At 61.7% G+C, this 57,671-nt stretch carries 48 protein-coding genes and 1 tRNA gene (2 of these 49 cut by a window edge); 29 read left to right on the top strand and 20 right to left on the bottom strand.

Going from position 1 to position 57,671, the window contains the following annotated elements; all coding sequences use genetic code 11:
* Together ACIPSK_RS27115 and ACIPSK_RS27110 are read right to left on the bottom strand one after the other, a co-directional pair.
* Nucleotides 1-636, bottom strand: the 5' end (the start) of a protein-coding gene (locus ACIPSK_RS27115; RefSeq protein ID WP_162116987.1) for a DUF882 domain-containing protein. 1,206 nt of this gene lie to the left of the window's left edge; the window shows 636 of its 1,842 coding nt (coding positions 1-636); it begins with the start codon at nt 634-636; the stop codon falls past the left edge of the window.
* A gap of 178 nt (nt 637-814) precedes the next feature.
* Nucleotides 815-2,359, bottom strand: a complete 1,545-nt coding sequence (locus ACIPSK_RS27110; RefSeq protein ID WP_162116986.1) for a sigma-54-dependent transcriptional regulator — start codon at nt 2,357-2,359, stop codon at nt 815-817.
* Nucleotides 2,360-2,670: 311 nt separating this feature from the next.
* Between ACIPSK_RS27110 and ACIPSK_RS27105 the strand changes: the two genes are divergently transcribed.
* The 11 genes from ACIPSK_RS27105 (at nt 2,671) to ACIPSK_RS27055 (ending at nt 14,372) form a co-directional block, all read left to right on the top strand.
* Nucleotides 2,671-4,524 (top strand): M3 family oligoendopeptidase, encoded by a 1,854-nt coding sequence (locus ACIPSK_RS27105; RefSeq protein ID WP_162116985.1) that lies wholly within the window; start codon nt 2,671-2,673, stop codon nt 4,522-4,524.
* A 178-nt stretch (nt 4,525-4,702) separates the two neighbouring features.
* Entirely contained in the window at nt 4,703-5,809 is a 1,107-nt protein-coding gene (locus ACIPSK_RS27100) for an aminodeoxychorismate synthase component I (RefSeq protein ID WP_246709734.1), read from the top strand.
* The gene (locus ACIPSK_RS27095) at nt 5,806-6,435 is read left to right on the top strand and encodes an aminotransferase class IV family protein (RefSeq protein WP_026154536.1); all 630 of its coding nucleotides are present in this window, start codon (nt 5,806-5,808) and stop codon (nt 6,433-6,435) included. The genes ACIPSK_RS27100 and ACIPSK_RS27095 overlap by 4 nt, the downstream gene beginning before the upstream one ends.
* 2 nt (nt 6,436-6,437) lie before the next feature.
* The gene (locus ACIPSK_RS27090; RefSeq protein WP_017967849.1) at nt 6,438-6,722 is read left to right on the top strand and encodes a YciI family protein; all 285 of its coding nucleotides are present in this window, start codon (nt 6,438-6,440) and stop codon (nt 6,720-6,722) included.
* A gap of 224 nt (nt 6,723-6,946) precedes the next feature.
* On the top strand, nt 6,947-8,398 hold the full coding sequence (locus ACIPSK_RS27085) for a homospermidine synthase (protein ID WP_017967850.1): 1,452 nt from the start codon (nt 6,947-6,949) through the stop codon (nt 8,396-8,398).
* A gap of 171 nt (nt 8,399-8,569) precedes the next feature.
* Nucleotides 8,570-8,938, top strand: coding sequence for an outer membrane lipoprotein Omp10 (gene omp10, locus ACIPSK_RS27080; RefSeq protein ID WP_017967851.1), 369 nt, complete (start codon nt 8,570-8,572; stop codon nt 8,936-8,938).
* A 51-nt stretch (nt 8,939-8,989) separates the two neighbouring features.
* On the top strand, nt 8,990-9,271 hold the full coding sequence (locus ACIPSK_RS27075) for a hypothetical protein (RefSeq protein ID WP_162117028.1): 282 nt from the start codon (nt 8,990-8,992) through the stop codon (nt 9,269-9,271).
* 174 nt (nt 9,272-9,445) lie between these two features.
* Nucleotides 9,446-11,428, top strand: a complete 1,983-nt coding sequence (locus tag ACIPSK_RS27070; RefSeq protein ID WP_017968181.1) for a 5'-nucleotidase C-terminal domain-containing protein — start codon at nt 9,446-9,448, stop codon at nt 11,426-11,428.
* Nucleotides 11,429-11,552: 124 nt separating this feature from the next.
* The gene (gene hemH / locus ACIPSK_RS27065) at nt 11,553-12,587 is read left to right on the top strand and encodes a ferrochelatase (RefSeq protein ID WP_162116983.1); all 1,035 of its coding nucleotides are present in this window, start codon (nt 11,553-11,555) and stop codon (nt 12,585-12,587) included.
* Nucleotides 12,588-12,872: 285 nt separating this feature from the next.
* Entirely contained in the window at nt 12,873-13,913 is a 1,041-nt protein-coding gene (locus ACIPSK_RS27060) for an SPFH domain-containing protein (protein WP_011653489.1), read from the top strand.
* Nucleotides 13,914-13,916: 3 nt separating this feature from the next.
* Nucleotides 13,917-14,372 (top strand): NfeD family protein, encoded by a 456-nt coding sequence (locus ACIPSK_RS27055; protein ID WP_162116982.1) that lies wholly within the window; start codon nt 13,917-13,919, stop codon nt 14,370-14,372.
* Between the two features lie 14 nt (nt 14,373-14,386).
* Here the strand turns inward: ACIPSK_RS27055 and ACIPSK_RS27050 are convergent, their stop codons facing one another.
* Entirely contained in the window at nt 14,387-15,382 is a 996-nt protein-coding gene (locus tag ACIPSK_RS27050; RefSeq protein ID WP_162116981.1) for a KpsF/GutQ family sugar-phosphate isomerase, read from the bottom strand.
* 175 nt (nt 15,383-15,557) lie between these two features.
* On the opposite strand from ACIPSK_RS27050, the gene ACIPSK_RS27045 reads away from it, so the two are divergent.
* Nucleotides 15,558-17,099, top strand: a complete 1,542-nt coding sequence (locus tag ACIPSK_RS27045) for an outer membrane beta-barrel protein (protein WP_162117027.1) — start codon at nt 15,558-15,560, stop codon at nt 17,097-17,099.
* Between the two features lie 215 nt (nt 17,100-17,314).
* On the opposite strand, the gene galU is transcribed toward ACIPSK_RS27045, so the two are convergent.
* Complete coding sequence (gene galU / locus ACIPSK_RS27040) at nt 17,315-18,202, bottom strand: UTP--glucose-1-phosphate uridylyltransferase GalU (protein ID WP_003542870.1); 888 nt, start codon at nt 18,200-18,202, stop codon at nt 17,315-17,317.
* Between the two features lie 204 nt (nt 18,203-18,406).
* On the opposite strand from galU, the gene ACIPSK_RS27035 reads away from it, so the two are divergent.
* The 3 genes from ACIPSK_RS27035 (at nt 18,407) to ACIPSK_RS27025 (ending at nt 21,734) form a co-directional block, all read left to right on the top strand.
* Nucleotides 18,407-19,630: a lytic murein transglycosylase gene (locus ACIPSK_RS27035; RefSeq protein WP_162116980.1), complete on the top strand. Its 1,224-nt coding sequence runs from the start codon at nt 18,407-18,409 to the stop codon at nt 19,628-19,630.
* A 174-nt stretch (nt 19,631-19,804) separates the two neighbouring features.
* Nucleotides 19,805-21,043, top strand: a complete 1,239-nt coding sequence (locus tag ACIPSK_RS27030; RefSeq protein ID WP_170257693.1) for an SGNH/GDSL hydrolase family protein — start codon at nt 19,805-19,807, stop codon at nt 21,041-21,043.
* Between the two features lie 115 nt (nt 21,044-21,158).
* Nucleotides 21,159-21,734 (top strand): GNAT family N-acetyltransferase, encoded by a 576-nt coding sequence (locus tag ACIPSK_RS27025; protein ID WP_348642904.1) that lies wholly within the window; start codon nt 21,159-21,161, stop codon nt 21,732-21,734.
* A gap of 93 nt (nt 21,735-21,827) precedes the next feature.
* On the opposite strand, the gene ACIPSK_RS27020 is transcribed toward ACIPSK_RS27025, so the two are convergent.
* Nucleotides 21,828-23,282 carry a glutamate synthase subunit beta gene (locus ACIPSK_RS27020; RefSeq protein ID WP_162116978.1) on the bottom strand — a complete coding sequence of 485 codons (1,455 nt, stop codon included), beginning with the start codon at nt 23,280-23,282 and terminating at the stop codon, nt 21,828-21,830.
* Nucleotides 23,283-23,508: 226 nt separating this feature from the next.
* Complete coding sequence (gltB, locus tag ACIPSK_RS27015; protein WP_170257536.1) at nt 23,509-28,233, bottom strand: glutamate synthase large subunit; 4,725 nt, start codon at nt 28,231-28,233, stop codon at nt 23,509-23,511.
* Nucleotides 28,234-28,772: 539 nt separating this feature from the next.
* Here gltB and ACIPSK_RS27010 point away from each other — a divergent pair.
* Nucleotides 28,773-29,825 carry a threonine aldolase family protein gene (locus tag ACIPSK_RS27010; protein ID WP_162116976.1) on the top strand — a complete coding sequence of 351 codons (1,053 nt, stop codon included), beginning with the start codon at nt 28,773-28,775 and terminating at the stop codon, nt 29,823-29,825.
* 56 nt (nt 29,826-29,881) lie between these two features.
* Here the strand turns inward: ACIPSK_RS27010 and ACIPSK_RS27005 are convergent, their stop codons facing one another.
* Nucleotides 29,882-30,736, bottom strand: a complete 855-nt coding sequence (locus ACIPSK_RS27005) for a LysR substrate-binding domain-containing protein (protein WP_162116975.1) — start codon at nt 30,734-30,736, stop codon at nt 29,882-29,884.
* Nucleotides 30,737-30,781: 45 nt separating this feature from the next.
* Here ACIPSK_RS27005 and ACIPSK_RS27000 point away from each other — a divergent pair, with 45 nt between their 5' ends.
* The gene (locus tag ACIPSK_RS27000; protein ID WP_162116974.1) at nt 30,782-31,831 is read left to right on the top strand and encodes a bile acid:sodium symporter family protein; all 1,050 of its coding nucleotides are present in this window, start codon (nt 30,782-30,784) and stop codon (nt 31,829-31,831) included.
* Nucleotides 31,832-31,907: 76 nt separating this feature from the next.
* Here the strand turns inward: ACIPSK_RS27000 and ACIPSK_RS26995 are convergent, their stop codons facing one another.
* Nucleotides 31,908-32,378, bottom strand: coding sequence for an Hsp20 family protein (locus ACIPSK_RS26995; RefSeq protein ID WP_017967865.1), 471 nt, complete (start codon nt 32,376-32,378; stop codon nt 31,908-31,910).
* A 407-nt stretch (nt 32,379-32,785) separates the two neighbouring features.
* On the opposite strand from ACIPSK_RS26995, the gene ACIPSK_RS26990 reads away from it, so the two are divergent.
* Nucleotides 32,786-33,760, top strand: coding sequence for an alpha/beta fold hydrolase (locus ACIPSK_RS26990; RefSeq protein ID WP_162116973.1), 975 nt, complete (start codon nt 32,786-32,788; stop codon nt 33,758-33,760).
* A gap of 27 nt (nt 33,761-33,787) precedes the next feature.
* On the opposite strand, the gene hisN is transcribed toward ACIPSK_RS26990, so the two are convergent.
* Nucleotides 33,788-34,561 carry a histidinol-phosphatase gene (hisN, locus tag ACIPSK_RS26985; protein WP_162116972.1) on the bottom strand — a complete coding sequence of 258 codons (774 nt, stop codon included), beginning with the start codon at nt 34,559-34,561 and terminating at the stop codon, nt 33,788-33,790.
* Nucleotides 34,562-34,830: 269 nt separating this feature from the next.
* Nucleotides 34,831-35,712: an N-formylglutamate amidohydrolase gene (locus ACIPSK_RS26980; protein WP_017967868.1), complete on the bottom strand. Its 882-nt coding sequence runs from the start codon at nt 35,710-35,712 to the stop codon at nt 34,831-34,833.
* A gap of 187 nt (nt 35,713-35,899) precedes the next feature.
* Between ACIPSK_RS26980 and cpdR1 the strand changes: the two genes are divergently transcribed.
* The 5 genes from cpdR1 to ACIPSK_RS26955 all read left to right on the top strand — a co-directional run bounded on the left by cpdR1 (nt 35,900) and on the right by ACIPSK_RS26955 (nt 39,337).
* Complete coding sequence (gene cpdR1 / locus ACIPSK_RS26975; protein WP_003542883.1) at nt 35,900-36,262, top strand: response regulator CpdR1; 363 nt, start codon at nt 35,900-35,902, stop codon at nt 36,260-36,262.
* An 84-nt stretch (nt 36,263-36,346) separates the two neighbouring features.
* Nucleotides 36,347-36,421, top strand: a tRNA-Val gene (locus ACIPSK_RS26970).
* 183 nt (nt 36,422-36,604) lie between these two features.
* On the top strand, nt 36,605-36,802 hold the full coding sequence (locus tag ACIPSK_RS26965; RefSeq protein WP_162116971.1) for a hypothetical protein: 198 nt from the start codon (nt 36,605-36,607) through the stop codon (nt 36,800-36,802).
* 556 nt (nt 36,803-37,358) lie between these two features.
* The gene (locus ACIPSK_RS26960) at nt 37,359-38,399 is read left to right on the top strand and encodes a porin (protein WP_162116970.1); all 1,041 of its coding nucleotides are present in this window, start codon (nt 37,359-37,361) and stop codon (nt 38,397-38,399) included.
* A 425-nt stretch (nt 38,400-38,824) separates the two neighbouring features.
* Nucleotides 38,825-39,337 carry a hypothetical protein gene (locus ACIPSK_RS26955; protein ID WP_162116969.1) on the top strand — a complete coding sequence of 171 codons (513 nt, stop codon included), beginning with the start codon at nt 38,825-38,827 and terminating at the stop codon, nt 39,335-39,337.
* 6 nt (nt 39,338-39,343) lie between these two features.
* Here ACIPSK_RS26955 and ACIPSK_RS26950 read toward each other — a convergent pair whose 3' ends face one another.
* The 3 genes from ACIPSK_RS26950 to ACIPSK_RS26940 form a co-directional block, all read right to left on the bottom strand.
* Nucleotides 39,344-40,069: a hypothetical protein gene (locus tag ACIPSK_RS26950; protein WP_162116968.1), complete on the bottom strand. Its 726-nt coding sequence runs from the start codon at nt 40,067-40,069 to the stop codon at nt 39,344-39,346.
* A 326-nt stretch (nt 40,070-40,395) separates the two neighbouring features.
* Nucleotides 40,396-40,572: a hypothetical protein gene (locus ACIPSK_RS26945; RefSeq protein ID WP_168724777.1), complete on the bottom strand. Its 177-nt coding sequence runs from the start codon at nt 40,570-40,572 to the stop codon at nt 40,396-40,398.
* Between the two features lie 61 nt (nt 40,573-40,633).
* Complete coding sequence (locus ACIPSK_RS26940; protein WP_162116967.1) at nt 40,634-40,879, bottom strand: hypothetical protein; 246 nt, start codon at nt 40,877-40,879, stop codon at nt 40,634-40,636.
* A 353-nt stretch (nt 40,880-41,232) separates the two neighbouring features.
* Between ACIPSK_RS26940 and ACIPSK_RS26935 the strand changes: the two genes are divergently transcribed.
* The gene (locus tag ACIPSK_RS26935) at nt 41,233-42,324 is read left to right on the top strand and encodes a DUF475 domain-containing protein (RefSeq protein ID WP_162116966.1); all 1,092 of its coding nucleotides are present in this window, start codon (nt 41,233-41,235) and stop codon (nt 42,322-42,324) included.
* A 104-nt stretch (nt 42,325-42,428) separates the two neighbouring features.
* On the opposite strand, the gene ACIPSK_RS26930 is transcribed toward ACIPSK_RS26935, so the two are convergent.
* From ACIPSK_RS26930 to ACIPSK_RS26900, 7 genes are all read right to left on the bottom strand, one after another.
* A complete protein-coding gene (locus tag ACIPSK_RS26930; RefSeq protein WP_168724776.1) occupies nt 42,429-42,599 on the bottom strand; it encodes a hypothetical protein in 171 nt (56 codons plus the stop codon).
* A gap of 223 nt (nt 42,600-42,822) precedes the next feature.
* On the bottom strand, nt 42,823-44,340 hold the full coding sequence (locus ACIPSK_RS26925) for a tripartite tricarboxylate transporter permease (RefSeq protein WP_162116965.1): 1,518 nt from the start codon (nt 44,338-44,340) through the stop codon (nt 42,823-42,825).
* 87 nt (nt 44,341-44,427) lie between these two features.
* A complete protein-coding gene (locus tag ACIPSK_RS26920; RefSeq protein ID WP_162116964.1) occupies nt 44,428-44,919 on the bottom strand; it encodes a tripartite tricarboxylate transporter TctB family protein in 492 nt (163 codons plus the stop codon).
* On the bottom strand, nt 44,916-45,860 hold the full coding sequence (locus ACIPSK_RS26915) for a Bug family tripartite tricarboxylate transporter substrate binding protein (RefSeq protein ID WP_162116963.1): 945 nt from the start codon (nt 45,858-45,860) through the stop codon (nt 44,916-44,918). The genes ACIPSK_RS26920 and ACIPSK_RS26915 overlap by 4 nt, the downstream gene beginning before the upstream one ends.
* Before the next feature lie 254 nt (nt 45,861-46,114).
* A complete protein-coding gene (locus ACIPSK_RS26910) occupies nt 46,115-47,161 on the bottom strand; it encodes an ABC transporter substrate-binding protein (protein WP_162116962.1) in 1,047 nt (348 codons plus the stop codon).
* Between the two features lie 88 nt (nt 47,162-47,249).
* On the bottom strand, nt 47,250-47,762 hold the full coding sequence (locus ACIPSK_RS26905; protein ID WP_162116961.1) for a GNAT family N-acetyltransferase: 513 nt from the start codon (nt 47,760-47,762) through the stop codon (nt 47,250-47,252).
* 70 nt (nt 47,763-47,832) lie between these two features.
* Nucleotides 47,833-48,702 carry an ornithine carbamoyltransferase gene (locus ACIPSK_RS26900; RefSeq protein WP_162116960.1) on the bottom strand — a complete coding sequence of 290 codons (870 nt, stop codon included), beginning with the start codon at nt 48,700-48,702 and terminating at the stop codon, nt 47,833-47,835.
* A 435-nt stretch (nt 48,703-49,137) separates the two neighbouring features.
* Between ACIPSK_RS26900 and ACIPSK_RS26895 the strand changes: the two genes are divergently transcribed.
* The 5 genes from ACIPSK_RS26895 to ACIPSK_RS26875 all read left to right on the top strand — a co-directional run.
* Nucleotides 49,138-51,006 carry an adenylate/guanylate cyclase domain-containing protein gene (locus ACIPSK_RS26895; protein ID WP_162116959.1) on the top strand — a complete coding sequence of 623 codons (1,869 nt, stop codon included), beginning with the start codon at nt 49,138-49,140 and terminating at the stop codon, nt 51,004-51,006.
* A gap of 199 nt (nt 51,007-51,205) precedes the next feature.
* Entirely contained in the window at nt 51,206-51,883 is a 678-nt protein-coding gene (locus ACIPSK_RS26890) for a response regulator (RefSeq protein WP_003552771.1), read from the top strand.
* Entirely contained in the window at nt 51,880-53,262 is a 1,383-nt protein-coding gene (locus ACIPSK_RS26885) for a sensor histidine kinase (RefSeq protein ID WP_162116958.1), read from the top strand. The genes ACIPSK_RS26890 and ACIPSK_RS26885 overlap by 4 nt, the downstream gene beginning before the upstream one ends.
* A gap of 102 nt (nt 53,263-53,364) precedes the next feature.
* Nucleotides 53,365-56,691, top strand: a complete 3,327-nt coding sequence (locus tag ACIPSK_RS26880) for a transglutaminase family protein (RefSeq protein ID WP_162116957.1) — start codon at nt 53,365-53,367, stop codon at nt 56,689-56,691.
* 27 nt (nt 56,692-56,718) lie between these two features.
* Nucleotides 56,719-57,671, top strand: partial view of a circularly permuted type 2 ATP-grasp protein gene (locus tag ACIPSK_RS26875; protein ID WP_162116956.1) — the start only. The gene runs 1,465 nt beyond the window's last position; the window shows 953 of its 2,418 coding nt (coding positions 1-953); its start codon is at nt 56,719-56,721; its stop codon lies beyond the right edge, outside the window.

Here is a 57,671-nt window from a genome sequence, read left to right as displayed (position 1 = left end):
CAGCTCGTCTCGGCTCATGCGCGGCCAGGCGCGAACGCCGCCGACATCCATGTGCACGAAGGGCGAGCCCGACTTCGGATAGAAGCCGACGCCGCCGACCTGCATCTTCATGCCGATGCCGCGCAGCGTCGCCAGCTTGACGTCGGGAATGAAGAAGTCCATCGCCTTGCCGAGCATATGCTGGCTCTTTTCGGCGACGCCGGAATTGCGCGAGCGGCCACGCAGCATCTCGTTGGTTCCCGGCGAACGGAAACCGCAGACGACGTTGATGTAGTCCCTCGAACCGCTCTGGCGATAGACTTCCCAGATCAGGTCGAACAGCCGCGGGTCCATTTTCGTCGGCTGGTTCTTGCGCCAGTCGCGCAGGAAGCGATTCAGCTGCTCCAGGCCCTTGGGGTCGAACTTGCCATTGCGCTTGTAGGTGATGACGGCTTTTTCGCCGGTATGAATGAAATAGAGCTTGAGGCTGCGGGTGTCGCCCGCTGCCTGCGAAGGCGTACTAACGAATACCGGTGAGGAAACCGCGAGCGCAAGAAGGGCGGCCGCTACCGTCCTTATTGCCTTTCCGCAGATGTCGGCGCACAACAAGCGCCAGCTCAAGCGCGAAGGCTTGGAATTCCCATTCAGATTCGGCAACTCGATCCCCGTCAGACAGACAATGTCCCGTACTGCCTCAGATGACTGTCAAATGCGGTCACACGATGGCAAAAATGCCACACATGATCAACCTTTTCTTTACATAGTGAACGCGCCACTAACAAGTGGTTTATGACTAGTAACAAAACGTGGTTGCCTTAATCTTAACGAAAAGCGCTTAAGCCGCATCTTTCTGGGGATTGTCAGGGTCTATGCCGTAATCCTTGAGCTTGCGATAAAGTGTGGATCGGCCGATGCCGAGCTTGCGCGCGACTTGACTCATCTGTCCACGATAGAATTTGAGCGCGAATCGGATGAGCTCCTCCTCGACATCGGCAAGCCTGCGGACGTCTCCGGCGGGATTGACGCTGGCAATCGCATTTTCCGGGGCCTCGGACCGGCGGTGGTGCACCTCTCCCGACATCGACGCCCTGAAGTCCTCACCATAGCCATCGTCGGGATCGAGGCCGGTATTGTCGGCAACGAGCGCCAGGTGGTCCACCACATCGTATTCAGGAAGCTGGGCGGCGATCTGCGGGAAATCCGCCTCGGTCAGCTCCGGCCCTTCGGCCAGAACGACCGCACGGAAGATGGCGTTTTCAAGCTGGCGGATATTGCCCGGCCAGTCATAGGCGGTCAGCAACGCCAGCGCGCCGGCATTCACCGTCATGCGGCGACCACTCTTCTGCTCGCTGGAGAAGCGCTCGGCAAAGACGCGCACCAGATTGGGAATGTCTTCTTTGCGTTTGCGCAGCGCCGGAATGGTGATCGGGAAGACATTGAGGCGATAATAGAGATCCTCGCGGAAATGGCCGTTCTTGACCTCCTCGATCAGATCCTTGTTGGTCGCCGAAATCAGTCGGACATTGACCTTGTGTGCGGTGCGTGCACCGACGGTTTCGATCTCGCCCTGCTGCACGGCACGCAAGAGCTTCACTTGCACCTCGAGCGGCAGGTCGCCGATCTCGTCGAGGAAGATGGTGCCGCCATCGGCTTCCATGAATTTGCCGATGTGGCGCTCGGTCGCGCCGGTAAACGCGCCCTTCTCGTGACCGAAGAGAATGCTCTCGACCAGATTATGCGGGATCGCCCCGCAATTGACGGTGACGAAGGGCTTGTTCGAGCGGTCGCCGCCGGATTGGATGGCGCGCGCCACCAGCTCCTTGCCGACGCCGGATTCGCCTTCGAGCACGACGGGAATGTTGGACTGAGCCGCCCGCTGGGCGAGATCGATGACGCGGAGCATCGCCGGGCTTGCCGAGACGATATCGTCGAAGCCGACCGAACCTGAGCGCGACCGCCGTCCGGCTCGCGCCTTGACTTCGCGCTGGTCGAGCTTCATCGCGTTCGAGATCGAAGTGGCGATGCGTTCGGGCGAGACCGGCTTGACGACGAAATCAAAGGCGCCGGCGCGCATTGCCTGCACCACCGTTTCAATGCCGCCCTGCCCCGTCTGCACAATGACCGGGATCTGCGTGCCGAATTCGTGAAGCGCATCGAGGAATTCGAGGCCGGTCATCTCCGGCATCATCAGGTCGAGGACGATGACGTTGAACAGGCCGCTGTCGCGTTTGACCATTTCCAGGCCGATGCGGCCGTTTTCCGCCTGGTGCACGACATGGCCGTGACGCTCGATTGCGTTCTTGAGCAGACGGCGCTGCACGGGGTCATCTTCGACCACGAGGATTTGCCCTGCTCCCTTGAGCTCATTGTAACCGGTCATTGTCGCCTCACTTCATGCGAAACCATAAAGCGCACTCTGACAGGAAGGCTTGAACATCCAGTTTTGAGAAACAATTGCATTTTAACGATTGGAACGGGTCATTTTCGTGCCGAAGCGACGCCCTTCATGCGCCGAAAACCCCTTGATGCGAGGCCTTCGCACGCTTACAGCGCCGCGCGTCTTTTCAGGCGCGCAAGGGACGCTGTAACACTTTCAATCCTCGCATCGTGCTTTCCGAAAATCGATTCCGATTTTCGGGCCGATGCGGTAGACAATCAGACCTGTTATGAAAGTGGAGAGGAATTGCGCCCATGAAAATCAAGCTCCCGCACGCCGGCCTTCTTTTATCTCCAGCAGTGCCAGCTGGGGCCGCCGACCCGGCGCTCGGCGATCTGCCGGTCTGGAAGCTGCAGGATCTTTATCCCTCCGCTACCTCCACCGCCTTCGTCGCCGACATGGAAAAAGCCGGCAAGGCCGCAATCGCCTTTGAAGAAAAGTGGAAGGGCAAACTCACGGAGGCGGCAGCGAAGACGGGCGCTGAGGGCATCGGCGCGGCGCTGAAGGAATATGAGGCGTTGGACGACGTCATCGGCCGCCTCGGCTCCTTTGCCGGCCTCACCTATTTCTCCGACACCACCAACCCGACAAACGGCAAGCTCTACGGCGACGTGCAGGCCAAGATCACCGAATTTTCCGGCCATCTCCTGTTCTTCACGCTGGAACTGAACCGCATCGACGACACGGTGATCGACGCCTGCATGGTGAATGATCCCGCCGCCGGACACTATCGCCCTTGGCTGCTCGACCTCAGGAAGGACAAGCCCTACCAGCTCGACGACAGGCTGGAACAGCTCTTCCTCGAGAAGTCGATGACATCGGCCGCCGCCTTCAACCGCCTCTTCGACGAAACCATGGCGGAACTTCGCTACGACATCGATGGCGAGAAAGTGCCGCTCGAAGTGGCGCTGAACAGGCTGCAGGAAAAGGATCCCGACGTGCGCCGCAAGGCAGCCATAGCGCTCGCTGAAACCTTCAAGGCAAATATCCGCACCTTCACGCTGATCACCAACACCCTTGCCAAGGACAAGGAGATCGCCGACCGCTGGCGCGGCTTCGAGGACATCGCTGACAGCCGCCACCTGGCAAACCGTGTCGAGCGCGAGGTCGTCGATGCGCTGGCCGCGGCCGTCCGCGAAGCCTATCCCCGCCTTTCGCATCGCTATTACAAGATGAAGTCGAAATGGCTCGGTATGGAGCAGATGAATTTCTGGGACCGCAACGCGCCCCTTCCGGAAAGCTCCAGCGCCATCATCTCCTGGCCGGAGGCGAAGGATACGGTGCTGTCGGCCTATGGTAATTTTGCCCCTGAGATGGCGGATATCGCCAGGCGCTTCTTCGACGAACAGTGGATCGATGCCCCGGTTCGTCCCGGCAAGGCGCCCGGCGCCTTCGCCCATCCGACGGTTCCCTCGGCCCATCCCTATGTGCTCGTCAATTATATGGGCAAGCCGCGCGATGTGATGACGCTTGCCCATGAACTCGGCCACGGCGTGCATCAGGTTCTCGCCGGCGCGCAAGGGGCGCTGATGTGCCAGACGCCACTGACGCTTGCCGAAACTGCTTCCGTCTTCGGCGAGATGCTGACCTTCCGCGCGCTGCTGGAAAAGACTACCGACAAACGCGAGCGCAAGGCGATGCTCGCGCAGAAGGTCGAGGACATGATCAACACGGTCGTGCGCCAGATCGCCTTTTACGAATTCGAGCGCAAGCTGCACACCGCCCGCAAATCAGGAGAACTGACGGCTGACGACATCGGCGAACTCTGGCTCTCCGTCCAGTCGGAAAGCCTCGGGCCGGCGATCAGCATTTCGGAAGGATACGAGACCTACTGGGCCTATATCCCCCACTTCATCCACTCGCCCTTCTATGTCTACGCCTATGCCTTCGGCGATTGCCTGGTGAATTCGCTTTATGCCGTCTATCAGAAAGCCGAGAAAGGCTTCCAGGAGAAATATTTCGAGCTGCTGAGGGCGGGCGGCACCAAGCATCACTCGGAACTGCTGAAGCCTTTCGGCCTCGACGCCACAGATCCGTCGTTCTGGAGCCAGGGCCTGTCGATGATCGAAGGGCTGATCGACGAGTTGGAAGCGTTGGATAGGGGCTGAGAGCCTCTCCTCCAAAGGCGGAAGGGCCGCAACGGGTCACTTCTCCCCTCGGGGAGAAGCGGGAAAATGCTTCACGCTCCCAATCAGATTTTGAGCAATGAGGAACAGAACAAACCGAAAGCGTGGCGTGGCTGACCAACCCTACATCCTCTTCCGCGACGACACGACCGGACAGGTGATGCTTTTCGCCGAGCCGGCAGAGATCATCGTTGCCAGGACGCGCGCCGAGTTCTTTGCAGGCCTTGCCCGGATGGAAGAAGCCAAGGCCGCAGGCAAATGGCTTGCCGGCTATATGGCCTATGAGGCCGGATACCTCTTCGAGGAAAAACTCGCTCCCTTCGCCGGGGAACATCGCGACACCCCGCTCATCTGTTTCGGCGTCTTCGACGCTCCGCAGGCCGATTCGCATCCGCTTGCCCAGCCAAAACAGCGCCTCGAAAACGAGGAATTCCTCACCGCTCCGAAAGCCGCCTGGGATTTCCCATTATATAAGGAGCGCTTCGATCGCCTCCACCAGCACCTGCGGCTCGGCGACGCCTATCAGGCCAACCTCACCATGCCGATCGAAGCCCGCTGGAACGGCGATCCCCGTGCTGCCTTCTGGTCGCTGATCGAACGCCAGCCGGTCAAATACGGCGCGCTGGTCGATCTTCGCGGTCCGATCATCCTGTCGCGGTCGCCGGAACTGTTCTTCCGCACCGATGAACAGGGCTGGATCGAGACCCATCCGATGAAGGGCACCGCAAAACGCGGCAGGACTGCCGCCGAGGATGCGGAGATCATCGAGGCGATGCGCCGCGATATCAAGACGCAGGCGGAAAACCGCATGATCGTCGATCTCCTGCGCAACGATATCTCCCGCATCACCGAGGTCGGCACGCTCGATGTCCCGAAGCTCTTCGACATCGAGACCTATCCGACCGTCCACCAGATGGTCAGCCATGTGCAGGCGAGGCTCCGGCCCGATCTTTCGATCCGCGACATCTTTGCCGCGCTCTTCCCCTGCGGTTCGATCACCGGCGCGCCGAAGATGCGGGCAATGGAAATCCTCCATGCGCTCGAGGATGTCCCGCGCGACGCCTATTGCGGCGCGATCGGCATGATCTCGCCGACCGGCACCATGCGTTTTTCCGTCGCCATCCGCACGATCACGCTTTTTGAGGGCGGCAGGGCCGTCTTCAACGTCGGCGGCGGCATCGTCTTTGATTCCACAGCCGAGGCCGAATATGAGGAATGCCTGCTCAAGGCCTGCTTCGCCATCGGCGACCAATGGATTGCGCGATGATCGATTTTTCGCTGATCGAGACGCTGCGCTGGCAGCCCGGCGAGGGCTTCATCCGGCTGCGACTGCATCTCGCCCGGCTTTCCCGCTCCGCCCGTCGCCTTGGCTTCCCGCAACCGATCGCGGCGGCGGCCAAGCTCGACGAAGCCGTTGCAGGCGCTGCCGGTCCGCTGCGCATCCGCCTCACCCTCGATGCGCAAGGCCGTATAGAGGTGACGAGCGCCGCTTTCGTGCCCCTGGCGCCCGACACTACCTGGACTGTCCGTCTCGCCGAAACCCGTCTGAATTCCGCCGACACGCTGCTGCGCGTCAAAACCACGCGCCGTGCCGCCTACGAGGCCGCACGGGCCGAATACAGGCCTGATGAGGCCGATGAAGTCATCCTTTTGAACGAACGTGATGAAGTCTGCGAGGGCACCATCACCTCGATCTTTCTGGACGATGGAACCGGCATTCTGCGCACCCCGCCGATCTCCTGCGGCCTGCTCGCCGGCGTGCTGCGCACCGAGCTCATCTGCCGGCGCCAAGCCCGTGTCGGCCGCATCACGCTTGCCGATCTCGATGCCGGCACGTTTTATATCGGCAACTCGCTGCGCGGCCTGATCTGCGCAAACCTCATCAGGAACTGACGATGTTCATTCTCTCCCTCACCTATGTGAAATCCAACGATGAAGCCGACAGGCACATGGAGCCGCACATGGCCTGGGTGAAGGAGGGCTATGCCAAGGGCTGGTTTCTGGCTTCCGGCCGCAAGGTGCCGCGCACCGGCGGCGTCATCCTCGCGATCGGCGAGCGCGCCGCGATTGAGGCCTATGTCGCCGCCGATCCCTTCACCCTCCACGGCATCGCCGAATACGACATCACCGAGCTTGCCGTCACGACGGCGGTCGAAGGACTGGAAATCCTGAAGGGCTGAATTTAGAGGAGCCGATCATGGATGATCTCACTGAAAGAGCTCGAATCCACGCGGGCTGCCGGTCCCCAGGACAGCTTCGCCGCTCGATATCTGGCCTTTCCCCGTCAACGCTCTTTATTGTGACGCCGTTTTATGATTAGAGCCGGTCACCTCGCACTTTCTGCGGCAATTTCAAATTAATTCTTCGGGCTGAACGCCTTCGTCGCCTTCCACAGGAGAAAAGAATGACGGAACAAAACTATCCGGTATATGCCGAAATTACCGGTCCGATCGTGATGATCGGCTTTGGCTCCATCGGTCGCGGCACCCTGCCCCTGATCGAGCGCCATTTCAAATTCGACAAGAGCCGGATGGTCGTCATCGATCCGCGGGATGAGCCCTCCGACATGGAGATCCTGAAGAGGCACGGCGTTCGCCACATCCAGGAATATGTCACCAAGGACAACTACAAGGAACTGCTGAAGCCGCTGCTGACGGAAGGCGAAGGCCAGGGATTCTGCGTCAACCTCTCGGTCGACACCTCCTCGCTCGACATCATCAAGCTCTGCCGCAAACTCGACGTTCCCTATATAGACACCGTCGTCGAACCCTGGCTCGGCTTCTATTTCGACAAGAGCATGAGCAATGCCGACCGCACCAACTATGCGCTACGCGAAACGATGCGCAAGGAAAAGGCGAAGAACCCCGGCGGCGCTACCGCCGTCTCCACCTGCGGCGCCAATCCGGGCATGGTCTCCTGGTTGGTCAAGCAGGCTCTCGTCAACCTCGCCAACGATACCGGCCTTAAATTCGAGGAACCGGGCCAGCACGATCGCGAAGGCTGGGCAAAGCTCATGAAGAAGCTCGGCGTCAAGGGCGTCCACATTGCCGAGCGCGACACCCAGCGCACCAAGCATCCGAAGCCGCTCAACGTCTTCTGGAACACCTGGTCCGTCGAAGGCTTCATCTCCGAAGGCCTGCAGCCGGCCGAACTCGGCTGGGGCACGCATGAAGAATGGATGCCGAAGAACGCCAAGAAACACAAGAAGGGCAACAAGGCGGCGATCTACCTGGAACAGCCGGGCGCCAACACCCGGGTGCGCACCTGGTGCCCGACGCCCGGCCCGCAATACGGCTTCCTCGTCACCCACAACGAGTCGATCTCGATCGCCGATTTCTTCACCGTACGCGACAAGGACGGCGAAGTGACCTTCCGCCCGACCTGCCACTATGCCTACCATCCGGCCAACGACGCCGTGCTCTCTCTGCATGAAATGTTCGGCAATGGCGGCACCTCGCAACCAGTCCATCACGTTCTCGACGAGGACGAGCTGGAGGACGGCATCGACGAACTCGGCGTCCTGCTCTACGGCCACGAGAAGAATGCCTATTGGTATGGCTCGCGCCTGTCGCTGGAAGAAACCCGCCGTATCGCGCCCTATCAGAACGCCACCGGCCTGCAGGTCACATCAGCCGTCCTCGCCGGCATGGTCTGGGCGCTGGAAAACCCGAACGCCGGCATCGTCGAAGCCGACGAGATCGATTACAAGCGCTGCCTCGAAGTGCAGATGCCCTATCTCGGCCCGGTCGAGGGCCACTACACCGACTGGACCCCGCTCGACGGCCGTCCGGGCCTCTTCCCTGAGGATATCGACACCAAGGATCCGTGGCAGTTCAGGAACGTTCTGGTTCGCTGAGCACGCCTGCACGGCTTTGACAATGCCCGCCGCAAGGCGGGCATTTTTGTAACGCCGGCTGTCTAAATGCCGCACGCCGCCCCACCAAGGCTTGCCTTCATGCCGGGCGCGCGGCATGTTTTGCCCGAACTTGGCGGCTATCCGCCGCGCCGATTCGCCGGGAGAAGCCTTATGAAAATCAGAACTGGTCTCGTTCTTGTCGGTGCAGCGGCCGCTCTAGCCGCCTGCGTTTCATCAGAGCCGCGTCGCCTGCCGATTGCAACCGCGCCCGCCGCCACTGGTGTCGAAGGCAACTGGAGCGATCCGAATGGCATCGTTTCGACCTTCCAGGGCGGTACTTTCACCACCCGCACGACCGACAGCAACCAGCTTCTTGCCTCGGGCACCTATATCAACACCTCACCGACCCTGGTGGAGATCAACATGACCTCGCTGGTGCGCAAGACGCAGTCCAAGGTCAATTGCGCCCTCGTCAACCCGAGCCAGCTCAATTGCACCTCCGATTCCGGCGCACAGTTCACGCTCTCCCGCCGGGGCTGAATATGAGGCGATAGGTTGACCTTCGCCTCATACCTCGTCCTGCTGCTCGCCATGCCGCTTGCGGCATTTGCGGTCGTTTCGCCGGCCAACGAATATCGTGCCCAGGGCATCGCCGCTCCCGATTGCGACGAGCCGCTGCAGGTATTGATGTCAGCCGTACCGGCAGTCCTGATCCATGATGCAGGCGCGCTCCTTGCCTATCGGGCCGGCCGGCGCTTTCATCGCCTCGTCTCCCTTCTCTGGTTGATCATCGCGCTCGCCACGGTCCCGAATATCACAGAGGCCGTGCACGAACTCTACCGAAACGCCGCCGACCGCGAATGCCGGGGATAAGCAACCGGCTTTTTTGCCCTGCCCCCTTGGAAAGCGCCTCGCCTAGCCCAGCTTTCTCTTGCGGTCGTGCATCGTCTGATGGAACATCCGCAGGCCGGGAAACCGCCCCGGCGCACGATGAAAGGGATCGGCGAGGGATCAGGGGGATCTTTCGCCTCAATCAGGAGAACAGCGATGACGAAGTCTTTCAGCTTCGGTCTTTTGACCGCGTCCATGCTGGCGCTGAGCACGGGCGCCGCCTTTGCGGATTACGAACTCAATATTCTTCATATCAACGATTTCCACTCGCGCATCGAATCGATCAACAAGTTCGACTCCACCTGCTCGGCCGAAGAGGAAGGCAAGAAGGAATGCTTCGGGGGTGCTGGCCGCCTGAAGACCGCGATCGATCAGCGCCGCCAGGCACTATCCGGCAAGAACGTCCTCCTCTTGAATGCCGGCGACAATTTCCAGGGCTCGCTCTTCTACACGACCTACAAGGGAGCAGCCGAAGCAGAGTTCCTGAACCTGATGAAGTTCGACGCCATGACCGTCGGCAATCATGAGTTCGACGACAGCGAGGATGGGCTTGCGACCTTCCTCGACAAGGTGCAGTTCCCTGTCGTGACGGCGAATGTCAAGGCGACAGCCGCCTCCAAGCTCGGCGACCGCATCAAGCCCTCGCTGGTGCTCGATGTCGCCGGCCAGAAGATCGGTATCGTCGGTGCCGTCACCAATGACACGCCAGAGCTTTCCTCCCCTGGCCCGAACGTCACGATCGCCGATGACGTCCAGAGCATTACCGCGGCCGTTCAGGATCTGAAGGGCCAGGGCGTCAACAAGATCATCGCGTTGACCCACGTCGGTTACCCCCGCGATCTCGCCCTGATCGCCAAGATCCCGGATGTCGATGTCGTCGTCGGCGGCCATTCCCATAGCCTGCTCTCCAACACTGACCCCAAGGCGGAAGGCCCTTATCCGACCATGGTCGACAATCCCGGCGGCTATAAAGTGCCGGTCGTCCAGGCTGCCTCCTACAGCAAGTATCTCGGCGATCTCGTCGTCAATTTCGACGATAGTGGTGTCGTCAAAGATGCCAAGGGCGATCCGATCCTGATCGATTCCACCTTTACGCCCGATCCTGCTGTCCTCGCTCGTGTCACCGAACTGGCAAAGCCGATCGAAGACCTGCGCAAGAAGGTGATCGGCTCCTCCGAAAGCCCGATCGAAGGCGACCGCAAGGTCTGCCGCGTCAAGGAATGCTCGATGGGCAATCTGGTGGCCGACGCCATGCTCGATCGCACCAGGAACCAGGGCGTCACCATCGCCGTCCAGAACGGCGGCGGCCTGCGTGCGTCGATCGACGGCGGCGAGGTCACCCAGGGCGAGGTCATCACCGTCCTGCCTTTCCAGAACACGCTCGCCACGTTTGAGACGAGTGGCGCAGATGTCGTCAAAGCGCTCGAAAATGGTGTCAGCCAGATCGACCAGGGCGCCGGGCGCTTCCCGCAGGTCGCCGGCCTGAAATTCTCCTTTGATCAGTCGAAGCCTGTCGGCAGCCGCGTCAGCGATGTCCAGGTGAAGGAGGGCGACAGCTTCACTCCGATCGATCCCGCCAAGACCTACAAAGTCGCCACCAACAACTTCATGCGGGCCGGCGGTGACGGCTATTCGATCTTCAAGGACGGCAAGAACGCCTATGATTACGGTCCGGACCTTGCCGACGTGACCGCCGAATATGTCGCCGCGCATTCGCCCTACAAGCCCTACACGGATGGCCGCGTCACCGAACTGGCGCAGGCAGCACCTGCTCCCTCCGCTTCCGAGCCGGCGCCTACCGCACCGGCTGCTCCGGCCCCCTCTGTCGAACCCAGCCCCGCGCCCGCTGCTCCTGCTCCATCCACCGGGCCGGCTCCTGCACCCGCTGCACCGGCACCGGCTGCCCCGGCACCAGCAACACCGGCGCCCGCTACTGAACCAGCGCCGGCACCGGCAGCCTCCGCACCCGCGGCAACGACGCCGTCCACCCACGTCATTGCCGCGGGCGACACCTTCTGGGATCTCGCCGTGACCTTCTATGGCGACGGCACGATGTGGCGGAAGCTTTCGGATGCCAATGGCAAGCCGAACCCGCGTCGCTTGTCGGTTGGCAAGGAGATCGAGGTCCCCGCCAAATAAGACGATTTGTCCCGATGCCACTGGCCGGTCCGGGGTTTCCCGGGCCGGTTTTTCTTTCTATAGGGTGAACCACGATCTCGAGGCTGCGTATGAGCCGACGGGACCAAAGAGTGTTGGGGCCAGAATGACAGCAGATATTTCACTCCGCCCGACGGACCATCCGGCCGTCAAGTCAGGCAAGATCGGTGTCCTGCTAGTCAATCTCGGCACGCCTGATGGCACCGACTATACCTCGATGCGCCGCTATCTCAGGGAATTCCTGACCGATCGCCGCGTCATCGAATGGTCGCCCTGGAAGTGGTATCCGATCCTGTTCGGCATCGTGCTCAACACCCGCCCGCAGAAGGTCGGCAAGGCCTATCAGCTGATCTGGAACAAGGAGAGGAACGAAAGTTATCTGCGCACCTATACCCGCAACCAGTCGGAGCTGATGGCCGAGCGCTTGAAGGATCTTGATAGCATCAAGGTCGACTGGGCCATGCGTTATGGCACGCCGTCGATCGCCTCGCGCATCGATGCGCTGAAAGAAGAGGGTTGCGACCGGATCGTGCTCTTCCCGCTCTATCCGCAATATGCGGCGGCGACGACCGCCACCGTCAACGACAAGGCCTTCCAGAAGCTGCTCTCGATGCGCTGGCAGCCGGCGCTGCGCACCGTTCCCGCCTATCATGACGACGAGACCTATATCGAGGCGCTCGCCGCATCAGTCGAAAAGCATCTTTCGACCCTCGACTGGAAGCCCGAGATGCTGCTTGCCTCCTTCCACGGCATACCGATGTCCTATTTCAAGCAAGGCGACCCCTACTACTGCCAATGCCAGAAGACCGGCCGGCTGCTGCGCGAGCGGCTCGGGTTGAACGCGGAAAACTTCATGGTCACCTTCCAGTCCCGCTTCGGGCCGGAGGAATGGCTGCAGCCCTACACCGACAAGACGGTGGAGAAGCTCGCCAGGGGCGGCGTCAAGCGCATCGCCGTCATCAATCCCGGATTCGTCTCCGACTGTCTGGAAACGCTGGAGGAGATTGCCGAACAGGCCGCCCACTCCTTCCACGAGAATGGCGGCGAGAAGTTCGCGCATATTCCCTGCCTCAACGACGGCGAGGACGGAATGAACGTGCTGGAAAAGGTCGTCCGCCGCGAATTGCAGGGCTGGGTCTGAGGGCCTCCCTCAGAAAGCGGCATCCGACGAGGAGCTAAAGCATGTCGCGCAAAAGTGTGAGGCGGTTTTGCGATAACGACATGCGTATAAACAAAGACTTAAAGCGCGGGAGCGAATCTGAAAGATCGCGACGCGCTTTAGCGACAGCCCAATGACTTAGACGAAACGGAACCTCCTTTTCGCTTGGAGGTCAGCCGGTTGTGCCATCATTTCTTCTTCGCAAAGAACGTGCTAACTCACCACATGAGTTGGGCAGGCGCGCATGCGCCGATAGGAGGAATTTTCATGCTGTTCGGCGGCTTCGACATCGTCGTGATCGTGCTGGTCATCTTCGTCATCCTGGTGCTCTTTGCCGGGATCAAGACCGTGCCGCAGGGCTACCGCTATACGATCGAGCGCTTCGGGCGTTATACCCGCACGCTGGAGCCAGGCCTCAACCTCATCACCCCCTTCATCGAGCGCGTCGGCGCCAAATTGAACGTGATGGAGCAGGTGCTGAACGTGCCGACCCAGGAGGTGATCACCAAGGACAACGCCTCGGTTTCGGCCGATGCCGTCTCCTTCTATCAGGTGCTGAACGCCGCCCAAGCTGCCTATCAGGTCTCCAACCTCGAAAACGCCATCCTCAATCTGACCATGACCAACATCCGCTCGGTCATGGGTTCGATGGATCTCGACGAACTGCTCTCCAACCGCGATGCGATCAACGACCGGCTGCTGCGCGTCGTCGACGAGGCCGTGCATCCCTGGGGCATCAAGGTCACCCGCGTCGAGATCAAAGACATCCAACCCCCGCGCGACCTCGTCGATGCGATGGCCCGCCAGATGAAGGCCGAGCGCGAGAAGCGCGCCCAGGTGCTGGAGGCCGAAGGCTCGCGCAATGCGCAGATCCTCAGGGCCGAAGGCGCCAAGCAATCCGCCATCCTGCAGGCCGAAGGCCAGCGCGAAGCCGCCTTCCGCAACGCTGAAGCCCGCGAACGTCTGGCCGAGGCCGAAGCCAAGGCGACGAAGATGGTCTCCGAGGCGATCGCCGCCGGCGACATTCAGGCGATCAATTATTTCGTCGCCCAGAAATATACCGAGGCGCTCACCTCGATCGGTTCGGCGCCCAATTCCAAGATCGTGATGATGCCGATGGAAGCCTCTTCCATCCTGAGCTCGCTCGGTGGCATCGGCGCCATTGCCCGCGAAGTCTTCGGCGATGCCGGCAACAGCCCGTCAACGCCGCTGCCGGTACCGCCGCGTCCGCGTCCCGCACCGGCGCGCTCAACGCCGCCGATCAATCCGTCGACCCCCAATCCTTTCAACCCCGAGCAGGAGCGATAAGCCATGCTGGCGAAGATCGTCGCCGAACTCGGTCCGTGGAGCTGGTGGGTCGCAGGCCTCGTGCTGCTCGCCGCCGAATTGATCGTTCCCGGCTTCTTCCTGGTCTGGATCGGACTTGCTGCCTTGATCGTCGGTGCACTGTCGCTGCTCTTCTGGGACAGCCCCTTCTGGGTCTGGGAGTTGCAGGCGATCCTTTTTGCGCTTCTCGCCGTTGCCACGACCTTCGCCGGCCGCCGGCTGACGCTGCGCAATGCGACGACCGACGAGCCCTTCCTCAATCAGCGCGGTGCGAGCCTCGTCGGCCGCACGGCGACGCTGCACGAACCGATCCGCGAAGGCCGCGGCCGCATTCGTCTCGACGATACGCTATGGCAGGTGATGGGACCCGACTTGCCCGCCGGAACGCAAGTGAAGGTGGTTTCGAGCAACGGCCGCGACCTGACGGTCGAGCCCGTCTGATCAAACGAGCCTAATCAGGCGACGCCGATCCGCAGCAGGTCGTGGAAATGCACCAGCCCGACCGGCCGGCAGTCGTCGTCGATGACGATCAGCGCGCCGATGTGATGCTGGTTAAGCAGCGCCAGGGCTGTGGTCGCCAGCACCGTCTGCTTCACCGTCTTCGGCGTCTTCGTCATGATGTCATCGACGGCAAGCTCTGAAAGATTGCGTGTCAGATTGCGCGCCATGTCGCCTTCGGTGACGATGCCGCAGAGCCGCCCATCCTCGTCCAGCACGCCGACGCAGCCGAAATGTTTGCGCGACAGCACCGTGATCGCCTCCGGCATCGGTGTGCCCTTGGCAACGAGCGGCAGCCGCTCGCCGGTATGCATGATGTCGGCGACATGCATCAGGCTCGCGCCCAGCTTGCCGCCGGGATGGAAGACGTGGAAATCCGTGGCGGTAAAGCCGCGCGCCTCCAGGAGCGCAACCGCCAACGCGTCGCCGATGGCAAGCTGCATCAGCGTCGAGGTGGTCGGCGCCAGCCCATTGGGGCAGGCCTCCTGCTCGTTCGGCATCAGAAGGACGATATCGGCGGCGGCCGCGAGCGAGGACCCTTCGCTGCAGGTGATCGCGATAAGCGGAATGGAGAAGCGCCGCGTGAAGGAAATGATGCTCTTGAGTTCGGCGCTCTCACCACCCTTGGAAATCGCCAGCACGACGTCGTCGCGCGCGATCATGCCGAGATCCCCGTGATTGGCCTCCGCCGCATGCACGAAAAAGGCAGGCGTTCCGGTCGAAGCGAATGTCGCCGCGAGCTTGGCGCCGATATGCCCGCTCTTGCCGACGCCGGTGACGATCACCCGTCCGGAGATGTCGCCGATGACTTCGACGGCCCGTGTGAAAGGACCGGCCAATCCCTTGTCAAAGGCCTGTTCGAGCGCTTCAAGACCGCGTCTTTCGGACTCTATCGTGCGTTTTGCCGATTCGAGCACGCTGTTTTCAACGAGGTTTATCGCTCTACTGTTCATGAAGTTGCGTTAGACCTTTTCACTTTCCAAGTCCACCCCGCACTCTTTCCGACCCGCACTCTTTCCGACCCGCACTCTTTCCGAACTGTGAACAGTGCCCGCCGACAGCAACGAATGATTAACCACGAGGCTTTACCTTTGGGTAAGAACCGAAAGCATGTCAGGCGCGAATTGCATGGGCCAGCCAAACCAGACGAGCAGTGTGACGCCGCTCCGCGCCATGAGCCGTGCCGTCTCTTTTGTTGCGTTCGGCTGCTTGCTTCTCAGTCAGACGGCAGCCTTCGCGCAATCCGCCTCGGCGCAACCGGCAAGCAGCCGCTCCGCCGCCTCCCAGGACAATCGCACCACGTACAGCGCCGCATCCGTCGCCGGTTTCGATGACGAGACCGACGATACCGCCGCTCCCGCGGCAAACGGCACGACCGCAAACGCGGACGATACCCAGCAGCGGCCCGCCATACCCGATGCACAAGCGGGCGACGACATTACCGGTTCCATCCTCGACGAGGACATACGCCGGCTGAACACCCGTGAAGCGCCGCTCGACGAGACACTGCCACGCCGCAGGGCTGCCGAAAGCGCCTCGAAAGAGGAAACGCCGGGAATCCCGATCGGCACGTTCGTGCTTCGCCCGAGCGTCACCCAGAGCATCAACACTGAAACCACCAAGGACGGCAATACCACGCAACGGCGCGCCTTTCTTGAAACGGACGCAGCAGCGACCCTGACCTCGGACTGGGGCCGGCATCAGTTGACCGTGACCTCGGAAGGCGCCTGGCAGAAGAATGTCAGCGGCGAGGGTGAGGAACAGCCCTCCTTCAAGATCAACAGCGATCTCAGGCTCGATCTTCCCGACGACACCACGGCGCACCTCATCGCCGGCTATAATTTCTACCGCGAGGACACCGATGATCCCGACGCGATCACCAACGCCGCGCAGCAGTCGGACGTCCAGGAATTTTCGGCCGGCGCCTCCGTCCAGCGCGATTTCGGGATCCTGCGCGGCACGACTGCACTTGCGCTGACACGCTCGATCTATTCGGACGCTAAACTTTCGAACGGCACGACCGTCTCCCTCAGCGACCGCAATCAGACGACGGGCACGTTGCGTGGCCGTGTCGGCTACGAACTGTCACCCGCGCTCATCCCCTTCATCGAGGCCAACATCGGCCGCACGGTCTATGACGAAACTCAAGATTCCGCCGGCTACGAGCGTTCCGGCCATAGCTATGGCGCCAAGGCAGGCGTCGAGGTCGATCTCGGTGAAAAGCTGAAAGGTGAAGTCGGCGTCGGCTACGAGATGGCGGATTTCGAAGACAGCCGCCTGTCCTCGATCGATACCGCCACGCTCGATGCGAGCCTGCTCTGGTCGCCGATCCGCGGCACCGATGTCAATCTCGATCTGCAGACCAGCATCCAGCCATCGACCACGGCAGGCGAAAGCGGCTACGTCTCGCACGCGCTGACGACGACGGTCACTCACCAGCTGCGCGACAATCTGGTCGGGACCATGATCGGCGGGGTGATATGGCGCGATTATCCCACCGACAGCACCATCAACGACGAGCTCGTCTATACCGCAGCAACCGGCCTGACCTGGAACATCAACCGCTATCTCGATCTGACCAGCACGCTCGGCTACGAGCTGACGACGCGCGAGGAAGGCACCGATTCGCAGCAATGGCGTGCCGGCGTCGGTCTCAAGCTGAAACGCTAGAGCATGTCGCGCAAAAGTATGCCGCGGTTTTGCGACAACGACATGCGGAAAAACAAAGAGCTAAATCGCTAGGAGCGAATCTGAAAGATCGCGACGCGTTTTAGAGCAACTCCAGCAAAAGTGCGGGAGCGGCTTGCATCGAGGAAATGGAAGCGCCGCGCGTCCGATAGGAAGCGCGGCGCTCTATCACTTTGAATCTGCGCTGAGCAGCAACCTTACTTCAGGCCGGCCAGCAGTTCCCTGAAGCCGCCTTCGACGGAGGGGCGGATATCGGCGCGTTCGAGAGCGAAGGCGACGTTTGCCAGGATGAAGCCGTCCTTGGCGCCGCAGTCATAGGTCGCGCCACGGAAGTGGTAGCCGGCGAAATCCTGTTCCTTCAGCAGCTTCAGCATGCCGTCGGTGAGCTGGATCTCGTTGCCGGCGCCGCGCTCCTGGGTTTCGAGGATCTTGAAGATCTCCGGCTGCAGGATATAGCGGCCGTTGATGAAGAAGTTGGAAGGCGCCGTCCCCTTGGCGGGCTTTTCCACCATGCCGGTGATGCGGAAACCGTCGCCGATCGCCTCGCCGACGCCGACGATGCCGTATTTATGCGCCTGGTCCGGGGCGCATTCCTCGACGGCGATGATATTGCCGCCGCTCTGGGCATAGAGGTCGATCATGCCCTTCATGCAGCCCTTGTCGCCCTTCATGATCATATCGGGCAGCAGCAGTGCGAAGGGCTCGTCGCCGACGATCTCGCGGGCGCACCACACGGCGTGGCCGAGGCCGAGAGGCTCTTGCTGGCGAGTGAAGCTCACCGTCCCGGCCTTCGGCAATTGCTGGGCGAGAAGGGTAATTTCCGCCTTCTTGGCGCGCTCGCGCAGCGTCTGTTCCAGCTCGAAATGAATGTCGAAATAATCTTCGATGACGTGCTTGTTGCGTCCGGTGACGAAAACGAGATGTTCGATCCCGGCCTCGATCGCCTCATCGACGACATATTGAATGATGGGCTTGTCGACGACGGTCAACATTTCCTTCGGAACAGCCTTTGTCGCCGGAAGGAATCGCGTTCCCAACCCGGCAACCGGAAATACTGCTTTACGAACTTTGTTGTGTTGAGCCACACCCGGCCTCCTGCTTCGATCATATCGCTTTGGAAATGGAGTTTTTTAGCTTTAACTAGTATAGAATTGCTACTGTTTTGCAAATGGTGACCGCAGCGGGTCGCCATGGTAAAGAATTTATTGACTCCGTTCCTGTAGTCTCGGGTCTGGGCGGACATGATGCCCCGCTGCACCGGAAACTGAAGATGACGGATACGACTGTCGATGACCCAGAATCACAAAAACTCCCTTCGTGGTCTTGCTCTCGCCCTCGTTGTCGCCGCCCAGGTGGCACTGGTCCCCGACAACGCGAAAGCTGATTCCCGCTTCCAGAAATGGATCGCGGATTTTTACCAGACTGCCGCTCAGAGTGGCATCAGTAAGGCAACCTATCAAAAGGCCTTTTCCGGGGTGAGCGATCCCGATCCGACCGTGCTCGAAAAGGCGGCCTACCAGCCGGAATTCACCTCGAAGATCTGGGACTATATCGATTCCCGCGTCAATCCCTATACGGTCAAGATCGGCCGCGAGATGGCCGTCAAGCACGCAAGAACGCTCGCTGCGATCGAGCAGCGGTTCGGCGTCGACAAGACCATATTGCTGGCCATCTGGTCGATGGAATCGAATTACGGCGCGGTCCTCGACAAGGACGACCGGCTGCATTACGTGCCGCGCGCCTTGGCAACACTTGCCTATGCCGATCCGAGCCGGGCCAAATTCGCCAAGAAGCAGCTGGTCGCCGCGCTGAAGATCCTGCAGAACGGCGATGTGCCGGCACGCGAGATGACCGGCTCCTGGGCCGGCGCCATGGGCCACACCCAGTTCATTCCGACAAGCTACCTGCTTTATGCCGTCGATGCCGACGGCAACGGCCATCGCGACATCTGGAACTCGATCCCCGACGCGCTGGCGACCTCGGCCAACCTCCTGATGAAAAATGGCTGGGACGCCGGCAAGACCTGGGGCTACGAGGTCGTCGTTCCCGCCGCAGTCGCCCAGCAGGCCGGCAAGACCCATACGCTGGCCCAATGGGCAGCACTCGGCCTGACCCGCCCGAACGGCAAGGCCTTCCGCGAGAGCGCCGCCAAGGCCGTGCTGAAGATGCCGGCCGGGCCCAGTGGCCCGGGCTTCCTGATGACCGCCAACTTCTTCACCATCAAGAATTACAATGCCTCGGACAGCTACGCGCTTGCCGTCGGTCTGCTGGCCGACCAGATCGCCGGCTACGGCGGCATGCAGCAGCGCTGGCCGCGCCCGGACGGTGCCCTCGATATCACCGAGAAATTCGAGCTGCAGACCCGCCTGAAGACGCTCGGCTATTACAATGGCGAGGTCGACGGCAATTTCGGCTCGGGTTCGAAGGCGGCGATATCAGCCGTGCAGTCGCGCATCGGCATGCAGCCGGACGGCGAGCCCTCCTTGCCGCTTCTGAACGCATTGCGCCGCTAGATCGGGATGATCCCGGCCGGATCGGCCGGAAATCTCAATCCGCATTTGAATCAAGGAAGTAGGGCATGATACCGCCCGAAGACCCCACACACTTTTCGGCATGATGCTCTACAACAGGCAGAACAGTGACCTAGATAAGAGCGGGAGTGGACGCTGGCCTACCCCACGTGCAAGATGCCGGCAGATGCGGAACTGCCCATGACTGAGAAAACTGATCGGACCCGTAAAATCCGTTGGCTCGTGCTCGCCTTGACGGCGGCTTCGCTATGCCTTGGCGCCCTTACGCCGGTGCGTGTCGCCGAAGCCCAGGAGCAGCGCTATCAACGCCGATCGATCCTCGATTTCTTTCTCGGCCGGCGCTATCTCGATGACGGGCCGCAAGCCCCTGACGTCCAGCAGCCGAGACGCCAGCAGCGCAAACGGCCGCCGGCGCCGAAGGCCATCGTCAATACACGTACCGCGCCGCCGGTCCGCGCTCCCGTACAGGAGGAGCCGGCGGTGCAAAAGCTCGGCGACGCCCGGACGATCCTGATCGTCGGCGATTTCCTGGCCAGCGGCCTCGGCGACGGCCTCACCGCCGCCTTCGAGACCTCACCGGGTGTGGTCGTCCAAGCCCGCGGCAACGTCTCCTCGGGTCTTGTCCGCGACGATTATTACGACTGGCCGGAACAGCTGCCGAAGATGATCGACGAGCTGAAGCCGGCAATGGTCGTCGTCATGATCGGCGCCAACGACCGCCAGCAGATGGTGACCGACACCGCCAAGGAAAAATTCCGTACCGACGGCTGGTTCAGTGAATACCGCCGTCGTGTCCTTTCCTTCGGCAAGGAAGTCACCGGCCGCAAGATCCCTCTGCTCTGGGTCGGCCTCCCCGCCTTCGAATCCGATTCGATGACGGCCGATGCCGTCCAGATGAATCAGCTTTACCGCAACCAGGTCGAAAGCATCGGCGGCGAATTCGTCGATATCTGGGATGGTTTCGTTGACGAAAATGGCAATTTCATCGTCACCGGTTCGGATGTGAACGGTCAGCAGGTGCGCCTGCGCACCTCCGATGGCATCAACCTGACCCAAGCCGGCCGGCGCAAACTTGCCTTCTATGTGGAAAAACCGGCGCGGCGTCTTCTCGGCACGCAGGCAAGCCCCGACTTGGTCCGCCTCGACTCCAGCAATCTGCCCGGTCTCGGCCTTCCAGCCAATCCGGTCGAACATACCGTGCCGATCAGTCTCTCCGATCCCAATCTCGACGGCGGCGCCGAGCTTCTCGGCGCCAGGCCGCCGCCGCCGACTTTGACGCGATCGCCGCGCGATCTGCTGGTCGAGCAGGGCGAAATGACGCCAGCACCTCCCGGCCGCGTCGACGATTACCGCCTGCCTGTAGCAAAAGCGCCGGCCGAAGTCTCGGTCAAGTGAAAAGCGCCGTCTGAGGTCCAAACGTGCTCGCAGCGGGACTTTGCGGGCGGCATCCTTGCAAAGAACGTCTGCGTAAGACATTTTATGCCTCGATCGTCTCAGGACATCCACTTTCGTGACGTCGCCGAAATTCAATCAAGCATTGGCAGGCATTGGGTTGATGGGCTCATTTGTGATCAGACGCGCGTGTCAATCGGATGCGGTAGCCTTGTCCAAATTCGCCGCAAGGCTATTCCGTGCAACCTACAGCAGTAACACGGCAGCCGCCGATCTTGACGCCTATATCTATAAGAATTTCAACAGGGAACGTCAGGAAGCGGAGATTGTCGATCTCTCAGCCGCTGTTTTCCTTGCGACGATCGATGATCTCATCATCGGATTTGCACAAGTCGTTGTGGGGTCAACCGAAAGTCGCTCGGCTCTTCTCAACCGGATTTACATAGATGCCGAATGGAGAGGAAGCGGATTGGCGAACGATCTTCTCGATACGGTTGTGAGTGAGTCGGCACAGCGTGGTGTTACGCGACTTGAACTAACCGTGTTCGAGCGAAACGCGCGAGCAATAGCGTTCTACAAACGGGCCGGATTTGCGGCAACCGGGAGCACCACGTTTGCGGTCGGCGACGACTTGCAGACCGACGTCGTGATGGAGATGGAATTGGAGGCGCGGTTTAAGCGCAGACCAACCTAGCCCATTTCGCATGTTCTGGCTTTCGCGACAAAATCAAAAAACTCCGCCGGAAAGGCGGAATTCGTGTCTTCGGGAAGTGTGCGCAGCCGATGGTCAGTTCGGCAGCACGGTCGAGCCCATCAATTCCTCGTCGATGGCGCGCGCTGCCTGGCGGCCTTCACGGATCGCCCAAACCACCAGCGATTGGCCGCGGCGCACGTCGCCCGCCGTCCAGAACTTGTCGACCGAAGTCTTGTAGTCACGGTCGTTGGCGACGACGTTGGTCGAGCCGCGCTTGTCGGTGTTGAGCGTCAGCTTGCCGTCGAGCTCCTTCAGCACGCTTGTTGTGAACGGGCCGCGGAAACCGATGGCGATGAAGGCGAGATCGGCGCGGATGACGAATTCCGTGCCTGGAACCGGCCGCCGGCGCTCATCGACCTCGCAGCATTTGACACCGGTCAGCACACCGTCTTCGCCGACGAATTCAAGAGTGGCCACCTGGAATTCACGCACCGCACCCTCGGCCTGCGAGGAGGAGGTGCGCATCTTCGTCGCCCAGAAAGGCCAGACGGCAAGCTTGTCTTCCTTCTCCGGCGGCTGTGGCCGGATGTCGAGCTGGGTAACCTTGACGGCTCCTTGGCGGAAGGCCGTGCCGACGCAGTCCGAAGCCGTATCGCCGCCGCCGACGACGACGATGTGTTTGGCGCCGGCAAGGATCGGGTCCGACGGCCAGCCGACGCTGTCGATGTTCTCGCGCCCGACGCGGCGGTTCTGCTGCACGAGATAGGGCATCGCATCATGCACGCCCACAAGGTCGGTGCCTGGGATACCCGCCTCGCGCGGCGTCTCGGAGCCGCCGCAGTAGAGGACGGCGTCGTGATCGGCGAGCAACTGCTCGACCTTGACGTCGACGCCGACATTGACGCCGCAATGGAAGGTGACACCCTCGCCCTTCATCTGCTCGACGCGGCGGTCGATGAAGTTCTTCTCCATCTTGAAATCCGGAATACCGTAACGCAGCAGTCCGCCCGGCTTCGTCTCGCGCTCGTAGAGATGCACCTCGTGGCCGGCGCGGCCGAGCTGCTGGGCGGCCGCCATGCCGGCGGGACCGGAGCCGATGACGGCGACCTTCTTGCCGGTGTGGACCGTGGCCGGCTGAGGCCGGATGAAGCCGAGCTCATAGGCCTTGTCGGCGATCGCCTGTTCGACCGTCTTGATGGCGACCGGCGCATCCTCGAGGTTCAACGTGCAGGCTTCCTCGCAGGGCGCCGGGCAGACGCGACCGGTGAACTCTGGAAAGTTGTTGGTCGAATGGAGGTTCTGGATCGCCGCTTCCCAGTTGTTGTTGTAGACGAGGTCGTTCCAATCGGGAATCTGGTTGTGAACAGGGCAGCCGGTCGGGCCGTGGCAATAGGGGATGCCACAGTCCATGCAGCGCGCGGCCTGTTTCTGCACTTCCGGGTCCGACATCGGGATCGTGAACTCGCGGAAATGACGGATACGATCCGACGCCGGCTGGTACTTTGCCACCTGCCGGTCGATTTCCAGAAACCCTGTTACCTTACCCATGTTTTCGTCCCTTACCCTCATGACCGCCTCACCGCAGCCAATCTGTCTATCGTCAGTCCCGGTACCCGGGGCAAGTTGCTTGTCTTGACCGTCATTGGATCATATCCCCTGCAAGACATCCGTGCGATCTGAACACCTTCGTCGTCGGCGTGATCGTCACGGGTCGTTGAGATATTGTCGTCATCCGTCACCTGCAGTCAGCAGGTGACGGATGTCCCGGTGCAATTCATTCCGCGGCGATGCCCATCCGGCTGCGCTCCATTTCCTCGAGCGCACGACGGTATTCGACCGGCATGACCTTGCGGAACTTCGGACGGTATTCGGCCCAGTTGTCGAGTATCTCAGTGGCGCGGGCCGAGCCGGTATAGTGCAGATGGTTGGAGATCAGCTGGTAGAGGCGCTCCTCGTCATGGCGCGTCATGTCGCCAGAGACGTCGACGCGTCCCTTGTGCATGAGGTCGCCGCCGTGATGGTGCAGCTTCTCCAGCATGTCGTCCTCCTCGGGCACCGGCTCGAGCTCGACCATCGCCATGTTGCAGCGGCTGGCGAAATCGCCGGTTTCATCGAGCACGTAGGCGACACCGCCGGACATCCCGGCCGCGAAATTACGGCCCGTGGCACCGAGCACGACGACGACGCCACCGGTCATGTATTCGCAGCCATGGTCGCCGACACCTTCGACGATGGCAATCGCGCCTGAATTGCGCACGGCGAAACGTTCGCCCGCTACACCGCGGAAATAGCATTCGCCCTCGGTCGCACCATAGAGCACGGTGTTGCCGACGATGATCGAGTCCTCGGCTACGATCCTCGAATTCTCCGGCGGCCGGATGATGATCTTGCCGCCCGAAAGGCCCTTGCCGACATAGTCGTTGCCGTCGCCGATCAGGTTGAAAGTGACGCCGCGCGCCAGGAAGGCGCCGAAGCTCTGCCCCGCCGTGCCGCGAAGCGTCACGTTGATCGTGTCTTCCTTCAGCCCGCGATGGCGATAACGCTTGGCGACCTCGCCGGAAAGCATCGCGCCCACCGACCGGTCGACGTTCTTGATGCCGACTTCGAAGGCGACGGGCGTCTTGGCCGTCAGTGCCGGCTGCGCCTGCTCGATCAGCACGCGGTCGAGAATATCGTCGATCGGGTGCTTCTGCCGGCTCGTCCAGAAGGTCTCTTCCTTGGGAGCGTCGACCTTGTGGAAGATACGGCTGAAATCGAGGCCCTTTGCCTTCCAGTGGTTCAGCATCTCGTCCTTCTTCAGAAGCTCCGAGGCGCCGATGATCTCGTCGAGCCGGGTGAAGCCCAGCGAGGCGAGGATTTCACGCACTTCGTTGGCGACGAAGAAGAAATAGTTGATGACGTGCTCCGGCGCGCCCTTGAAGCGTTTGCGCAGCACCGGATCCTGGGTCGCCACACCCACCGGACAGGTGTTGAGATGGCACTTGCGCATCATGATGCAGCCGGCGGCAATCAGCGGCGCGGTGGCAAAGCCGAATTCGTCGGCTCCGAGCAGCGCGCCGATGATAACGTCGCGGCCAGTCTTCAGGCCGCCGTCCACCTGCAGGGCGACGCGCGAGCGCAGCCCGTTCAGCACCAGCGTCTGCTGGGTCTCGGCAAGGCCGATTTCCCAGGGGCTGCCGGCATGTTTCAGCGACGTCAGCGGCGACGCACCCGTGCCGCCGTCGAAGCCAGCGACCGTGATGTGGTCGGCGCGTGCCTTGGCGACGCCGGCGGCAACCGTGCCGACGCCGACTTCGGAGACGAGCTTGACCGAGACATCGGCGGTCGGGTTGACGTTCTTCAGATCGTAGATCAGCTGCGCCAGATCTTCGATGGAATAGATGTCGTGGTGCGGCGGCGGCGAAATCAGGCCGACACCCGGCGTCGAATGTCGGGTCTTGGCAACGGTCGCATCGACCTTGTGACCGGGCAGCTGGCCGCCTTCGCCAGGCTTGGCGCCCTGCGCAACCTTGATCTGCAGCATGTCGGCATTGACGAGATATTCGGTGGTGACGCCGAAGCGGCCCGAGGCGATCTGCTTGATCGCCGAGCGTTCCGGGTTCATCGAACCATCGGCCAGCGGCATGTAGCGGTCGGATTCCTCACCACCTTCGCCGGTGTTCGACTTGCCGCCGATCCGGTTCATGGCGATCGCCAGCGTCGTATGCGCCTCTCTGGAGATCGAGCCGAAGGACATTGCGCCCGTCGAGAACCGCTTGACGATATCGGCCGCCGGTTCGACCTCGTCGACCGATACCGGCTTGCGGCCGAGCGCTTCGGCGCTCTTGATCTTGAACAGCCCGCGGATCGTGTTCATCCGCAGCGCCGAGTTGTTCACCATCTCGGCGAATTCCTGGTAACGGTCCTCGGCATTGCCGCGCACGGCATGCTGAAGGGCCGCGACCGCATCCGGCGTCCAGGCATGGCTTTCGCCGCGCATGCGATAGGCATACTCGCCGCCGATGTCGAGCGTCGTGGCTAGAAGCGGATCGGTGCCGAAGGCCGCGTTATGGCGGGCGACGGTTTCTGAGGCGATCGCCTCGAGGCCGACGCCTTCGATCATCGTCGCGGTTCCGAAGAAATACTTGTCGATCAGTTCCGACTGCAGGCCGATCGCATCGAAGATCTGCGCGCCGCAATAGGACTGGTAGGTCGAGATGCCCATCTTCGACATGACCTTGAGGATGCCTTTGCCGACTGCCTTGATGTAGCGGTAGACGACTTCGGAAGCATCCACTTCCTTCGGGAATTCGCCTTTGGCATGCATGTCGAGCAACGTGTCGAAGGCAAGATAAGGGTTGATCGCCTCGGCGCCGTAGCCGGCGAGCAGACAGAAATGGTGGACCTCGCGCGGCTCTCCGGTCTCGACGACGAGACCGACCGAGGTGCGCAGCCCCTTGCGGATCAAATGGTGATGCACGGCAGCGGTGGCGAGCAACGCGGGAATGGCGATCCGGTCCGGCCCGATCTGGCGGTCGGAGAGCACGATGATGTTGTAGCCGCCCTTGACGGCCGCTTCCGCGCGCTCGCAGAGCCGGTCGAGCATCTCGGGCATGCCTTCGGCACCACGCTCGATATCATAGGTGAAATCGAGCGTCTTGGTGTCGAAACGATCTTCCGTGTGGCCGATCGAGCGGATCTTTTCGAGATCGCCATTGGTCAGGATCGGCTGACGAACCTCGAGCCGCTTGGCGTTCGCCGCCCCCTCGTGGTCGAGAATGTTCGGCCGCGGGCCGATGAAGGAAACGAGGCTCATCACCAGTTCTTCGCGGATCGGGTCGATCGGCGGGTTGGTCACCTGCGCGAAGTTCTGCTTGAAATAGGTGTAGAGCAGCTTCGGCTTTTCCGACATCGCCGAGATCGGCGTATCCGTGCCCATCGAGCCGATCGCCTCCTGGCCCGTCGTCGCCATCGGCGACATCAGGACGCGTGTATCCTCGAGCGTATAGCCGAAGGCCTGCTGGCGGTCGAGCAGCGACACGTCGCGGCGCAGCGCCCGCGGCTCCACCGGCTTCAGGTCTTCGAGGATCAGTTGGGTGCGGTTGAGCCAGCTGCGATAGGGATGCGCCGTCGCAAGCTGCGACTTCACCTCGTCGTCGGAAATGATGCGGCCTTCTTCCATATCGATCAGCAGCATCTTGCCCGGCTGCAGGCGCCACTTCTGGATGATCTTCTCCTCCGGAACCGGCAGCACGCCGGCTTCGGACGCCATGATGACGCGGTCGTCATCGGTGACGAGGTAGCGCGCCGGCCGCAGGCCGTTGCGGTCGAGCGTCGCGCCGATCTGCTTGCCGTCGGTGAAGGCGACGGCAGCCGGCCCGTCCCAGGGCTCCATCAGCGCCGCATGATATTCGTAGAACGCCTTGCGTTCGGCCGCCATCGACTGGTTGCCGGCCCAGGCTTCCGGGATCAGCATCATCACGGCATGCGCCAGCGAATAACCGCCGCGCACCAGGAATTCGAGCGCATTGTCGAAGCAGGCCGTGTCCGACTGCCCCTCGTAAGAGATCGGCCAGAGCTTGGAAATGTCCTCGCCGAACAGCGGCGAGGAGACCGACGCCTGGCGCGCCGCCATCCAGTTGACGTTGCCGCGCAGCGTGTTGATCTCGCCGTTATGGGCGACCATACGGTAGGGATGCGCGAGCTTCCACGACGGGAAGGTGTTGGTCGAGAAGCGCTGATGCACCAGGGCGACCGCGCTTTCGAAACGCGGATCCGACAGGTCCTTGTAGTAGACGCCGACCTGATAGGCCAGGAACATGCCCTTGTAGACCACCGTCGCCGACGACAGCGACACCGGATAGAAATTGCTCTCTTCGCCGTCGAACTCGTCATAAATGCGGTTCGAGATCACCTTGCGCAGCGTGAACAGCCGGCGCTCGAACTCGTCGTTGTTTTCGGCGTCCTCGCCGGCGCCGATGAAGACCTGCACATGATGCGGCTCGGTGGCGGCAATGGCCGGCGCCTTGGAGAGCGAGGAATTGTCGACCGGCACGTCGCGGAAGCCGACGAAGACCTGACCTTCCTCGGTGATGACGTCCTTGATCACCTTCTTGAAGTGCTCGATCTGCTTTTCATCGCGCGGCATGAAGATATGGCCGACGCCATATTCGCCGACCGGCGGCAGGGTGATGCCCTGCTCGGCCATCTCCTCGCGGAAGAAACGGTCGGGGATCTGCACCAGGATGCCGGCGCCGTCACCCATCAGCGGGTCGGCGCCGACGGCGCCGCGATGCGTCAGGTTTTCGAGGATGAACAGGCCATCCTTGACGATCTGGTGCGACTTCTCACCCTTCATATGGGCGACGAAGCCGACGCCGCAGGCATCATGTTCGTTGCGCGGATCGTAGAGGCCCTGCTTCTTCGGCAGGCCGGAGGCGGATTTGGACATATTGGCCGTCGCGCGCAGCTCAGCAGCAGCAAACCGGTCAACTTCCATGGATGGCGTCTTCGTCATCATCTTTCCTCCTGTCGAAGCCCGCGCGGTCGCGGGCGGCTTTTCGTCCCGCGCCGCAACCCGAAGATAGGTTCGGCGCATGACAGCGCTGTTGCATTGTGAAGATCGGCCGCAGACATCTGCTTTAAAGGAAAGCAAACCGTCGCGTTCCGCGCCTGCCATTCGCCTCCGCGCGCCACCCCTTAAGGCTTGACGCTCGGAAGAACTATAGCGTGAAAGCCGGTCTGTTCCAGGGCTTTCGGCGCCTCTTCGGTCATAAAGGCCAGAATAGGACAGCAACACTGTCCTAATTCATCAGTTCTATGCCAGAAAGCATTCGGCTCTGCAAGAGCGCTCCGTCAAAAAACGTCAATTTGCGACGGAAGATTGCCTATGTAGCGGCGATGACGAAAGAAAATTACGTTGTAACGTATTATTTTGTTTATTGATTGCGTAGTTCAATTTCCGTGATGTGTCGCCGGCGACAACCTTGATCCTGCGAAGCTTTGGCGTAATGTCCGCTGCGGACTTGCCAGCCCCTTCCTTTCCAACGGTTTCCCCACATGTTCTTTGCTTCCGATAACTGGGCCGGCGCCCACAAATCCATTGCCGAACGTCTGCTGACGGAATCGACCGGCTTTGCCGCCGCCTATGGCGCCGGCAATCTCGACAGAAAGGTCGAAGCTCGTTTTTCCGAGATCTTCGAGCGTGAGGTTTCGATCTTCTTCGTCGCCACCGGCACAGCCGCCAACTCGCTGTCGCTGGCAAGCGTCCAGCGCCCCGGCGGCATCACCTTCTGCCATTCGGAAGCCCATGTGATCGAGGATGAATGCGGCGCGCCGGAATTTTTCTCCGGCGCCGCCCGCCTCGTTGCCGTTGACGGCGAAGCCGGCAAGATCGACCCGGCGAAGCTTTCTGAAAAGATCGCAAGCTTTCCCGAGGACGCCGTCCATCACGGCCGCGCCAGCGCCGTGACCATCACCCAGGCGACCGAGATCGGCACCGTCTATTCCTTGCCGGAGATCGGCGAGATCGCCGCCATCGCCAGAAAGCGCAGTCTGCCGCTCCACATGGATGGTGCCCGCTTCGCCAACGCGCTGGTCGCACTTGGCGCCACCCCGGCCGAGATGACCTGGAAGCGTGGCGTCGATATGCTCTCCTTCGGCGGCACCAAGAACGGCTGCTGGTGCGCCGAAGCGATCGTCTTCTTCAATCCGGATCAAGCCCGGGAAATGCCCTTCATCCGCAAGCGCGCCGCCCAGCTCTTCTCCAAGTCGCGTTTCATTGCCGCCCAGTTCGACGCCTATTTCGAAAACGGCCTCTGGCTCGATCTTGCCCGTCATTCGAACGGCATGGCCGACCGGCTGCGCGCCGGCATCGGCACGAGCAATTCGGCCCGCCTCGCCTGGCCGACCGCATCCAACGAAGTCTTTGCTGTCGTCAGCAAAAGTGCCGTAAAAACCGCGGAAGAAAAGGGCGCGAAATTTTACGAATGGCCGGTCCCGGCGGCAACGCCCGAACTCGTTTCCGAAAGCGAAACCCTGATCCGCCTCGTCACCAGCTTCACGACGACCGAAGCGGATGTCGATGGTTTCCTGAAATGCCTGGCCGCTTGATCGCCGGCAGCGAAAGGTTTTGCCGGCCCGGCGGGCCTTTTGCTGCCGGCAAGGACTCACGTCGACCTCAGTCCTCTCACCTTTTGCAGAATATCCTCCGACAGGGCCGAGACCAGCGCCTGGTCCGCGCCCTTGCGCGGAACCAGCACGAATTCCACATCCTCCAGCACCGGAAGTCTTCCCGCAGCGATTTCCTTCAGCCCTGAGGGCGCCATGCTGCGCGGCTGCACCAGCACCCCCATCCCGGCCCGGGCCGCCGCCGTCAGCCCGCTCAGGCTGCCGCAGGTACAGACGATCCTCCACGGCACCCCGTTTCGACCGAGCGCTTCGAGCGCGATCACTCGCGTGACGCTCGGCGGCGGAAAGGCGATCAGTGGCAGAGGGCCGGAGGCGAGCACACGCTCTGGATCACGCGCCAGCCAGATGAGCGGCTCGCGATAGACGAGCTTTCCGCGCGCATCGCCGAGCCGGCGCTTGGCGAGCACCAGATCGATGTCGCCATTGTCCTGCATCTCATAGAGAACGCCGGAAAGCGCCACTGTCAGCTCGAGGTCGACGGAGGGGTGCGAACGAACGAAATCCTCGAGCACCGCCGGCAGCTGGCTGGTGACGAAATCTTCCGACACGCCGAGCCGCAGACTGCCGCGCAGGCTGTTGCTCTTAAACAGCGACTGTACCTGCCCCTCGATCGAAAGCATGGCGCGCGCATGCAACAGCAGCGCCTCGCCATCGCCGGTCAGCATCACCTTATGCGTGTCGCGCGCCAGCAGCTTGCGCCCGAGTGCTGTCTCCAGCCGCTGGATGTGCTGGCTGACGGTCGACTGACCGAGGCCGAGCCTCTCTGCCGCGAGCGTGAAACTGCCCATCTGTTCGACGGCAACGAAACTGCGCAATTGCGAAAGGTCCAGCATGATCCAGTTTCTCGATAACTGTTATTCCTTGCATCCTGGATCATAATGGACGACAGAACAATGATTGTTTTATCACGCCGCGAGATCGCCATGCGCCGCTTTCTGCCCGATACATTCACCATCCTGCTTGTCTGCACCGTCATCCTCGCCTCGCTGCTGCCGGCGCGCGACACATTCGCGCATTATTTCGGTATCGCCACCGACCTTGCCATCGCGCTGCTGTTTTTCCTGCACGGCGCCCGCCTGTCGCGCGACGTCGTCATATCAGGCCTGCTGCACTGGCGCCTGCATCTCGTCATCCTGCTGACGACCTTCGGCATCTTCCCGCTGCTTGGCATGGCGCTCGGACTGATCCCCGACACGATCCTGCCGCAGCCGCTTTACCTCGGCATCCTCTTCCTCTGCGTGCTGCCCTCGACGGTGCAGTCGTCGATCGCCTTCACCTCGATGGCGGGCGGCAACGTGTCGGCCGCCATCTGCTCGGCCTCGGCATCCAACATCTTCGGCATGTTCCTGACACCGCTGCTCGTCGGCTTGTTGTTTTCCGTCGGCGGCCACGGCGGCTTCTCCTTCGACGCATTAGAGCAGATCCTGCTGCAGTTGCTCGCCCCCTTCATCGTCGGCCAGATTCTGCAGCCCTGGATCGGCGACTGGATTCGCGCCAAGAAGAAGATCCTGATGCCTGTCGACCGCGGCTCGATCCTGATGGTCGTCTATCTCGCCTTCAGCACGGCTGTGGTCGAAGGTCTGTGGCACACCTTCTCGATCGCCGATATCGCCGTCGTCATCGTCGCCGACATGGTTCTGCTGGCAATTGTCCTGGTGCTGACGATGTTCGGCAGCCGTTGGCTGGGCTTCAATAAGGCCGACGAGATCACCATCACCTTCTGCGGCTCGAAGAAGAGCCTTGCAAGCGGCGTGCCGATGGCGAACGTCATCTTCGCCGGCCAGTCGATCGGCGCGATCGTGCTTCCGCTGATGCTGTTCCACCAGATCCAGTTGATGGTCTGCGCCGTCATCGCCCAGAAATACGCCGCCGCCGCGGCCCGCCGCGCAACGGACGAGGAAATCGACGAAGCCGCCAGCCCGGCATGAAGCATGTCGCGCCGAGCGGCAATAGAAAACGGCGCCCCCGATGGAGCGCCGTCCGTTTCATCCGACAAGGATCTGATTAGCCGTTGATGATCTGCGCTTCGATGGCCTTCGGAGCCTCGACCGGTTCTGCAGCAATCGTAATCTTGCGGGGCTTCATGGCCTCGGGAATATTGCGCAGAAGGTCGATGTGCAGCAGGCCGTTCTTCAGCGAAGCAGCGGTCACCTCGACATGATCGGCAAGCTGGAAGCGGCGCTCGAAGGCACGCTTGGCAATGCCGCGGTAGAGGAATTCGCCGCTTTCGGCAGGTTCCTCGTGCTTTTCACCCTTCACCGACAGGACATGGGCATGGGCTTCGATCGAAAGTTCGGTCTCGTCGAAACCGGCAACGGCCATGGTGATGCGATAGGTGTTTTCACCGGTGCGCTCGATATTATAGGGCGGATAGGTCTGCGCCTGCTCCGGCTGGGCAAGACTGTCGAGCATGGTGAAGAGCCGGTCGAAACCGACGGTCGAACGATAAAGGGGAGAGAAGTCTACGTGACGCATGATGTCCTCCTGTGGAAGCGACGTGTTGCGATGAAATGCCCCTGAAACCCCATCTTTGGCGGCCTCGGGGCGGTTGCGCAGGCCCTTTCCGGCACCCGCAGAAAGGAGATGGTGATGGGATTTGACGAGTTCAAGACCTTTCCGGAATCGCCTTGATCGGCCCGTGAACCCCGCATGAACGACCGGTTCGGAGCGCGTTCAGGCGCATTCGCCTAGAAATTTCGGCGTCGGGTGAATCTGGTCCCGATGGCTGAAGTGCATCGTCCCTTCTTCTTCAGTCTCAACTTCGGCCGGCCGCGAGCACCCTCATGCTCCTGCCGGCCCTTTTCCCCCACCGCTTTCCAAGCCGGGTGCCATGCGCTATCCCTGAAGGTGGAAGCAGTCAGCAGTGGCGCATTGGCAAAGTCATGGATCAGGTTCTCTATTCGACGCCCGACAATCCCGCTCCGGAAAACCGCACGGAGGGGTTCTTCGAAACCCATGACGGCCACCAACTGCGTTACGCCGTCTTCCGCGCTAGCGGACAGGTTGCCAAGGGCACCGTCGTCATCCTGCACGGCCGAAACGAATATATCGAGAAATACTTTGAGACGATCCGCGACCTGACGGCCAGGGGCCTCTGGGTCGCGACCTTCGACATGCGCGGCCAGGGCGGCTCGCAGCGACTCCTGAAACGCCGAAACCACGGCCACATCCGCCGCTTCGTCGATTACGAGCGCGATCTCGACACCTTCCTCGAAAAGGTGGTGCTGCCGGATACCCGCCTGCCCTTCTACTTGCTCGCGCATTCCACAGGCGGCCTGATCGCGCTCTCGGCCGCCCCCTATCTCACCACTCGTATCGATCGCATGGTGCTGTCGGCGCCCTTCATCGGCCTGACCGGCCAGGCGGCTTCGCCCCGCGTCATTCGCACCCTTGCCGGCACGCTGAACGCCGTCGGCCTCGGCTTCCTGCCGCTGACCTCGAAACTGAAGGAGCCGGATTTCCGCGACAATCCGCTGACCTCGGACGAGCACCGCTTCGAGCGCAATGTCGCGATGATGAAGGCCCATCCGGAGCTGACACTCGGGCCACCGACAGCCCGCTGGCTGACCGAGGCCTTTCGCACGATGGACCGGGTCACCTCGCCCTACCATCTCTTCTCGATCACCATCCCGACCATCGTCATCGCCCCAACGCGTGACGGTGTCGTGCCCTATACGGCGCAGGAGCGCCTTTCGCGTTATTTCCGCGCCGGCCAGTTGGTGCCGATCAACGGCGCCCGGCACGAGATATTCCAGGAACGGGACATCTACCGCGCCGCCGCCCTTGCGGCCTTCCACGCCTTCATTCCCGGCAGCGATGCCGAAGAAAACCAGGACATTGCTGCCCTCGGTACGTGAGCCGGATCGGCTTTTCCGACCGGGGGATCAGCACTGCAGGATGGCGACCGCCGCTTCGTAGACGGCCTGGCTGCCGGCGGCGATGATCGAGCCGCCGTTTTCCGGCCGTCCGCCGTCCCAGGTGGTGATGATGCCGCCCGCCCCCTCGATGACGGGAATGATGCCGCCGACATCATAGGGCTTCAGGCTGTTTTCGATGACCAGATCGATATGGCCGGCGGCAAGCAGCGCATAGGCATAGCAGTCGCAGCCATAGCGGAAGAGCCGTACCTGGCTCTCAATCTCGCGGTATTTCTCCATCTCCTCGCCGGCAAAGAGATGCGGCGAGGTGGTGAACAGGATGGCGTTCGACAGCGCGTCGCACTGGCGCGTCGCCAGCCGCCGTTCGCCCTCCGGCCCGGTATAGATCGAGCCGTTCTGGTCGGCGAAATAGCGCTCGCCGGTAAAGGGCTGCTCGATCATGCCCATGATCGCCCTGCCATCCTTCTGCAGGCCGATCAGCGTTCCCCACACCGGCACACCGGATATAAAGGCGCGCGTGCCGTCGATCGGATCGATCACCCAGACATATTCGCGGTCGAGCCCGACATCGCCATGTTCCTCGCCGAGAATGCCGTGGCCGGGGAAATTCTCCTCGATCAGCGCCCGGATGGCGAGTTCGGCCGCCCGGTCGCCCTCCGTTACCGGATCGAAACCGGAGGAAAGCTTGTTCGTGACATCGAGGCCGGAGCGGAAGCGCGGCAGCGTCTCGGCCCGGGCGGCTTCCGCCAGGCGGTTGAAGAACGAACGGTCAGGAAACATGATGGATCCGTTTGGCTGGCGGGAATGGCGCTTTTCATAGCGAAAAGCAACGGGAATGCAATCGCATCAGGCAATTTGGCTCTAACTGCCCAAAGATGTCGCAGCGCAATATATTGCTTGACATTTGTGCAGCGCAATAGTAGCGTCTTCATACAGTCTTCTGACTGTAAATACCCTCCTTGGGTGTTTCCTCCCTAGACTTAGCCGCGCTCACAAGCGCGGTTTTTTTTGGCCGGGGAAGGCAGACGTCAGCAAAATCGAAAAAAGATCTATTCGGCGGCCAGCGCCCGATCGCCGGCGAATTTCTCGACGTAGTCCGCCATCTGCTGCATGAAGTCCGTGACGGCATCGGCCACCGCGGCGAAATCCTCGCGTTTCTCCAGCGTCAGCTCGTCGACATAGATCGCCCGGTTCACCTCGATCTGCAGCGCGTGCAGGCCGCGCGAAGGCCGGCCGTAATGTTCGGTGATGAAGCCGCCGGCATAAGGCTTGTTGCGGATCGCCGCAAAACCCATTTCCTCGAGGATAGCGATGGCCGCGCGCGAAAGCTCGGCCGAAGCGCTGGTGCCGTAGCGATCACCAATGATGAAATCAGGTCGCGAAGTGCTGCCGGCGACCCGCACATTGCCGGGCATCGAATGGCAGTCGATCAGCACGCCGAAGCCGAACTGCACATGCGTTCGCGCAATCAGCCGGCGCAGCGCCGCATGATAGGGCTTGTAGACGGCTTCGACGCGGTCGAGCCCCTCCTGCACCGGCAGGCGCCGCGCATAGATCTCCATGTTCTCGGCGACGATGCGCGGAATGGTGCCGAGCCCGCCGGCGACCCTGAGCGAATTGACGTTGGCATAGGGCGGCAGCAGCCCGTCGAACATCCGCGGATCGAGCTCGTAGGGCTCGCGATTGACGTCGAGATAGGCGCGCGGGAAGTTGGCTGCCAGGAGTGGCGCGCCGAGTGCGATGGCCGAGCCGAAGAGCTCGTCGACATAGTGATCCTCGGAACGGCGGATGGCGATTCCCTCCAGCCTGGACTGGGCAATAAATTCCGGTGGATAAATACGGCCGCTATGGGGGGAGTTGTAGACGAAGGGAATGGTCTGCGACACGGGCTCATGGACCTCAAAAAGCTCGTATTCGCGTATTTCCGGCACTTTCGGCCCTCTTTACCATGTCATGAACTGACTGCTTTGACCATGTTGCCAGTTGCCCGGCCGCAAGTCCATACTATGTAGAAGGGATGGCGGTCAGGCACAGGCAATTCACCGGTTGTTTACCGGGTAAAGACTAGTGTAAACGGCTGGTAGCCCACCAAAAACTTATGGATCGCGGTCTGGATTGATGACTCAGAAGATACTTCTCGCCGAAGACGATAACGACATGCGCCGCTTCCTGGTGAAAGCGCTCGAAAAGGCCGGCTACAAGGTCCTTTCCTACGACAATGGCGCCAGCGCCTATGACCGGCTGCGCGAGGAGCCGTTTTCCCTGCTGCTGACCGATATCGTCATGCCCGAGATGGACGGCATCGAGCTGGCGCGCCGCGCCACCGAACTCGACCCCGACCTGAAGGTAATGTTCATCACCGGTTTTGCCGCCGTGGCGCTGAACCCTGATTCGAAGGCGCCGAAGGATGCCAAGGTCCTTTCCAAGCCTTTCCACCTGCGCGACCTCGTCGATGAGGTCAACAAAATGCTTGCCGCATAAGGCGTGACGAGCGGCGCGTCACAAAACTGAAAAAAGCCTATTGACGGCTCCGAAGGTTTTGTGATCTATGCGCCGCCATCGGATGGGCGTGTAGCTCAGCGGGAGAGCACTACGTTGACATCGTAGGGGTCACAGGTTCAATCCCTGTCACGCCCACCATCCGATCTCCCTGACATCGTTGATAAATCCCCCTTGGGGATTTTTTGATTCCTGAGCCTGGCACGTGCTCCAGATCCAGCACATTGCGGAGCGAGGGCTTGAGTGTGATTGGTCCGCGCCATGATCCGGGCCGGGGTTTCAATGGCTGTGGGATGGCCCCACACGTGGGAAATAGGGGGACGTATGACGCAAAGGACGCGGACACGTAAAGCAATATCCATTATCCTCGGCCTCACCCTGGTTGGGGCTGGTTTCTTCGGTTTCGGTTATATGCTGTTTCATGTCGTCGAACCCATTAGCATCAAGCTTTGGCTGATACCGATCACCATTTTCGCGGCCGGGGCAGCAATCCTCTGGGACGATTTCAAAAATCCCCAGTGAGACGATTGCTCTCCCCCGTTCGACGCCTGAGCGGCCGCCGGCAAGCTGGTGAAAAAGGCGAATAGAGCAATTCCAGCAAAAGTGCGTGCCAGATCTTCTTCGCTTCTCGCCGAGGCGACATTCGTCGATCACGGCCAGTGAGAACCCGTGGCCCGAAATCCACATGTCCTGGCAAACCATGGCGGTTGTCGGCTCTTTGCCGATTCGTGCAATTGCAGTGACGGCGCGTTCGCACATGAGGACATGCTCACGCGATCATCAATTGTATACCCCACCGAAGTTCAGCCCCTCGTTGCTCACGCATCCTGAGGCGCGGTTTTGTGACGGATAGATGACGAGTTTATGACAAAATACGTGTGATTTCAGCAACATAGCCGTGCCAGCCTGCTGTCACGATCGACAATGTCGTTGCAGTGCAACATCCCCTATGTAACTTCCGCGGCGAGGCAGGCACCGAGCCAAAAAGGTGCCGCTTCGGTCACACGGGGTGAAGACACGTAGGGACTGCCGATGGCAACGGTCTTCATCCTTCTGCATCTGAACTGGAGGTTATTCCATGAACATCAAGAGCCTTCTTCTCGGCTCCGCTGCTGCACTTGCAGCAGCATCCGGCGCTCAGGCTGCTGACGCTATCGTTGCTGCCGAGCCGGAACCGGTTGAATACGTCCGCGTCTGCGACGCCTACGGCACCGGCTACTTCTACATCCCGGGCACCGAAACCTGCCTCAAGATCAACGGTTACATCCGTTTCCAGGTTGACGTTGCTCCGCACGCCAGCTCGATCGGCGCTGCCGGCGGTGGTTCTGTCCCCAATGACTCGGACTGGGACGCCCGCACGCGCGGTCAGGTTCAGTTCACGGCCAAGAGCGACACTGAATATGGTCCGCTGACCGGCGTTATCGTCATGCAGTTCAATGCTGACAACGCTTCTGCCCAGAAGGCCCAGCTGGACTCCGCTTACCTCGACATCGCCGGCTTCCGCGCCGGTCTGTTCTACAGCTGGTGGGACGATGGCCTCTCCGGCGAAACCGACGACATCGGTTCTCCGGTAACGCTGCATAACTCCATCCGTTACCAGTACGAAACCAGCGACTTTTATGCTGGCATCAGCGTCGACGAGCTGGAAGACGGCCCGTTCTATCATGGCGAAGAACCCAACAACTTCGGCGTTGCAGTCGGTCTCGGCGGCAAGGCTGGTGCCTTCAGCTACCAGATCACTGCCGGTTACGACACCGACAACGAAGAAGGCGCCGTCCGCGCTATGGGTACGGTTGCTGTCGGTCCGGGCACGCTCGGCCTCGCAGTTGTCTACGCGACCAACCCGAACGCCTACTACAACAAGGCTGAATGGGCGATCGCTGCTGAATACGCCATCAAGGCGACTGACAAGCTGAAGATCACCCCTGGTGTTCAGTACTACGGCGACTACGGCGTCACTGCTGGCGAGTTCAACGACGGCGATGCCTGGAAGGCCGGCGTGACGATCGACTACCAGATCGTCGAGAACCTCTCCACGAAAATTTCGGTTCAGTACCTCGATCCGGAAGATGCTGACGACGTCACCTCGGGCTTCTTCCGCCTGCAGCGCGCGTTCTGATAAAGGGCGGCCGGCTGGAACAGGATGATTTTAGGCCGGGTCGGCCTAAAATTGAATCCTGTTCTAAATTATCCGGAAGCTACAAATTCCTGATCTGACTGACCTCCGATCGGGAAAGAATGGGCCTGGACTTCCCTGCCTGGGCCCATTCCCCTTGACCAGAAGTGCGTCCAAGACGGCACGCTCGATCAGTGCCTTGCCACTATCGTGTCACATCGGTTCGTTGCCGATGTCCGGCAGCCTATGCCATTGCTGGACCTTGCAACCGGCAAGCTCAACCAACTTTTCACTCATCTGCCGCCGATCGCCGAGCCCGCCTGGCGGCCGGTGAAATTTTTGTGCTTCAGGAATAGCGGAGCCAAATTCGGACACAGAACCATGCCATGGCGGACCGAGGGTGAGGTCGTGATTCGCTTCGCCACGACATGGGGTTTGAGATCGAAATGAAGTTATCCGTGCTTGCCGCTGCCGCAATTTTTTCCGCTGCCCTCGCCTTGCCGGCCTCCGCCGCGCCGGCCGCGCCCGCCGAGACCTTTCCCGGCGCGCCCGGCGTCATTACGCTTTCCGGCAAATGCGCCAAGCTGGTCGTCGCCAAATTCGACGCCACCAAGGGCTGCAAGAATGAGCTTGCCAGCGTCACGCTGGTTAATGGCTTGGTGACCTTCATCTTCACTTCAGACGGCAAGGCGCTCGGCTTCCAGGGCGACGGCAGCGGCATTAAGCCCGCCTCCAACGGCAATGCCCGCCTGCCGCTCAGCCTCGTCACCACCGGCGTCGGCAACAAGATGACCGGGGAGGTCAAGGTCGCCGGCTTCTGCACCTTCGGCAATCCCTATGCCGGCAAGCCGATCGCGATCGAATGCACCGCCGAAAGCAAAGATTCCTCCTTCGCCGGCAGCTTCCGCACCGGCGGCAAGCTGGTGAAGAAGGGTAAGTAGCCGCTCTCAGGCGCACCAGGCGCTGCCGGCAGCCCCTGGCTTGCGTGCCAAGCCCTCGTTGATCATCTGCGCGCCGAAAGAGCGCCCGTCGCGCGAGACGACGCGCGGCGCGCCAGAGGGCTCGGCTTTGCCCGCGGCATTCATGGTGAAGGGCCCGGCGTTCAGAAGCGCCAGCAGCCGCGACTTGGCGGCAAAGGCCACCCGGCGCTCGCCGTCACAGCGCGCCTGATCGACTACGGGGCTTGCCATGTCGGCAATCACGATCTTCTCGCCCTTGTACCAGAAGACACCACCGTCGCCGACGCAATTGATATGCGCGCCCTGCCCGCAATAGCCGAAGGCGACCGCCCCGGTTTCCGAAACGGCAGGCAAGGCCGGGGACGGCACTGCCTTTATCGGCTGGATCATCGGCGTCGGGATCGCGGCCGGCGGCAGCGGCTGCGACTGAGGCACCGACGCTGCGGTTTTGGGCGTGGGGGCGGCAAGCGCCACCTGCTTCGGCGGCACGTCCTTCCTGACGACGGGCCTCGGCTCCGCCGTTTCCGGCGTGATCGACGGCGATTGCCTTGCAAGCATCGGCTGGATGCTCTTCCAATGGTCGTGGGCGACGATGCCGCCGAACGCGGCAATGCCGATCACCGCCCAGGGCAGCAATCCGCCACCGCTGCTACGCGCTTTGCTCTTTCCTCTGGCTGGCGCCTTGCGGCGGCCGCGTGTCGCTGTCTTGGCCATCTGTCCGATTCCCGTGAGGCCGGGATTATCGCTGCCCAATCCTTTCCGAAAGGTTGGCGCGGCGACAGGATGATGCATGGTTGGCCGATCTTCCCCTCCAATAACATGGAAGCGCCGAGGTGCATCGGTGGGGCCAGTGCGCCTGCTTAAACGCATGAGGGGAAAAGCTGAACAAATTCCACGCCCAGATTTTGGCCAGCGAAAAATTCCTCTGGGGAAAATCCATGGAACGTCTTCGGCGAGCTGATCGGCTTCGAGCGTGAGGCACGCGACTGCCCAGCATCATGCCGGGCGCTAACGTCGCTAACGCCAGCGTGACTGGTTGGTTATTCGGAGCGTGCGGCCGAAGGATCGTTTTTCCCAACCGATGCCGTGCCGGCAATGCACGAGAACGGCTTCTGGCGTTTGCCGATATTGACGCGCTCGTCCGCCGCCTCGCGGACAGCCTGCCATTCATTTTCGTGCCGGATGAAGATCTCGCGGGGCACAAAGTTGATCGTCATATGTTTCTCATCCTGTTTTAACTCTAGCGTCAGCGCGCCAAAGAGGCATCCGGAATAGCCGTTATTTCTTGGTCTCTGCATTGGCTTTCACGCCGGGGGCCTTAATGTCGGGTCCACCCTTGGAAAGATCGGCACCGCTAACATGGGCCGGCACGTGAATGTCGTGATAGACGCCGGGCGTCAGCGTCAGATCGACCTGATGCGGCGGCAGCACCTGCGCCTTCTGCATGCGGTTTGGCTTCGCCCGCTTCATGCGGTCGGACGCCTCCGTGCGTTTATCTGGAATATGGGTCGAAGTGTGCATCATCGGCCTCCTTTTTTAAGCTCAACAGTGCCTAACGGGTGGGCATCAGGATGGTTCCAAAAAAATTACCCAATCCCGGTGTGGCGACCAGCCTTGACTGGCCGGGGAAGCTCATTACCTAGAGCCTATCCCGCAGCCTTCCAGACATCGGCTGACGGGGGAACTTTGGTGCCGGGCCCCTCTGGCGAGAGTTTTTACGGCGCTCTCGTGATGTCGGTACCGCCTGCAGCTTAGCCGGCGGATTTTTCATCAATGAACAGACTCACCATGCCTGACCCGCATGCCCGTTGTGGCATGTCGCGTTTTTCCAATATTTCAGTCCGCTTCGATGCAATTTGCGGCCGCGAGGTGCGGCCATGAACCAGTCCGTGACCCATAAATCTTCGCTCAGCTATTTCCGCTGGGCTTTCATCGTTACTGCCCTCGGCCTCGTTCTCGGCGCCATGCTCGGCTGGCAGACGACCGGCACGATCGGCGGCATGGCGACCGTCTTCTTCATCTGCACGGTGCTTGCCGTGCTGGAGATCTCGCTCTCCTTCGATAATGCCATCGTCAACGCCAACAAGCTGAAGGAGATGACGCCGGTCTGGCAGAAGCGCTTCCTCACCTGGGGCATCATCATCGCCGTCTTCGGCATGCGCATCGTCTTCCCGCTGGCAATCGTCGCGATCGCGGCCCAGATCGGTCCCTGGGATGCTCTGGTGCTTGCCGCACGGGAGCCGGCCGAATATGCCCGCATCATGAACGACGCGCATCTGCCGATCGCAGCCTTCGGGGGCACCTTCCTGATGATGGTCGGCCTCAATTACTTCTTCAATCACGAGAAGCAGGTGCACTGGATCGGCGGACTTGAAAAGATGATGGCGCGTTCGGCCGCCATCAAGGGCATCGAGATCGCCTTCGTGCTGGCGCTGATGCTGGTTTTTTCCTGGCTGATCGGTGGCGAGGAAGCCACCGTCTTCGTCCATTGCGCCATCTATGGCCTGCTCACCTTCCTCGCGGTCGAGGTGGTCGGCGGGCTGCTCGATGCCTCGCAGCAGACGATGAGCGCTGCCGCCAAGGGCGGCCTCGGCGCCTTCATCTATCTGGAGGTGCTGGATGCCAGTTTCTCCTTCGATGGCGTCATCGGCGCCTTTGCGCTGACGCAGAACCTCTTCGTCATCGCAATCGGCCTCGGCATCGGCGCCATGTATGTACGCTCGACGACGATCATGCTGGTGGAGAAGGGAACGCTTGCCGAATACCGCTATCTCGAACATGGCGCCTTCTACGCCATCCTGATCCTCTCGGTGATCATGTATGCGCAGACCCTGGTACACATCCCCGAGGTTATCACCGGACTCGGCGGCGCGGCCTTGATCGGCCTGTCCCTTTGGTCGTCCATCCGCCACAACAGGCGCGAAAAGGTGGAGGATCACGACGCCCAGCGGAAAGAGCTTCAAGCCTGACGTCGGGTGTCACAGGGCGTCGCGCTGTTGCACCCGTTGGGATAAAAATGAAGCCCGCGACCATCCGGTTGCGGGCTAATTCATTCATGCATGACTTGAAGGTCTTAGCGGGTGACGTGCTCGAAGGAGGTCGGGTCGATGCCGAGTTTCGTGAGGTCGTTGGGGCGCGGGCGGCGACCTGCTTCGACAGCAGCGCTGACGGCGTTTGCAGCGCCAAGGACGGCGAATGCACGGCCAAAGAAGCCAGTACGGACTGACTTGCGGAGTGCGGACATTGTCCTTTTCCTCTTGCTCGTTGATTGCCTACTCGCAGATGGCATCGCGCATACACATCAACAATGCTCAGAAAATCACCGCAGCCATGCAAAAACAGGAGGCCGGCGCATGTCTCCATGGCCGGCCTCAAGGCGGGGGTGGGTGGTCTTTTTCTTGCTCTAACACTTTGAAATCTGCGCCTCGCGCTTTCCGAAAATCGATTCCGATTTTCGGGCCGATGCGCTAGTCTTCGTTTGCCGCCAGTTGCGAGAGCACCTGTCCCCTGCCGCGCAGCCGCAGGATCAACGGGATGAGGAAGGCGGCGGCTGCAACGATGAGCAGGCCCGCCGCGATCGGCGACATCACCAGCGTCGTGACGTCGCCCTGACTGATCGCCAGCGCCCGGCGCAGCTGCTGCTCGGCAAGCGGGCCGAGGATCAGGCCGACGACGGCTGGCGCGATTGGATAGCCGAAGAGCCGCATCACATAACCGAGCAGACCGAAGGCGAGCAGCATGCCGAGCTCGAACACCGACGGATTGGCGCCGATCGTCCCGAGCGTCGCAAACAGCAGGATGCCCGCATAGAGCCATGGCTTCGGAATGGTCAGCAGCTTTACCCAGAGCCCGATCATCGGCAGGTTCAACACCAAGAGCATCGCATTGGCGATGAGCAGGCTGGCGATCAGCCCCCAGACGAGCTGCGGATTGGTGGCAAACAGCAGCGGTCCCGGCTGCAAGCCGTATTGCTGAAAGCCGGCAAGCATGATCGCCGCCGTTGCCGTCGTCGGCAGGCCGAGCGTCAGAAGCGGCACTAACGTGCCGGCGGCCGATGCGTTGTTTGCGGCCTCGGGGCCGGCCACACCTTCGATCGCGCCATGGCCGAACTCTTCCGGGTTTTTCGCCAGCCGCTTTTCGGTCGCATAGGAGAGGAAAGTGCCGATTTCGGCGCCGCCCGCCGGCATCGCGCCGATCGGAAAACCGATCAACGTGCCGCGCAGCCAGGGCTTCCACGAGCGCGCCCAGTCCTCAGCGGTCATCCAGAGCGAACCCTTGACCGCCTCGATCTTCTCCGCGACCCGGTTGCCCTGCGCGGCGATATAAAGCGTTTCGCCGATCGCAAACATCGCCACAGCCAGCGTCGTCACCTCGACACCATCGAGCAGGTCGGGGATGCCGAAGGAAAGCCTGGCCTGCCCTGTCTGCTGGTCGATGCCGACCATGGCGAGCGCGAAACCGATGAACAGCGAGGTCAGGCCCCGCAAGGCGGAGTCGCCAAACGCCGAGGAGACGGTGACGAAGGCAAGCACCATCAGCGCGAAATACTCGCGCGGCCCGAAGACCAGCGCCAGCTTGACGATGTAAGGCGCGATGAAGGCGAGCCCGAGCGTGGCGATCAGCCCGGCGACGAAGGAGCCGATCGCCGCTGTCGCCAGCGCCGGTCCGCCGCGCCCGGCGCGCGCCATCTTGTTGCCCTCGAGCGCGGTGACGATCGAGGCGCTTTCGCCCGGCGTGTTGAGCAGGATCGAGGTCGTCGAGCCGCCATACATGCCGCCGTAATAGATGCCGGCGAACATGATCAGCGAGCCGCCGGGATCGAGCTTGTAGGTGACGGGCAGCAGCAGCGCGACGGTAAGTGCCGGGCCGATGCCAGGAAGCACGCCGACGGCGGTGCCGAGCGTCACGCCGACCAGCGCATAAACCAGGTTCATCGGCTGCATCGCAACCAGGATACCCTGCCATAGGAATTCAAATGTGTTCATCTTGGTGTCCCAAGCGGCGTTCCCGACCATCCGATTTCGGGGTCAGGCGCCGCGCAAATCAAAACAGCTGACAGCGCGTCGGCGCGGTCAGAAGAACAGATGTTCGAGCGGGCCGGCCGGCAGCGTCAGTTGCAGCAGCTGCGAGAAGATCGCCCAGACGACGAAGCTGATGACGATGCCAAGCGGCAGCGAGATCCAGAGCTTACGCTTGCCGAAGCCGCGTGCCGTCAGCGCGAAGAGGATGCCGGTCGCGATCGAGAAGCCGGCGACGCGCAAAAGCAGCATCTGGCCGGCAAGACCGGCGACGATCCAGATGACGGGTGCGACTTCCTGCCGGTCACGTTCGGGAAAATCGCCGCGCCAGGCTTCGAAGGCGGTCCAGATCCCGAGGCAGAAGAGGCCGAACGCCACCACTTGAGGCACCGTTGCCGGGCCGATGCGGTCGTACTGCGCGATCGTTTTCAGATGCAAGGCATCCCAGGCCATCACGCCGGCGACGACGAAGAGGAAAACGGCAATGATGAACGCCGCCCAATCCGGGCGGCGCGCAGTTGCCGAGGAGGTGTTATCCTCGCTCATTGAACAAGTCCGATATCTTTGAGAATGGCTTCAGTGGCCGAGACATCCTTTTCGAGCTGCGCCTTGAAGGCATCGCCGGACAGATAGGTGTCGGCCCAGCCCTTGGTCTTGAGGGTTTCCTGCCAGGTGGCGGAGTTATGCAGCTTCTCGAAATCGGCCGTAATGGCTGCGACCTGCTCTGCCGACAGGCCGGGGGCAGCGGCGACCATGCGCCAGTTCTGAATGGTGACGTCGGTGCCGGCTTCCTTCAGTGTTGGGGCATCGACGCCGTCGATGCGCTTATCGCTGGAGACTGCGAGAAGACGAAGCGTGCCTGACTTCACCTGCGATTCGAACTCGCTATAGCTCGAGACGCCGGCCGTGACCTGGCCGCCGAGAATGGCGGCGAGCGCTTCACCGCCGCCGGAGAAGGCGACATAGTTGATCTTGGTCGGATCGACGCCGGAAGCCTTGGCGATCAAGCCGACGGTGATATGGTCGGTGCCGCCGGCCGAACCGCCACCCCAGGAAACCGAACCCGGATCCTTCTTCAGCGCCGCAACGAGATCAGCCATGGTCTTGATCTCGGATGCAGCGGGAACGACGACGGCCTCATATTCGCCGGTCAGGCGGGCGATCGGCGTAACATCCTTGAGCGTCACCGGCGACTTGTTGGTGAGGATCGCGCCGACCATGACATAGCCGCCGACGATCAGCGAATTCGGGTTGCCGGCGGCCTGGCTGCTGAACTGCGCAAGGCCGATGGTGCCGCCGGCGCCGGGGACGTTCTGGACCTGCACGTTGCCGGAGATCTTCTCCTGCTGCAGGGCGGTCTGCAGCGAACGGGCCGTCTGGTCCCAGCCGCCGCCGGGAGCGGCCGGCGCGATGATGGTGTAGTCGGCCGCATAGGCCGGCAGCGCGATGGTCGCTGCAAAAAGGGTTGCGATGAACGTATGCTTCACGATGTGTCCTCCGTCGGCGGCTGAGCAGACCGCCTGTTATTCTCAAGGGAATCGGGAGGAATGGCCGGCCAACGGGCGCAAATATCCTGATGACGAGCGGAAATACCTCCCAAGGCTTCAGCTCTCCGCCTCCACGGAGAAGAAGTAGCCAAAGCGACCACAACAAGCTGTCATTTAGCTGACATCGGCGAGATATCCAGAAGCAGCGGACACTTTTTTGCCGTAATTGGCAGGTGCCGGTCCAAATCCCGCCTTCACTGCGTCCGCAGAACCTCGTTCCAGTGCGCGATCAGCCGCGCCCGCTTCACCTGGTCGAGATAGACCATCAACCCGGGGCTGACAGGCACCGGCCGCAGTTGGGCGCCGAGCAGTTCCTGCAGCGTATTGGCGGTATTTTCCCCTGCCACCTCGGGGCTGACGGCCGGGATCTGCAGCTCGCGCGCCATGATCGTCTGCCCTTCCCGCGACATGAAGAAGGTGAGGTAACGCCGACCGAGCTCCGGCTCGGCCGCCGCCTGCGGCACCAGCCCGATCCGCGACATCACAACGGTATAATCCTTCGGCAGCACGATGCCGACATCGGGATGGCGCGAGGCCCAGTCGGCCGCATAGGAGCCAAGAATATTGTAGCCGAGCACGAAGCGCCCGTCGGCAACGCGTTCGAGGATCGCCGAACTCGTCGAATAAAGCTTGACGCCGGCAGCGCCCATCGCCCCGATCACCGACCAGATGTCGCCGAACTGCTCCTGGTCGCGCGCCATGAAAAGAAAGCCGACGCCGGAGCGCTCGATATCGTAGGTACCGATCCGCCCATGAACATCGTTGCCCTTGCGTTTCAGATAATCGACGAATTCAGCCCGAGAGCTCGGCACCGGCTCATGCGCGAAGCTCGGCTTGTGATAGACGAACACCGCCGGCTCGAAGGTGAGCGCATAGGCGGTGTTACGCCAGTTCGCCCATTTCGGCCATGGCGCACTCATCGGCAGGTTGCTGACCTGCGCATAGCCGTCGTTGGAAAGCTTCACCTGCAGGTCCATCGCCGAGGAAAAGGCGAAGTCCGCCGTCTTCTTGCCGGCATCCGTTTCCCGGACGATCCGGTCGTAGATGTCGCCGGTCAGCATGTCCTCGTATTTGACCGCGACGTCGGGATTGGCCGCCTGAAAACCCCGGATCATCGGCCGCGCCAACGGTTCGTCGAGCGAGGAATAAACCGTCAGCACCGGCGCATCGGCATTGCCCGATTTTGCCGGATAGAAGGCCTGATCCGCCAAGGCCAAACCCGGCCAGAACGCCAGCAGCAAGATGAAAACTCTCCTCATGCAGCAACAATGCCTGAGCGCGCCGGGAGGAGCAAGGCGCGGCCGAGGCGGCACGCGGTGCGTGACGGGATCACAGTTCCCGCTCGAAGAAGAGCAGGATCTGCTGGAGCTCCGGCGGAACCGGATAATAAGCATCCCGCTCCCGGAAGCCGAGGCGGCGATAGAGCCCCTGCGCTGCCGTCTGAAAAATGCCGGTATCAAGCCGCATCGAGTGATAGCCGTCAGCTCTCGCCTGGGCGATCGATGCCTCGCAGAGCGCGACGGCAACACCACGACCGCGAGCGGCGGCCGAGACGAAAAGCCTTTTCATCTCGGCAATGTCAGGCGCCTGCGCGTGATGCATGACGCAGCCGACAGGCTCTCCATCGATCCGCGCCAGGAAGATCGCGCCCTTCGGCCTTGCGTGAATCTGCGGCAGGTCGACGAGCAGCGCCTCGAATTTTTGCGGACTGTAATAGAGATCGATCACGGGCCGATGCTGGGGGTAATTGTCATAGAGCCATTGCCGGAATGATCGGCAGAGGCCCCGTACGGCGATCATCTCCGTCTCGCTGTCAGCGAGTTCGACCGTTAGTCCCACCATCTGTCAAACCTCCCGATCCCCCGCCGATTTTATCATGAACATTCTGCGCAGTGGAGATCGAAGGCCGGAACTAGGCGAGGATCCACTCCATCAACGCATTCTGCGCGTGCAGCAGAAAGGCCTTGGCGGCGCGACTTTGGCAAAGCGGATGCTCCATCGCCCCAGCCGTCACCTCCTGGCCGCGCGTAACCGGCGGGCACGGCAGGAAGATCGCATCCTCCCGCAAACGATCGAGCACGTCGGTCCCAATCCGGTAGCCGGCGAGCGCCTCCCCCGCGACGTCACTCGGCCATGAATCGGTGATGACGACCTCGGCATCCGGTAGCTCGCCCATGTCGGTGCTCGCGCGGAAGCGCCCATTGAGCAACGCGCTGTCTCGGACGTGCCAGCGTTCGGGATAGACTTGGACCACCTCGATCGGCAGCGCAATCGACGCTTCAACCCAGGAGCGGAAGATATTCGCGTCCGCCGCCACGCCGGCGACCTTCAACCCGTCGATCGAGCCGCGCCGGCTCTCGGTATAGGCAAGGTCGCCGAGCGTCTCGCAGGGGTGGTTGGAGCGTGTGCGCGCATTGATGACAGGCACCGGCGAGGCTGCGGCCACCGCCTTCAACGTCGCAAATTCCTTCGTGCGGATCACCACCATGTCGAACCAGTTGCCAAGATAACCCGAGAGATCGCCGGTGTCCTCCCTGGCATTGAAGCCGATCGGCACGTGCACGCAGATACCGCCCATCGCCTGGATGCCGAGATCGAAGGCGGTCGTATTGCGCCAGCCGCCATCATCGACAATCAGCGCGACGCGTTTGCCCGCAAGGCTCTGCGGCATCGTGCGCTCGTCCCAGGCTTTGGCAAGCTCACCGGCGCGACCCATGATCGACCGAAGCCGAGCCTCCGGAATATCACGAAACTCCAGGAAATTCCGGACCGGACCTGTCATTCCTACCCTCGTTGCGCTTGAAACCGTCGCCACAATAACCAGCCCCCACCTCACGGCAACAGTTGAGGCAAGCGCAAATCACCATTTCATCCGGTTTTTGATTCCCTCCCGATTCGTCTTTCAGGCTATGCCTCCAGCTCCGGTTCAAGCCTTAAATCGCTCGGCGATTGGTTTTATGACGCCGATTCAGAAACTGTCGACCAAAGCAGAACATTCCGTTTTTCTCCGATGTGAATTGTCCTTTCATCATAAAGGATTAGGGATCGGTTCCATCCTTCACCCTTTTAGAGTATTGATGAAGATCAACGGGGTTTATACGGTCCGCTGCCGCGTAAAGACGTCGAAACCGCCCGAATTTCTTTTTCGGGGGACGACTCTATGCGACAAAAACTCTATAAATAGCTAGGTTAATCTGGGAATATCCATGGAGGGGTCATGGAACGACGACTGAGTGCTATTCTCGCTGCGGATGTCGTCGGCTACAGCCGACTGATGGGCATCGATGAATCCGGCACCCTGCAGGCGCTGAACCGCCATCGCTGCGAGCTGGTCGACATTCGCATTTCCGATTACAAGGGCCGGATCGTCAAACTCACCGGCGATGGCATCCTTGCCGAATTCCAGAGCGTGGTGAATGCGGTCGCCTGTGCCGCCGAAATCCAGCGCAGCATGGCGGCCCGCAACGAGAACGTGCCCAAGGACGAACGCGTTGAATTCCGCATCGGCATCAATCTCGGCGACGTCGTGGTCGAGAACGGCGACATATTCGGAGATGGGGTCAATCTCGCCGCCAGGCTCGAGCGCATCGCAACGCCGGGCGGCATCGCCGTGTCGGCCTCGGTGCGCGATCAGGTCGGCTCGCGCCTCAATCTCGGCTTCGAATTCATCGGCGAACATATGCTGAAGAACATCCGGCAGCCCGTTCAGGTCTATACCGTCAGCTTGGCACCGCCTTCCTCCGCCAGATTGGTCGCGCAGAACCGCAACACCTGCTTCATCGCGGTGCTTCCCTTCACCAATATGAGCGGTGATGCCGACCAGGATTATTTCTCCGACGGCATCACCGAAGACATCATCACCGATCTCTCCAAGATCTCCAGCCTGCACGTCGTGCCGCGCAATACCATCTTCACTTACAAGGGCATATCGGTGAAGGTGAAGCGGCTGGCTCAGGAGCTTGGCGTGCGCTACGTGCTCGAGGGAAGTGTGCGCATCGTCGACAATCGGGTGCGCATTTCCGGTCAGTTGATCGACACCGCCAATGGCGACCATCTCTGGGCCGAGCGTTACGACCGCGACATGACCGACATCTTCGCCATCCAGGACGAGATCACCCATGCGATCGTCGGCCAGCTGAAGGTGCGCCTGCTGCCGGAAGAGAAGAAGGCGATCGCCAATGAGCCAACCGCCAATGTCGAGGCCTATACCTACTATCTCAGGGGCCGCCAGCTCTCCCACACCTGGACCAAATCTTATCTGCAGCTCGCAAGGCGCATGTTCTGCAAGGCGGTCGAGCTCGATCCGGATTATGCGCGCGCCTATGCCGGCATCGCCGATTGCGACGCGGCGATCCGCGATTGGGCGCCTGATGACGTGCCGCTGAGGCGGATCCTCGACATGAGCGCCCGCGCCCTGGAGCTCGATCCTGACCTTCCCGAAGCCCACGCCTCCCATGGTCTCGCCCTGCACCAGAGCGGCTACGACGACAGGGCGGCGGCGGCCTTCGAGCGTGCCCTGGCGCTCGACCCGAATCTCTTCGAGGCGAATTTCCACTATGCCCGGTTCTTCTTCATGCGCGGCAACTTCGCCGAATCCGTGCAATATTTCACCCGCGCCGCCGCAATCCGCCCGGATGATTACGTCTCGCCGATCCATCTGATGTCCGCCTACCGCTCGCTCGGCCGGGTGCTGGATACGGAAAACTGGGCGCGCCTCGGCCTGCTCCGCGCCGAACGCGCCCTCAACCTCAATCCGGAAAATTCCGGCCCGGCCCATCGCGGCGCGCTGGCGCTTGCCCATCTCGGCGATGCGGCAAGGGCACGCGACTGGGCGGCTCGTGCGATCGCCATCGATCCCGACGACATCGTCGCGCAGTACAATCTCGCCTGCGTCTACTCCGTCCTCGGCGACGTCGACCAAGCGATTGATCTGCTGCAGAAGCTGCTGCCGAACAGCTCCGTCTACCATATCAAATGGTTCGATAATGATTCCGACCTCGACAACATCCGCGACGATCCCCGCTTCCAGAAACTCCTCGCCGCCGCGATGACGCAGCGCGAGCGGATCGAAAGGACCGGGAGCTGAGGTCGACCGTTTCCCGGCCGTTCACTGGCGCATCGGCCCGAAAATCGCAATCGATTTTCGGAAAGCACGTTGCGTAGATTCAAAGTGTTACAGCGCCCTTTGCGCGGCTGATAAGGCGCGCGGCGCTGTAAGCTTCAAAATCGCTGTGACATCCCTCCTTCACCTCTGTAATCTCCTTTGAAAAACAGGGGAAACATCCGTGCGCATCCTGCTCACCGAAGACAATATCGCGCTGGCCGATGGCCTGTCGGCGATCTTGCGCGGCACGGGCCATGCTGTCGATGTCGTCCATGACGGGGCGTCTGCCGATGCGGTCATCGCCGCGGAAAGTTTCGATCTGGTGATCCTCGACCTCAACCTGCCCGAGATGGACGGGCTCGACGTGCTGCGCGCCATGCGCGCCCGGCAGAACCAGGCGGCCGTTCTCATCCTGACCGCGCGCGGCACGCCGGAAGAACGGGTGAAGGGCCTCGATCTCGGCGCCGACGACTATCTGATCAAGCCCTTCGACATCGCCGAATTCGAAGCCCGCGTGCGCGTATTGCTGCGCCGCCAGGCCGGGCTGCGCTCGGCGACCGTCAGCTTCGGCGGCATCTCCTTCGATCTCAATTCCCGCACCTTTTCATCGGGCGCCACGCCCCTCGATATTCCCGCCCGCGAGCTCGGCCTGCTCGAAATCCTCTTCATGCGGGCCGGCAAGGTCGTCGCCAAGGAGGCGATCATTCAATCGCTGACGGCCTTCGACGACGACATTTCCGCAAACGCCATCGAGCAATATGTCAGCCGCCTACGAAAGCGCCTGTCGCCGCACGGACTGACCGTGAAGACTGCTCGCGGGATCGGCTATTATCTCGACAAGCTGCCCGAGGCCTCATGAAAGCCGCCTATTCCCTCAGACGCCGGCTGCTCTTCTGGCTGCTGGTCTCGACAGCCGTCATCGGCACGCTGGCACTCGCCGATACCTACCGCGAGGCGGTCCAGACTTCCAATATCGTCTCCGACCGCGTCCTCGCCGGTTCCGCGTTGGCAATCGCCGAGCGCGTCGTCGTCGCCGAGGATGGCACGCTGCAGGTCGATATCCCCTATGTCGCACTCGAGATGCTGACCTCGGCCGCGCAGGATCGCGTCTTCTACCGCGTCGACGGCCCGCCGGGCCGATTCATCACCGGCTACCAGTCCTTGCCGGTCCTGAAGAAGACGCCGGGCGATGCCGCCTCCTTCGCCGACAACACCTTCCGCGGCGAACCGATCCGCGTCGCCACACTTGAACGTTCGGCATCGACAGGCATCCGCTCCGTGCCCTTCGTCGTGACGGTGGCTGAAACCGCCATCGCCCGCCGGCAGTTGGCGCGGGCAATCCTTGTCCGCTCCGCACTCCGCCTCGCCTTCATGATCGCGGGCGCGGCCGTCATCGTCTGGATCTCGGTCACGGTGGCGCTCCGCCCGCTCTACAAGCTCGGCGACGCCATCGGCGAACGCAGCCCCGATGATCTGCATCCGATCAAGCAGACCGTACCGAGCGAGGTCGAGCCGCTGGTCGATACGGTGAATTCCTTCATGGTCCGCCTGCAATCGGCGCTCGATGCGCTCCGCCATTTCACCGGCAATGCCAGCCATCAGCTGCGCACGCCGCTGGCGATCATCCGCACTCAGCTCGCCCTTTCCGCCCGCGCCGGCTCGCTCGATGAGGCCCAGGCGGCAGCACTGAAGGGAGACCAGGCGGTCGCACATGCCGAACGCATCCTCGCCCAGCTTCTCCTGATGGCCAAGATCGACGCCGCCACCGCCAAGGAGGCGCTGACCGCCTCCGCCATCGATCTCGCCGCCATTGCCCAGGAGATCACCGGCGAACAGATCCCGACGGCCGCCGTCGCCGGCATCGATCTCGGCTTCGAGGGCGAGAGCCCGGCGATGGTCCGCGCCGAACCGCTGCTGATCGGCGAAATGCTGCGCAATCTTGCCGGCAATGCCATCGCCTATGCCGGCAAGGGAGCTGAGGTCACCGTGCGTATCATCGCCGCCTCGGAGACAATCCGCCTCGAAGTCGAGGACAATGGCCCCGGTATTCCGCGCGAGAAGCTGGAAGCAGTGCGCCGGCGCTTCTCGCGCGGCAATGATTCCGGTGCGCCCGGTGCCGGCCTCGGCCTGCCGATCGTCGAAGAAATCGCTAATCTTTTCAATGCCGCGCTGACGCTGGAGCCGGGCACCGGCGGCAAGGGCCTAAAGGCGGCTGTCACCTTTGCCAAGGCGGCGTAAAAGCTGCCTTCCTTTCCGCCTTGCTTTCTTTCGCTGCATTGCACACACTGATTTTCGGGAACAGCAAGCCGCACGACGATGCGAGCCGGATAAAAAGAGAATATGTCGATCAAAGCCAGCATCTATCATCTGACCCATTATACCTATGACAAGCCGGTCCGCCTCGGCCCACAGATCATCCGGCTGAAACCTGCCTCGCATTCGAAGACACGGGTGCTCAGCCACTCGCTGAAGGTCACGCCGGCCAACCATTTCGTCAACCTGCAACAGGATCCTTACGGCAACTACCTTGCCCGCTACGTCTTCCCGGACCCAGTGACCGAATTCAAGATCGAGGTCGATCTCGTCGCCGACATGACGGTCTACAATCCCTTCGACTTCTTCGTCGAGGAAGAGGCAACCAAGTGGCCCTTCGGATACCCTGAAACGATCCAGGAGGATCTGTCGATCTACATGACGCCGGAGCCGGCCGGTCCGCGCCTGAAGGCGCTGCTGCCGACGCTCGACTGGTCGCCCGATCAGCCGACGGTCGATATGATCGTCGGCTTGAATGCCCGTCTGCAGCGGCAGATCGGTTATGTCATCCGCATGGAAACCGGCGTGCAGACGCCGGAAGAAACGCTGGAAACCGCCAAGGGCTCTTGCCGCGACACCAGCTGGCTGCTCGTCCAGATCCTTCGCCATCTCGGCCTTGCCGCCCGCTTCGTCTCCGGTTACCTCATCCAGCTGACGCCGGACCTGAAGGCGCTCGACGGGCCCTCCGGCACCGAAGTCGATTTCACCGACCTGCATGCTTGGGCGGAGGTCTATCTGCCCGGCGCCGGCTGGGTTGGCCTCGATCCGACGTCCGGCCTGCTGACCGGCGAAAGCCACATCCCGCTTGCCGCCACGCCGCATTATCGCAACGCCGCTCCGATCTCCGGCGGTTATTTTGGCGAGGCCGAAACCGAATTCGCCTTCGACATGAAGGTCTCGCGCGTCGCCGAGCACCCGCGCATCACCAAGCCTTTTTCCGATGAGAGCTGGGAGGAGCTCAACGAACTCGGCGAGAAGGTCGACCGCGTCCTCGAGGCCGAGGACGTGCATCTGACGATGGGCGGCGAGCCGACCTTCGTTTCGATCGATGACTTCCAGTCTGAGGAGTGGAACACGGCCGCCGTCGGCCCGACCAAGCGCGAAAAGGCCGACATCCTGATCCGAAAGCTGCACGAACGCTTCGCCCCCGGCGGTTTCCTGCATTATGGCCAGGGCAAATGGTATCCGGGCGAAAGCCTGCCGCGCTGGACCTTCTCGCTTTACTGGCGCCGCGACGGCAAGCCGGTCTGGCAGAACCTCGATCTGGTCGCCGCCGAAGGCAAGGATACCGGCGTCAAAGCCGAGGATGCCGAAAAGCTCCTGACGGCAATCGCAAAGGAGCTGGCGATCAAGCCCGACATGGTGCAGCCGGCCTATGAGGATCCGGCCGACTGGATCATCAAGGAAGGCAGCCTTCCCGAAAATGTCGACCCGTCGAATTCGAAGCTGAAGGATCCCGAGGAGCGCAGCCGTATCGCCCGCGTCTTCGCCCGCGGCCTCACGACCCCGACCGGTTACGTCCTTCCGGTTCAGGCATGGAACGCCAAGGCAGCCGAAACACGGGTCTGGGTCAGCGAGAAATGGCGCACCCGCCGCGGCAAGATCTTCCTCGTCCCGGGCGACAGTCCGATCGGATACCGCCTGCCGCTCGGCACGTTGCCCTATGTTCCCCCGGCGCGTTACCCCTATATCCACCCCGCCGATCCGACGATCCCGCGGGGACCGCTGCCTGACGTCTTCGTACCGGCCGGTCGGGCCATGCCGGAAGCCTCCTTCCATGCCGACGAGAGCAATCGCGGCCGGATCGAACAGACGCTCGGCGAGCTTCGCGGCGCCGTACGCACCGCCATGTCGGTTGAGCCGCGCGACGGCAGGCTCTGCATCTTCATGCCGCCGGTGGAGCGCATCGAGGATTATCTCGAGCTGATCGCCGCCGCCGAAAACGCCGCCGCCGAGCTCAAGCTTCCCGTCCATATCGAAGGCTATCCGCCGCCGCAGGACGAGCGCATCAACGTCATCCGCGTCGCCCCGGATCCCGGCGTCATCGAGGTCAACATCCATCCGGCCTCCAACTGGAAGGACTGCGTCGACATCACCACGGCGATCTACGAGGAGGCGCGCGCCACCCGGCTCGGCGCCGACAAGTTCATGATCGATGGTCGCCATACCGGCACCGGCGGCGGCAACCATGTCGTCGTCGGCAGCGCCAATCCGAACAACAGCCCCTTCCTGCGCCGTCCCGATCTCTTAAAGAGCGTCGTCCTCCACTGGCAGCGTCACCCCGCGCTCTCCTATCTCTTCTCCGGCATGTTCATCGGCCCGACCAGCCAGGCGCCGCGTATCGACGAGGCTCGTCACGACAGCCTCTACGAGCTGGAGATCGCCATGGCGCAGATCGGAGCCCCCGGCCGTGGCCAGCAACCGCTGCCCTGGCTCGTCGACCGCCTGTTCCGCAATCTTCTGACCGACGTCACCGGCAACACCCACCGCGCCGAGATCTGCATCGACAAGCTGTTCTCGCCCGACGGCCCGACAGGACGGCTTGGCCTCATCGAGTTCCGCGGTTTCGAGATGCCGCCGAACGCGCGCATGTCGCTTGCCCAGCAATTGCTGGTGCGCGCGCTGATCGCCCGTTTCTGGGTCAATCCGGTCGACGGCAAGTTCGTCCGCTGGGGCACGACCCTGCACGATCGTTTTATGCTGCCGCATTTCGTCTGGGCCGACTTCCTCGACGTGCTCGCCGATCTTCGCGAAAACGGCTTCGACGTCAGCCCGGAATGGTTCAAGGCCCAGCTCGAATTTCGCTTCCCCTTCTGCGGCGAGGTCGAATACGAGGGCTCGAAGCTGGAACTGCGCCAGGCGCTGGAGCCTTGGCATGTCATGGGCGAGGAAGGCGCGCCGGGCGGCACCGCCCGCTACGTCGACAGCTCCGTCGAACGCCTGCAGGTGCGGCTCGAAACCAACAACACCTCGCGTTATACCGTCACCTGCAATGGCCGCACCCTGCCGCTGGCGCCGACCGGCACATCGGGCGTGTCGGTCGCCGGCGTCCGCTACAAGGCGTGGCAGCCGGCGTCGGGCCTGCATCCCGTCCTGCCGATCAACACACCTTTGACTTTTGACATTTATGATACATGGTCGAAACGTTCGATCGGCGGCTGCATCTATCATGTTGCCCATCCGGGTGGCCGGACCTATGACACCTTCCCGGTCAACGGTAACGAGGCGGAAGCAAGACGGCTCACCCGGTTCGAGCCGTGGGGGCATACGGCGGGCGGATACATTCCGCGCGTCGAGACGGGTTCGCCGGAATTTCCGCTGACGCTGGATCTGAGGCGGCCCGCCGGGGTTTGAGGCCGAGGGTTTGAGGCTTAGGTTTTGATGGGCAAGAAGCCGGCAGTGGAGCGCAGGGAAGAGGCAGAGGACCGCATCGCCAAGAATGCGGCCTTCGACTATGCGCCGCATCCCGATACGGCCGATGAGATGGTCGACAACGACGGCGCCGTCCGCCCCGTCTGGCAAAATTTCCTCTCGCATCTGAGCGCAATGCCGGAAAAGGATCTCGCCGAGCGTTTCGCCCGCGCCGATCGCTACCTCCGTGATGCCGGCGTCTTCTATCGCGCCTATGGCAGCAAGGGAACTGGAGAGCGAGCCTGGCCGATCTCGCATATCCCCGTGCTGATCGACGAGCGCGAATGGCAGACGCTGTCGGCAGGTCTCGTCCAGCGCGCCGACCTGCTGGAAGCGATCATCGCCGATATCTACGGCGACAACCGGCTGGTGGAGGAAGGTTTCCTGCCGCCGGCACTGATCGCCGCCAATCCCGAATTCCAGCGCCCGCTCGCCGGCATCAAGCCGGCATCCGGTCATTATCTGCATTTCTGCGCCTTCGAGATCGGCCGCGGTCCTGACGGCAACTGGTGGGTGCTAGCCGACAGGACGCAGGCTCCCTCAGGCGCTGGTTTCGCGCTGGAAAGCCGCGTCGCGACGACCCGTGCCTTCTCGGATATCTATGCCGAAACCCCGGTCCATCGCCTCGCCTCCTTCTTCGGCGCCTTCCGCGACGCGCTGCAGGGCATGAAACATTCGGGCGACGACCGCATCGCCGTGCTGACACCCGGCCCCGCCAACGAGACCTACTACGAACACGCCTACATCGCCCGCTATCTCGGCTTCATGCTGCTCGAGGGCGAGGATCTGACCGTCGTCAAGGGCCGTGTCATGGTGCGCACCGTCGCCGGCTTGAAGCCGATCGGCGTGCTCTGGCGCCGTCTCGATTCGGCTTTTGCCGACCCGCTGGAATTGAACCAAAATTCGCATATCGGCACGCCCGG

The sequence above is a fragment of the Rhizobium sp. LARHSG275 genome, assembly GCF_052871115.1.
Note: the sequence above shows the minus strand (reverse complement) of the source record. Positions and strands in the feature narration are given on the sequence as shown.

Bases quoted from the DNA above. Each gene is read 5' to 3' on its own strand.
- ACIPSK_RS27110 (WP_162116986.1), bottom strand. From the start codon at position 2,359: ATGACCGGTTACAATGAGCTCAAGGGAGCAGGGCAAATCCTCGTGGTC.
- ACIPSK_RS27105 (WP_162116985.1), top strand. From the start codon at position 2,671: ATGAAAATCAAGCTCCCGCACGCCGGCCTTCTTTTATCTCCAGCAGTG.
- ACIPSK_RS27100 (WP_246709734.1), top strand. From the start codon at position 4,703: ATGCTTTTCGCCGAGCCGGCAGAGATCATCGTTGCCAGGACGCGCGCC.
- ACIPSK_RS27095 (WP_026154536.1), top strand. From the start codon at position 5,806: ATGATCGATTTTTCGCTGATCGAGACGCTGCGCTGGCAGCCCGGCGAG.
- ACIPSK_RS27090 (WP_017967849.1), top strand. From the start codon at position 6,438: ATGTTCATTCTCTCCCTCACCTATGTGAAATCCAACGATGAAGCCGAC.
- ACIPSK_RS27085 (WP_017967850.1), top strand. From the start codon at position 6,947: ATGACGGAACAAAACTATCCGGTATATGCCGAAATTACCGGTCCGATC.
- omp10 (WP_017967851.1), top strand. From the start codon at position 8,570: ATGAAAATCAGAACTGGTCTCGTTCTTGTCGGTGCAGCGGCCGCTCTA.
- ACIPSK_RS27075 (WP_162117028.1), top strand. From the start codon at position 8,990: ATGCCGCTTGCGGCATTTGCGGTCGTTTCGCCGGCCAACGAATATCGT.
- ACIPSK_RS27070 (WP_017968181.1), top strand. From the start codon at position 9,446: ATGACGAAGTCTTTCAGCTTCGGTCTTTTGACCGCGTCCATGCTGGCG.
- hemH (WP_162116983.1), top strand. From the start codon at position 11,553: ATGACAGCAGATATTTCACTCCGCCCGACGGACCATCCGGCCGTCAAG.
- ACIPSK_RS27060 (WP_011653489.1), top strand. From the start codon at position 12,873: ATGCTGTTCGGCGGCTTCGACATCGTCGTGATCGTGCTGGTCATCTTC.
- ACIPSK_RS27055 (WP_162116982.1), top strand. From the start codon at position 13,917: ATGCTGGCGAAGATCGTCGCCGAACTCGGTCCGTGGAGCTGGTGGGTC.
- ACIPSK_RS27050 (WP_162116981.1), bottom strand. From the start codon at position 15,382: ATGAACAGTAGAGCGATAAACCTCGTTGAAAACAGCGTGCTCGAATCG.
- ACIPSK_RS27045 (WP_162117027.1), top strand. From the start codon at position 15,558: ATGGGCCAGCCAAACCAGACGAGCAGTGTGACGCCGCTCCGCGCCATG.
- ACIPSK_RS27035 (WP_162116980.1), top strand. From the start codon at position 18,407: ATGACCCAGAATCACAAAAACTCCCTTCGTGGTCTTGCTCTCGCCCTC.
- ACIPSK_RS27030 (WP_170257693.1), top strand. From the start codon at position 19,805: ATGCCGGCAGATGCGGAACTGCCCATGACTGAGAAAACTGATCGGACC.
- ACIPSK_RS27020 (WP_162116978.1), bottom strand. From the start codon at position 23,282: ATGGGTAAGGTAACAGGGTTTCTGGAAATCGACCGGCAGGTGGCAAAG.
- gltB (WP_170257536.1), bottom strand. From the start codon at position 28,233: ATGATGACGAAGACGCCATCCATGGAAGTTGACCGGTTTGCTGCTGCT.
- ACIPSK_RS27010 (WP_162116976.1), top strand. From the start codon at position 28,773: ATGTTCTTTGCTTCCGATAACTGGGCCGGCGCCCACAAATCCATTGCC.
- ACIPSK_RS27005 (WP_162116975.1), bottom strand. From the start codon at position 30,736: ATGCTGGACCTTTCGCAATTGCGCAGTTTCGTTGCCGTCGAACAGATG.
- ACIPSK_RS27000 (WP_162116974.1), top strand. From the start codon at position 30,782: ATGGACGACAGAACAATGATTGTTTTATCACGCCGCGAGATCGCCATG.
- ACIPSK_RS26995 (WP_017967865.1), bottom strand. From the start codon at position 32,378: ATGCGTCACGTAGACTTCTCTCCCCTTTATCGTTCGACCGTCGGTTTC.
- ACIPSK_RS26990 (WP_162116973.1), top strand. From the start codon at position 32,786: ATGGATCAGGTTCTCTATTCGACGCCCGACAATCCCGCTCCGGAAAAC.
- hisN (WP_162116972.1), bottom strand. From the start codon at position 34,561: ATGTTTCCTGACCGTTCGTTCTTCAACCGCCTGGCGGAAGCCGCCCGG.
- cpdR1 (WP_003542883.1), top strand. From the start codon at position 35,900: ATGACTCAGAAGATACTTCTCGCCGAAGACGATAACGACATGCGCCGC.
- ACIPSK_RS26965 (WP_162116971.1), top strand. From the start codon at position 36,605: ATGACGCAAAGGACGCGGACACGTAAAGCAATATCCATTATCCTCGGC.
- ACIPSK_RS26960 (WP_162116970.1), top strand. From the start codon at position 37,359: ATGAACATCAAGAGCCTTCTTCTCGGCTCCGCTGCTGCACTTGCAGCA.
- ACIPSK_RS26955 (WP_162116969.1), top strand. From the start codon at position 38,825: ATGGGGTTTGAGATCGAAATGAAGTTATCCGTGCTTGCCGCTGCCGCA.
- ACIPSK_RS26950 (WP_162116968.1), bottom strand. From the start codon at position 40,069: ATGGCCAAGACAGCGACACGCGGCCGCCGCAAGGCGCCAGCCAGAGGA.
- ACIPSK_RS26945 (WP_168724777.1), bottom strand. From the start codon at position 40,572: ATGACGATCAACTTTGTGCCCCGCGAGATCTTCATCCGGCACGAAAAT.
- ACIPSK_RS26940 (WP_162116967.1), bottom strand. From the start codon at position 40,879: ATGATGCACACTTCGACCCATATTCCAGATAAACGCACGGAGGCGTCC.
- ACIPSK_RS26935 (WP_162116966.1), top strand. From the start codon at position 41,233: ATGAACCAGTCCGTGACCCATAAATCTTCGCTCAGCTATTTCCGCTGG.
- ACIPSK_RS26930 (WP_168724776.1), bottom strand. From the start codon at position 42,599: ATGTCCGCACTCCGCAAGTCAGTCCGTACTGGCTTCTTTGGCCGTGCA.
- ACIPSK_RS26925 (WP_162116965.1), bottom strand. From the start codon at position 44,340: ATGAACACATTTGAATTCCTATGGCAGGGTATCCTGGTTGCGATGCAG.
- ACIPSK_RS26920 (WP_162116964.1), bottom strand. From the start codon at position 44,919: ATGAGCGAGGATAACACCTCCTCGGCAACTGCGCGCCGCCCGGATTGG.
- ACIPSK_RS26905 (WP_162116961.1), bottom strand. From the start codon at position 47,762: ATGGTGGGACTAACGGTCGAACTCGCTGACAGCGAGACGGAGATGATC.
- ACIPSK_RS26900 (WP_162116960.1), bottom strand. From the start codon at position 48,702: ATGACAGGTCCGGTCCGGAATTTCCTGGAGTTTCGTGATATTCCGGAG.
- ACIPSK_RS26895 (WP_162116959.1), top strand. From the start codon at position 49,138: ATGGAACGACGACTGAGTGCTATTCTCGCTGCGGATGTCGTCGGCTAC.
- ACIPSK_RS26885 (WP_162116958.1), top strand. From the start codon at position 51,880: ATGAAAGCCGCCTATTCCCTCAGACGCCGGCTGCTCTTCTGGCTGCTG.
- ACIPSK_RS26880 (WP_162116957.1), top strand. From the start codon at position 53,365: ATGTCGATCAAAGCCAGCATCTATCATCTGACCCATTATACCTATGAC.